Origin of the sequence: Mesorhizobium album, assembly GCF_033977205.1 — a bacterium.
Classification (GTDB): domain Bacteria; phylum Pseudomonadota; class Alphaproteobacteria; order Rhizobiales; family Rhizobiaceae; genus Mesorhizobium; species Mesorhizobium album.
This window is the reverse complement of the sequence record NZ_JAVIIW010000020.1, coordinates 1-57,671: the sequence shown is the minus strand read 5'-3', so window position 1 is coordinate 57,671 and position 57,671 is coordinate 1. Positions and strand designations below refer to the sequence as shown.

The following is a 57,671-nucleotide window of genomic DNA, read 5'->3' as shown; positions in this document are numbered from 1 at the left end:
CAAGCCGCCCTCGAACTTGGATTCGATGCCCATCTTGTTGAGCATGGCGCCGATCTGCGGCCCTCCGCCATGCACGACGATCGGATTGACGCCGGACTGTTTCAGGAGCGCGATGTCGCGGGCGAAGGCCTTGCCGAGCTCGTTGTCGCCCATGGCATGGCCGCCATACTTCACCACCACGGTCTTGTTCTCGTAGCGCTGCATATAGGGCAGCGCTCTGGAGAGCAGCGCGGCCTGCATTTCGGCGGTGGCGGCGATGTCCGTCATCTGTGCGTTTCCCCAAGGCGGTAAGGATGGCGGCCTCTTAGCGGGAAATGCCGCAGGCCGCAAACGGCTTTGCTGTCACAATTGCGAAATCAGCTGGGCACCTTGAGCGGCGCGCGCTGCTTGAGCCATCCGGAATTCTTCTCCATCTGGGCAGCGAAGGACAAAAGCGTCTCCTCGTCGCCGGGCCGGCCGGCGGCTTGGATGCCGAGCGGCAAGCCGGCGGCGGTGACATGCACCGGCAGCGCGATCGAGGGCTGGCCGCTGACGTTCTGGATCGCCGGCCAGTGGGTGAACCACAGGCTCTTGTCCATCAACTGGCCGAAAATTGACTTGATCCTGAGCAGCCCGGTGAGATGCAATTTGTCGAGCAGGTTCTCGATGAGCTCGTCGGCGCCCTTCGGGTCCATCGCGCCGCAGGCGAGCGGCGGATGGGCGATGATCGGCGTCAGCACGGCATCGAAGCGCGCCGTCTCTTCAATCAGCTGCCGAGCGGTGGCGTTAAGCCGCTGCACCGCGTCATAGACTTCGCCGGCGGACAGCATTTCGCCGAGGCGGCCGAGCACGCGCGTCGCGCGCTCGACCTCGCCGGTGACGGGTCGGCCGACGCGCAGCGCCTCGGCCCGCATCATGCCTGCAACCGCCGAGGCGACGCTCTTGCAGAAATCGGCCATGAAGTCGCGGCCGATAAAGGGCAGGTCGATCTCTTCCACCGTGTGCCCGCCCTCGCGCGCCAGCGCCACCGCCGTGTCCAGCGCTTCGATCGTCTCGGCCGAGATCGGCAGGCCGAGCGGCGATTTGCGGTAGACGGCGAGGCTGAGCCTGCCGGGATCGCGCGCCGCAGCGGCGGCAAAGGAGCCCTTCGGCTCTCGCGCTGCATAGGGCGACAGCGGATCGGCGCCATGCGTCAGGTCGAGCAGGAGTGCGGTGTCGCGCACCGAGCGGCTGACGGCATGGTCGACGACCATGCCGTACCAGCTTTCGCTTACCAGTGGGGTTAGGGGCACCCGGCCGCGCGAGGTCTTCAGGCCCACCAGCCCGCTGCAGGCCGAAGGCACGCGGATCGACCCGCCGCCGTCGGAGGCGTGCGCCGCAGGCACCACGCCCGCCGCCACCAGCGCCGCCGATCCGCCGGACGAGCCGCCGGTGGTGTGGCCCGTATCCCAGGGGTTGCGGGTAATGCCGAAGCGAGCCGATTCCGTCATCAGCCGAAGCCCATGCTCGGGCGAGGTGCTGGTTGCGATCGGGATCAGGCCGGCGGCCAGATAGCGCTCGACCATCACCGAGTTGAAATCCGCCGTGAAGGCCGGAATGCGGCTGCCGCCATGGATCGGCACGCCCTTGATGCCGATGCCGAGATCCTTCAGCGCGAAGGGCACGCCGGCGAGCGGCAGCTTGCGGTCGATCGCCTTCGCCCGCGCCCTGGCGGCGTCATAGAGGGGCGTGGCTATGGCATTGATGTCGGGCCTTGTCGCCTCGGCGCGTGCGATCGCCGCGTCGACCAGGTCTTGCGCCGATACCTCTCCCCTGTGCACGAGGTCGGCAAGGCCGGTCGCATCCTGTTCCCAAAGCACGCGTTCGATCGACATCGCCACCCCCTCTTTTGCCAGAAGCTATCGCATGAATCTGCAAATCGAAATCGGGATTTGCTTCGTTCACCTGCTATTCCGGAAGATGACCGGACGTGCTGACGTCGCGGCAAGCCCTGGTGGACAACACTACCCGCGCGGTTGCAAATAATTCGCAATCTTCTAACTTGCCTGCATGGGGCCTCAGGACATCAGCAAGCTGATCGTCCGGACTTCGATGAAGGACCGGGCTGCGTTCGATCTGCTCTACAAGCAGACCAGCGCGAAACTTTTCGGTGTCTGCCTTCGTGTCTTGAGGGACAAAGGAGATGCGGAAGAAGCGTTGCAGGAGGTCTTCGTCAAGATCTGGACGAAGGCGGACCGTTTCGCGGTTTCCGATCTGAGCCCGATTTCCTGGCTGGTGGCCATTGCGCGTAACCATGCGATCGACCGCATCAGGGCGCGGCGCGGTCCTTCCGCCAACATCGATGCAGCCCTCGAGGTCGCCGATCCGGCGCCGGGGCCTGAGGCCATGGCTGTTGCGGGCGGCGAGACCGAACGCATCTACCATTGCCTCGACGAATTGGAGAAAGACCGGGCCGCGGCGGTCCGGGGCGCCTATCTCAACGGCGAAAGCTATGCCGAGCTGGCGGAGCGCCACAAGGTTCCGCTCAACACCATGCGGACTTGGCTGCGGCGAAGCCTGCTCAAACTTAGAGAATGCCTGGAAAGATGACGCTGGCAGAAGACAACGGACCGGAACGCGGAGGCGACGACCTGCTGGCCGCCGAATACGTTCTCGGCGTTCTGGCAGCCGACGAACGCCAGATCGCTTCCCGTCGCATCGATACCGAAGCGGCGTTTGCCCGCCTGGTCGATGCTTGGGAAGCCCACTTTGCGCCGATGGCCGCCGCCTACGCCGCGGTCGAGCCCCCGGCATCGGTCAAGGCGGCGATCGACCGGCGTCTTTTTGCCTCTTCAGCGGCCACGTCCCCCGCTCCCAGCGCTGGCCTATGGTCGAGCCTTGTCTTCTGGCGCGGCCTCGCCGCCGCCGCGATTGCCGCTTTGGTCGTCTACGTCGCCTTACCTTTCGTCAATCCGCCGGCACTGCGGCCCGAGACCAGGCTGGTCGCCTCGCTCGCCGCCGACAACAGCAACGTCAAATACCTCGCCGTCTATGACGCCGCCCGCCACGAGGTCGGCCTCTCGCTGGTTTCCGGCGAGCGCGGCGCCGGCAAGGACTTCGAGCTGTGGATGATCGAGGGCAAGAATGCGCCGGTCTCGATGGGCGTCATCCCGGCCGGCCAGACCGCGCGTGTGGCCGTCTCGCCGGCCGTCCAGCAGAAGCTGGCGCAAGGCGCCGTGCTCGCCGTCAGCCTCGAGCCGGCCGGCGGCTCGCCGACCGGCCAGCCGACCGGTCCCGTCGTCGCCGCGGGTGACCTGAAGGGCATCTGATCGTTTTCGCTGACCAGTTTCATAAAGTCTAAGACAAGGTTATCGCTAAGCCATCGCGCGGATGGATCATTTTGCTGTGTCTGTGTGCGATGCCGCCTAAGTCAGAGTCCGAAAAAAAATCTTTTACAGCGCGCGAAACTAGGTCCCTCGTGTATCGTATTTCCTCGCGTTCCCAGAAACGGGAAAAACAACCCGAGGAGACTTACACCATGCGTAAACTCGCCACCCTTTTGCTCGCCTCCACGATCGGCCTTTCCACGCTCGGCGCGGTTGCCTATGCCGCCAACCCGATGGTCGGCGGCGCGCCGATGTATGCCAAGAAGAACATCATCGAGAACGCCGTCAATTCGAAGGACCACACCACGCTGGTCGCTGCCGTCAAGGCGGCCGGCCTGGTCGAGACGCTGCAGGGCGCCGGTCCGTTCACCGTCTTCGCGCCGACCAACGAGGCGTTTGCCGCGCTGCCTTCCGGCACGGTCGAGACGCTGCTCAAGCCCGAGAACAAGGACAAGCTGACCAAGATCCTCACCTGCCACGTCATTGCCGCCAAGGCGCTGGCCGCCGACGTCGCCAAGATGGCCAAGGCCGACGGCGGCGCGCATCAGGTCAAGACGGTCGGCGGCTGCGCGCTGACTTTGAAGTCGGAGAAGGGCAAGGTCACCGTGACCGACGAAAACGGCAACGTCGCCCATGTCACGATCGCCGACGTGCGCCAGTCGAACGGCGTGATCCACGTCGTCGACAAGGTTCTTCTGCCGAAGATGTAACAAAGCGCGTGCGGCCGGCGAAGTGAGGTATGTACCCGCCGGCCGCACGGTCTCCCTCCCACGATCCGTGCTGCCGTCAAGCGCCGCTCCGCATCGCCAGGGCTTGGGTCGATGCGGGGTGGCGCAGGCGGGCCGTCGCCGGCTTTTGATTTTCCGGCGGCGTCCTAGTTTGTAAGATCACGCCAGGAGGAAAGGCCATGAACCGTCGCGACTTTCTCTGGAGCGGTGCCGCCGCCACTGCCCTCGCCATCGGAACCGGAGCGGCGTTGCGTATGGGCGGCGCGAAGCCGGCGCTCGCCGCCGAAACCTTCGAGGTCACCAAGACCGACGCCGAATGGCATGCGATCTTGTCTGACGCCGCCTTCGACGTATTACGCAAGCAAGGCACCGAATATCCAGGCACCAGCCCGCTGCTCAACGAGCACCGCAAGGGCATATTCGCCTGCGCCGGCTGCGACCTGCCGGTCTATCCGTCGGAGACGAAGTTCGATTCCGGCACCGGCTGGCCGAGCTTCTGGCAGGAGATTCCCAACGCCATCGGCAAGACCGAGGACCGTACGCTCGGCATGGTCCGCACCGAGGTGCATTGCCGGCGCTGTGGCGGCCATCTCGGCCATGTCTTCGACGACGGCCCGCCGCCCACCGGCCTGCGCCACTGCATCAACGGCGTGGCGCTGAGCTTCAAGCCGGCCGCCGCCTGAGCCAGCACTTCGATCTCTGCAAAAAGAAACGACCCCGGAAATCGTTGCCGATTTCCGGGGTCGCGCGTGAGGATGCCAGGCGGGGGTTCCGGCTTCCTCAATGGCCTCCGCCGCCACCGCCGCCCTGGTCGGCCGGCTTGTTGATGAACAGCACGAACAGACCGAGCGTGGCGAACAGCGCCGTCAGCATGAAGAACACGTCCATGAAGGACAGCAGCGCGGCCTGCTGGTGCACCATGCCCGACAGTTTCGAGATCGCGGCGCTGCCCGCGTCGAGGCCGGCGGTCTGCTCGAAGTTCAGCGTCATGTTCTGCAGCTTGGTCTGCGCTGCCTGGCTGCCCCACTCCACATGCTCGGAGAGCCTTGCATAGTGGAAGGCGTTGCGGTCGATCAGCACCGTGTTGATGAGCGCGAGGCCGACGGCGCCGCCGAGGTTGCGGGTCAGGTTGAACAGGCCCGACGCATTCTTCAGCCGCTCCGGCGGCAGCGTGCCGAGCGCGATGTTGTTGATCGGCACCATGCACAACATCATCGAGCAGCCGCGCAGGATCTGCGGGATCAAGAGCTCATAAAAATCCCAGTCGGCTGTGAGATGCGTCATCCACCAGGTGCCGGTGGCGAAGCCGAAGAAGCCGATCATCATCGTTAGCCGCAGGTCGATCTTGTTCGACAGGATGCCGGCAACGGGCGCGGTGAAGAACATCGCCAGGCCGCTGACGAACAGCGCCTCGCCGATCATCATCGAATCGTAGCCGCGGATACGGCCGAGGAACACCGGATAGAGATAGGTGAGCCCGTAGAGGCCGATGCCGACGACGAAGGAGAACAGCGAGCCGAAGGCGAAGTTGACGTTGCTGAAGGCCCTCAGATCGACGATCGGCTCCTCAGCGGTGAAGACGCGCCAGAAGAAGATGACGCCGCCGATGGTCATGATGATGGCGCAGATGAACACGGCCTGTTCCTGCAGCCAGTCGTGGTTCGGGCCTTCCTCCAGCACATATTCCATGCAGCCGAGGAAGGCAGCCATGCCGACCAGGCCCCACCAGTCGAACTTCGAGAACAGCTTGAGGTTCGGCTTGTCGAAATCGATCAGCGACCAGGCCGCCGTCGCCACCAGTATGCCCGGCACGACATTGATCAGGAACAGCCAGTGCCAGGACATGGCGTGGCTGATATAGCCGCCGACGGTCGGGCCGATGGTAGGGGCCAGCGTCGCCACCAGGCCGATCATCGGCGAGACGACGGCGCGGCGCGACGGCGGGAAGATGGTGAAGGCGGCCGCGAACACGCTCGGGATCATGCCGCCGCCGATGAAACCCTGGATGGCGCGGTAGACGATCATCTGGTCGATGTTGGTGGCGGTGGCAGCGAGCGCGCTGGCCGCGGTGAAGCCGGCGGCGGCGATGGTGAACAGCACGCGTGTCGACAGCATCCGGCTGAGGAAGCCGGACAGTGGGATCATCACCACCTCGGCGATCAGATAGGCGGTCTGCACCCAAGGGATCTCGTCGGAGCTGGCGCTGAGGCCGGCCTGGATTTCGGCCAGCGATGCCGAAACGATCTGGATGTCGAGAATGGCCATGAACATGCCAAACACCATCGCCAGGAAGGCGATGACGCGGCGCACCGGCATATGGTCGGCGGCGGGCGTGGCAGCCACCGGCCTTGCCGGCATCGATCCTGCGGTGATGGTTGCGGTTGCCATGTCATGGCCTCCCTAGAGCAATTCCAGAAAAAGTGCGTAGCGGGTTTCCGTCCGGAACTGCGTCAAAACAAATAGTTGGCAGGCTGGGCGGCTCCGCGCTCCATGAGCCGCTGAGCCGCCCCCCAAACTGCTTAGTTCGTCGTCGCGGCAGGCCCGGTGCGGCTGTCGGCGGCGACGACGACGCTCAAGCCGGCGCGCAGCTTGCCGGTCTTCAGCACATCGGCCGGCACGTCGATGCGCACGGGCACGCGCTGGACCACCTTGGTGAAGTTGCCGGTGGCGTTTTCCGGCGGCAGCAGCGAGAACACCGCGCCCGAGGCCGGCGCCAGCGACGAGACCTTGCCCTCGAAGGTCTGGCCGTCGATGGCGTCGACGGTGATGCGGACCTTCTCGCCGGGCAGCAGCCGGCCAAGCTGCGTTTCCTTGAAGTTGCCGACGACGTAAAGCTTGTCCATCGGTACGACGACGGCGAGCTTCTGACCGGGGCTGACGAGGTCGCCTTGCTCGACCGAGCGGTTGCCGACGACGCCGTCATAGGGCGCCTTGAGCACGGTGAAGGAAAGGTCGCGCTGCGCCTTGTCGCGGGTGAGTTGCAGCGCGGCAAGCGTGCTGGCCTGCTCAGCGCGCTGGGCTTCCAGCACACCGATATTGGCCTGCGCGGCGGTGATCTGCGCATCCGCGCCGGCAAGCGCGGCCTTCGCCTGGTCGAGCGCGGTCTGGGCGTCATCGAGCTGCGCCTGCGTGCCGACATGCGTCTTGAGCAGCTGCGCGGCGCGGTCCTGGGCGCGCGCGGCATTGTCCGCGGCGGCCTGATCGGCGATCTTCTGCGCCTCTGCCTGCGCCAGCGAGGCCTGGGCTGCCTTGGTCTGCGCGTCGATGCGGTCGAGCGTCTTCGCCAAGGTGGCTATCTGCGCCTCGGCCTGGGCAACAGCGATCTTGTAGTCGCCGTCATCGATGACGAACAGCGGATCGCCGGCCTTGACCTTCTGGTTCTCGCTGACCAGGACCTTATCCACATAGCCGGAGATTTTCGGCGACACGAACGACATGTCGGCCTGGACATAGGCATCGTCGGTGGAGATCATGAACCGGCCGTCGGTCCAATAGTTATATCCATACCAGGAGCCGGCGCCGAGGAGGCCAAGCCCGATGATCGGCAGAAGCAGCGAGCGGACGGAACGCTTCTTCTTGGCCGGCGCTTCGACAGGCGCGACGGGGGCGGGCTGTACAGGCACTTCCGGAGCTTCGATCGACGGCTGGACCTTGGCGTTGGGAAAAGTGCGGACTTCGGCGGTAGCGGGCGCGTTCGAGGACATGATAATCTCTCTGGGATCTAAGTCAGTCGGACTGAACCGTTCGGTTCGAATTGGTGATTGACATAGCGCGGAAAGAGGGCCATATCAAGAGCAAATCGAACCGCATGGTTCGAAATATTTCGTGAGGTGTGACTTTAATGGTCGAAACGACAGCCGATAGCGATCTGCTCGACCTGCGCAAAGGCCGTCCGGCGGCGGGGCAGGATCCGATCAAGCGGGCCCAGATCATCGAAGGCGCGCGCCGCGTCTTCATCGACAAGGGCTTCGAAGCCGCCTCGATGAACGACATCACCCGCGAGGCGGGCGTCTCGAAAGGCACCATCTACGTCTATTTCGCCAACAAGGAAGAGCTGTTCGAGGCCCTCATCGAGGAAGAGCGCGGCACCATCTTCAAGAACATGTATGACGTTCTGGACCATGCCGACGACCTGCGCGAGACGCTGGTGAAGTTCGGCAAGGTGCTCGTCATGAAGATCACCTCGGCTAAGGTCATCCAGGCGCAGCGCACGGTGATCGGCGCGTCCGACCGGATTCCCGAACTTGGCGCGCGCTTCTATGAACGTGGCCCCAAGCGCGGTCACGACAAGGTCGCCACCTTCCTCAACGCCGCCGTCGAGCGCGGTCTGCTGAAGATCGACGATGTCGACCTCGCCGCCTATCAGCTCACCGACCTTTGCCTCGCCGGCCTGTTCCGCCAGTGCATCTTCTCCTACCGCAGCAAGGCGCCGACGCAGACCGAGATCGACCATGTCGTCCGCTCGGGCGTGAACGTGTTCCTGAAGGCCTACGGCACCGCGACGCTTGCCGCCGAGGAGCAGGCGTCGACGACGGCCTGAGCTCCATCGAGAATATTTTTTCTCCGAAAGCCGAGGACCGGCGTCGTGACCGGCCCCACGCCGGTTGGACACGCCCTCCTCCATTCCAACGCGATCATCATCAGTCTCTTCTCGGAGCCTGTCGGAAGGTCTTGTTAACCATCAGTTCCTATGTCTCGGGACACCTCCGTTCGACGAGTCTCGAGTATGACATCCATGCGTTTTTCCCGTGCCAATCTTTCCGGCGCTTCCGCCTACGGCAACGACGACGAGCGTCGTCCGGAGGAGGCGCCGCACCATGGCGCGTCTCCGCCGCCGCAGGGGCGAACGGGGCAGGTCGTCACACTGCGAGCCCCAGCCGACGGCGAATCGAACGCCGCCTCATTCGATCCGGCTGGCGGCGGCGAGTTCGGCCGACAGGCCTGGCAGCAATATTTCTTCCTCGCGCCCAATGTGCGTTTCACCCGCACACCCGATTCCGACAAGCGGCCTGCGGCGCAGCCCGATGATGAAGCCCCGGCCAAGGCGATGGTGTCCCGCGGCGATACCATCCGCCCCGCGCCGCCGGCGCCTGCGGCGGCCAACCCAGTCCGGCCGATCCCTGCCGCAACCCCCACCGCTCCTGCCGCGCCGCAGCAGGCCGGCGCAACGCCGCCGCGGGCCGTCGCCACCCCGGTGCAGGCTACCGCCACCCCGGCACAGAAGCAGAACACGCCGAAATTTCGCTGGTCCTATCTTTCCGACGATGCATTTTTCGAGTTCAGCATGCCCTTGCTCGCCGAGCGCCTGACGCGGGCACGCCTGAACGATCCTTTGCCGACGCCGCCCGCTCCCGCGCCGGTGAAACCTGCTGCGGCGCAGCCGAGCCCATCCCGTCCCGCCTTCATGGGCGAGGCGATTTCGTTCTACCGCGTCATCGAATGGCGCTCGAATGGGCCGACCGCAAGCCCTGCCCCGGTGACAGCGCCGGCCGCCGCGCGCGCCGCCCGGCCCGCTCCGGCGGAGACCGAACCGCGCGCGCCCGTAACCGCGGCCGCCGCGCCGGTCTCCGTCGCAAGGAGCGCCCGGACCGCGAGCCCCGCGCCCTCGCTGCCTGTTGCCGGCAAGGTCGTGCCGCGGGCCGCTTCGGCCGGCTACGAGCTTCCTTCCGAGGAGCTGCTGCAGCTGCCGCCGGAAGGCCAGGGCTTCTACATGTCGCAGGAGCGGATGGAACAGAACGCCGATCTGCTCGAAAGCGTGCTGGAGGATTTCGGCGTCAAGGGCGAGATCATCCATGTCCGGCCGGGTCCGGTCGTCACGCTCTACGAGTTCGAGCCGGCGCCAGGCGTGAAATCGAGCCGCGTCATCGGATTGGCCGACGACATCGCCCGCTCCATGTCGGCCATCTCGGCACGCGTCGCCGTCGTGCCGGGCCGCAACGTCATCGGCATCGAATTGCCCAACGAAACACGCGAGACGGTCTATTTCCGCGAGCTGATCGAATCGGCCGGCTTCCGCAACACCGCCTGCAGGCTGGCGCTCGGCCTCGGCAAGACGATCGGCGGCGAGCCGGTCATCGCCGACCTCGCCAAGATGCCCCACCTGCTGGTCGCGGGCACCACCGGCTCGGGCAAGTCGGTCGCCATCAACACCATGATTCTGTCGCTGCTTTACCGGATGAAGCCGGAGGAATGCCGCCTCATCATGGTCGATCCCAAGATGCTGGAACTGTCCGTCTATGACGGCATCCCGCATTTGCTCACGCCCGTAGTCACCGATTCCAAGAAAGCGGTCACGGCGCTGAAATGGGCGGTGCGCGAGATGGAGGACCGCTACCGCAAGATGGCGCGCCTCGGCGTGCGCAACATCGACGGCTACAACCAGCGCGCCGCGACAGCCCGGGACAAGGGCGAGACCGTCGTCATGCAGGTGCAGTCGGGCTTCGAGAAGGGCACGGGCGCGCCGCTGTTCGAGGAGCAGGAGATCGACCTCGCGCCCATGCCTTACATCGTCATCATCGTCGACGAGATGGCCGACCTGATGATGGTCGCCGGCAAGGAGATCGAGGGCGCCATCCAGCGGCTGGCGCAGATGGCGCGTGCAGCCGGCATCCACCTGATCATGGCCACGCAGCGCCCGTCGGTCGATGTCATCACCGGCACCATCAAGGCCAATTTCCCCACCCGCATCTCCTTCCAGGTGACCTCCAAGATCGACAGCCGCACCATCCTGGGCGAGCAGGGCGCCGAGCAGCTGCTCGGCCAGGGCGACATGCTGCACATGGCCGGCGGCGGGCGCATCGCGCGCGTGCATGGCCCCTTCGTCTCCGACCTCGAGGTCGAACACGTCGTGGCGCATCTGAAAGCGCAAGGGCACCCGGAATATCTCGACACCGTCACCGCCGACGAGGAAGAAGAGGAAGAAGCGGCCGACACCGGTCCGGTCTTCGACAAGGGCTCGATCGACGCCGAGGATGGCGACGCCCTCTACGAGGAGGCCGTCAAGGTGGTCAAGCGCGACAAGAAATGCTCCACCTCCTACATCCAGCGCCGCCTCGGCATCGGCTACAACCGCGCCGCCTCGCTCGTCGAACGCATGGAGAAGGAAGGCATGGTCGGCGCCCCCAACCATGTCGGCAAGCGCGAAATCCTTGCCGGCCGGCGGGACCATGCGCCCGAACGCGACGAGACGGATTGAGCGGAGCTTGATGGGGCCGGGTCAAAGTCACAGCTGGCCCTGCCTGTATTGTTCGATCTGATGCGCTTTGGGCAGGGCAATCGCATACGGCGGCGCCGGCCCCCTCATCGGCCGCTTCGCGGCCACCTTCTCCCCAATGGGGAGAAGAGACTGGCGCCGGCGCTGGCAATCTCCTCTCCCCGGGGGAGAGGAGATCCGAGCGAAGCGGAGGCTGGGTCAGGGGGAGCATATACGCCGCCGCCCTGCTCCATGGCCAGACCCGTTCAGCCGCCGTTCGCCACCAGTGCGATCGCCGCGCGCAGCTCGTTGAGCCCCGCGGCCTTTTCCGATGATGTCGCCAGAACCGCCGGAAACGCCGCCGGCCGTTTCTTGATCTTGGTGAGCGTCTCCTCGATCAGCTTCGGCACGCCGGCCGCCTTGATCTTGTCGGTCTTGGTCAGCACGATCTGGTAGGACACCGCCGCCTTGTCGAGCAGCGACAGCACTTCCTCGTCCTTGGCCTTGATGCCGTGGCGGGCATCGATCAGCACATAGACGCGCTTCAGCGTCACGCGCCCTTGCAGATATTCGAAGATCAGCTTCGTCCAGGTGTCGACCTTGTCCTTCGGCGCGCTGGCGTAGCCGTAGCCCGGCATGTCGACCAGCGCCATCGGTGGCAGGTCGGTGCCCTCACCGGAGTACCCGTCCGGCACGAAATAGTTGAGCTCCTGCGTCCGCCCCGGCGTATTCGAGGTGCGCGCCAGGCCCTTCTGGCCGACCAGCGCATTGATCAGCGACGACTTGCCGACATTGGAGCGGCCGGCAAAGGCGATCTCCGGCGGCCCTTCCGGTGGCAGGAACTTCATCGAAGGCACGCCGCGGATGAAGATCCACGCGCGGGTGAACAGCTCCGGACTTATTGCAGTTTCGCTCGTGGTTTTATCCGGCGCGTTCAAACCGCGGCCTCCAGTTTGGAAATGTCTGCGCCACGAATGGCGTCGAGGTTGCGGCTGATCTTGTCGACCGGCCAGTCCCACCAGGCCGCGTTCAACAGCCGCCGCACCGTGAATTCGTCGAAGCGCATCTTCACCACCTTGGCCGCATTGCCGGCGACGATCGCATAGGGCGGCACGTCGTGCGTGACAACCGATTTCGCGGCCACGATCGCGCCATGGCCGATCTCGATGCCCGGCATGATCACCGCATCCATGCCGATCCAGACGTCATTGCCGACGATCGTGTCGCCGCGGATCTCCTTCGACCACGTCTCCTGGTCGAAGCCTTCTTCCCAGCCATGGCCGAAGATGTTGAACGGGTAGGTCGAGAAGCCGGACATCGCATGGTTGGCGCCGTTCATGATGAAGCGCGCGCCCTCGGCGATGGCGCAGAACTTGCCGATGATCAGCCTGTCGCCGATGAAGGGATAGTGGTGCAGCACACATTTCTCGGCGAATTTATCGGGACCATCGGGGTCGTCATAATAGGTGAAGTCGCCGATCTCGATGTTCGGCGCGCTGACCAGCGGCTTCAGGAAGCCGACGCGCGGATGCATCGCAATGGGATGCTTGATGTTGGGATTGGGTCCGGTCACGGGCTGGCTCCGTCCGCCTTGCAGCGACAGTAGAGCTTATATGGACATGCGCCGGCACGGTCTACCCGCGCAACCGGGGTCCCGCGAAGCCCCGCGGAACCCCGGTCTGCCGGACGGCCTCCCAAACACCGGCGTCGCCGCGCCGGAAGCCGTCGCGGCGTTGTTGGGGAGGATCGGAAAAGCTACGACGAATGCCGGACCTGAGTTTCCGGCGGCCAATAAAAAACCCCGGACATGCCGGGGTTTTTGTATTCAGGCGTCGGGCGCTATTCCGCCGGCGATGGTTTCTTGCGGAACATCGCCGCCAGATTGTCCCACAATTCGATCTTGGCGCCCTGGCGCTTCATGATCACGCCTTGCTGCAGGATCGAGAGCAGGTTGTTCCAGGCCCAGTAGATGACGAGACCGGCCGGGAAGCTGCCCATCATGAAGGTGAAGATCACCGGCATCCAGGTGAAGATCTGGGCCTGCGTCGGGTCCGGCGGCGCCGGGTTCATGCGCATCTGCAGGAACATGGTGATGCCCATCACCACCGCCCAGGCGCCCATATGCGGCAGGAATGCCGGCGGCGCGAAGGGCAGTAGGCCGAACAGGTTGAAGATCGACGTTGGATCGGGCGCCGCAAGGTCGTGGATCCAGCCGAAGAACGGCGCGTGCCGCATCTCGATGGTGATGTAGAGCACCTTGTAGAGCGAGAAGAAGACCGGGATCTGCAGCGCCACCGGCCAGCAGCCGGCCAGCGGGTTGATCTTCTCGGTCTTGTAGAGCTCCATCATCGCCTGCTGCTGCTTCATCTTATCGTCCGCGTATTTCTCGCGGATTTCCAGCATCTTCGGCTGCACCTTCTTCATGTTCGCCATCGACGCGTAGGACCTGTTGGCGAGCGGGAAGAAGAAGGCCTTGACGATGACGGTGGTGGCCAGGATCGCCAGCCCGAAATTGCCGAAGAATTTGTACAGCGTGTCGATCAGCCAGAACATCGGCTTGGTGATGAAGTGGAACCAGCCCCAGTCGATCAGCAGGTCGAAACGCTTGATGTGGCGGTCTTGCTCATAGACGTTGATCTTGGCGACTTCCTTGGCGCCGGCGAACACATCGGTCTCGACGGTCGCCGACTGGCCGGCCTCGACATTGATCGGGTCGGTCAGGAAGTCGGACTGATAGCGGTGGCGGCCGTCCTCGAAATAGGCATAGCGCGGCTGGAACGGCTGCTTTTCGGTCGGCACCAGCGTCACCGCCCAGTATTTGTCGGTGATGCCCAGCCAGCCGTCGGTCGACTTGCCCGGCTGGAACTGCTTGTCCTTCTCGATCGCCGCGTATTTGTGCTCCTGCAGGCCTTCGCTGCCGGTGTAGCCGATCAGGCCTTCATGCAGCACATAGGTGCTGGCGACCGTCGGCTTGTCGAAGCGGGTAACGCGGCCGTAGTTGAACAGCGAGACGGGGGCGCTGCCCGAATTCTGCACCGTGTCCGAAACGGTGAACATGTAATCGTTGTCGACCGAGATGGTGCGCTTGAAGGTCAGGCCTTTGTCGTTGGTATAGGTGAGCGTCACCGGGGTCGTCGGTGTCAGCGTCGGATTGCCATCGACGGTCCACACCGTATCCGCGCCGGGCACAGTTCCGGTCTTGTCGTTGCCGACGAAGCCGATCTCGGCGAAATAGCCATTGGGCAGCGCCGAGGGATTGAGCAGCTGAATTTCGGGCGAGTTCTTGTCGACCGTCTCGGTGTAGTGCTTGAGCTTCAGGTCGTCGAGGCGCGCGCCGGTCAGGTTGATCGACCCTTCGAGGCTCGGCGTGTCGATCTTGACGCGCTTCGTCGCCGTCAGCGCCTGGTCGCGGCTGGCGGCCGTCACGGCCTCGCTGCCGGGCGCGCTGGGAATGGTGCCCGGCGCCGGAGCCTGCGTGCCTGCCGCGCCGGAGTTGGTAGCGCCGCCCGCCTCCTTCTTCTGCGCTTCGGCGCGCTGCTGCTCGATGCGGGCCTGCTCGCGCTGCTGCTCCATGCGCGGGTTCATGTAGAACACCTGCCACAGCGTCAGAATCAGCACCGACAGCGCGATGGTGATGAAGAAATTGCGGTTGTTTTCCATCGAAAGCCTTGGCCTATCGTGTTCCGCGCAGCCGGCGGGAAAGTTCGGCCTTCAGCTGGCCGAACGGAATGGCAAGCACGTCTTCGCGCCCGACGATGACATAGTCATTGCCAGGCGCCATGTCATCGGCGGCATGCGTGCGCACGGCTTCTCTGAGCCGCCGCCGGACGCGGTTGCGCACCACGGCGTTGCCGACCTTCCTGGTGACAGTATAGCCGACCCGCGGCGCTTCTGCGTCGCCACGGTCGAGAACCTCAACGAGAAAAAGCCGCCCGCGACGCTTTTCGCCGCCGCGCACAGCCAGGAAATCCGCGCGTTTCAGAAGCCGCCCGGGAGTTTTCCCCTTTGGCTTGCCGGTTGCGGGCAACGATCTCGTCTTTCGTTCAGGCGCTGAGCCGCTTGCGGCCGCGGTTGCGGCGGGCAGCAACGACGCCGCGGCCGCCCTTGGTGGCCATGCGGGCACGGAAACCGTGCCGGCGCTTGCGGACGAGTTTGGACGGTTGGTAGGTACGCTTCATTTGTTTTAATACCGCGGCGTGCGGCCCTTCTTGATTCTGTCACTCTGTAACAGGAGCTTTGCCGGGCCGGTTTTAGGCGCGATCGAAACCGCGCCGGGACGAATGGCCCGAGCGTGAGCGGGCTTATAGAAAGAAGGTTTTTGGAAGTCAATCCGGCCTGCTGCGGGCGATTTTTTTGCCGGGCCGGGGGTGAAATTGGCAAAAAAGCCGCAAATCGCATAACCTTGTCCGATCAAGCCTTCGTGAAGACTGCGTCATGACGAGTGAAATCCTGTCCACGGATGACAAGGCGCGCCAGCCGACGGCGAGCTCGCCGCGCCGGGTACCGCTGTCGCGCGGCCTGTCGACCAAGCTTCTGCTTCTCACCATCGTCTTCGTGCTGCTCGCCGAAATCCTGATCTTCCTGCCCTGGATCGCCAGCTACCGGGTGAACTGGCTGAAGGAGCGGCTGAGCACGGCCGCCGCCGTGTCGATCGTTTTGTTGCAGGGCGAGCCCAACTCGCTGTCGCACACCGCCCAGAACGATGTGCTGATGGCGATCGGCGCCAAGGCGATCGCGGTGCGCGATGGCGGCGTCTCGCGGCTGCTGGTCGTGGCCGATATGCCGCCGCAGGTCGACGAGCACATCGACAGCGCCAATGTCGGGCTGGTCAACGGCATGACCGGCGCGCTGGAAACACTGGTCTTCGGCGGCAACCGCATGCTGCGCGTCTTCGGCCCGGTCGGCGACAGCGACAAGGAATTCGAGCTGATCATGCCGGACCGCAGCCTGCGCAACGCGATGCTGCGCTATTCGCGCAACGTCGCCGTCGTCTCGCTGCTGATCTCGCTCGTCACCGCCATGCTCGTCTATGCGGCGATCGACTTGATCATGATCGGCCCGATCCGCACCATGACGCGCTCGATCCTGTCCTTCTCCGAGGCGCCTGACGATCCCGGCCGCATAATCTGCCCGACGGAGCGCGCCGACGAGATCGGCGTCGCCGAGCGCGAGCTGGCGCAGATGCAGGATCGGCTGCAAAAAATGCTCTCAGAGCAGAAGCACCTCGCCGACCTTGGTCTCGCCGTGTCGAAGATCAATCATGACATGCGCAACATCCTTGCCTCCGCGCAGCTGATGTCGGACCGCCTGCGCCAGGTGAAGGACCCGACCGTGCAGGCCTTCGCGCCGAAGCTCCTGCGCGCGCTCGACCGCGCCGTCGCCTATTCGGAGGGCGTGCTTGCCTATGGCCGCACGCAGGAGCCGGCGCCGTCGCGCCGCAGGCTCAGGCTGCGCCAGCTTGTCGACGACGTGCATGGCCTGCTCGACATCGAGGAAGGCATCGAGTTCATCAACGCCGTCGAGCCCACCTTCGAGGTCGATGCCGATTCCGACCAGCTCTTCCGCGTGCTCACCAATCTCTGCCGCAACGCGGTGCAGGCGATGGCCGCCGACACCGAGAGCGCGGTGGTGCGCCGTCTCGCCGTTTCGGCCGAGCGCCAGGGCAGCGTCAGCCGCATCACCGTCACCGACACCGGCCCCGGCCTGCCGCCCAAGGCGCGCGAGAACCTGTTCGCCGCCTTCCGCGGCTCGGCGCGCAGCGGCGGCACCGGCCTTGGCCTGGCGATCGCCTATGAGCTGATCCGCGCCCATGGCGGCACGGTCGAGCTCGTCGAATCGATCGGCGGCCGCACGGTCTTCGCCGTCACCATCCCCGACCAGCCGGTACGGCTCGACCAAGCGCGCAACGGCCTGCGCCGTCCGGCTTGAGGTCCGCCATCTCCGGCTCGACCCGGTCTGAGCTGCTACACACCTTGATCCGCACTGGCGAAGCACCTGCGACAAAACTTTTGCCGGATCGGCTTGCTTTTCCGAAATTCAGTCGTTAGGGAACACTCCACATCGCGGCCGGCCGTCTCGACCGGATGGCGGGGCTTGTGTCTTACACGGCCTAATGCGCGCCCGTAGCTCAGCTGGATAGAGCACCAGACTACGAATCTGGGGGTCAGGAGTTCGAATCTCTTCGGGCGCGCCATTCAAGGTTCATCCTGCATCAAATGAAACCGGCATTGATGCCAGCATTTGCCAGTCCCGCTCGCGCATGGGCACAATAGCCGCGCCCTAGCCCTCCGCGTCGCGGCCGAAACCGGGAATTCGCTCGGCGACCGCCGGCAGCGGCGCGAAGGGCTTGTGCGGTTCGGCCTGGTACCAGAAGGCCACCGACGAGATGTCGTCTGAGCGCCGGTTGGCGTGGCCGTGCTCGATGCTGACGCGGATGCGCTCGCGGAAGATAACCGGGTCCTCGATATGCCAGCGGTAGAGTGTGACCGGCTCGCTCCAGTTTGGCCCTCCCGCCGCGATGACGCCGTGATAGGGCGCCGAATAGTCCTGGGTGGGGCACCAGGCGGTATTGAAATAATCCTCCGTGCCGGTGCCGTGCAGCGTCGGCGGCCAGGCGTCGTTGGCGCCCGGCGCGCTCTCGCCGCGCGGCTCGATGAATGCCATCTCCCGGGTGCTGTGCCGGTCGGGCTCGCGGACGGGCACAGAGAAGCCGGGCTCGCCATCGATGAAGATCATGTCGTCGCCCTCGCCATACCAGTCCCACTGCGCGGAGCGCCGGCGCGAGCGCACGCTGAACAGCACGCCGACATAGTGGCCGCGGCCCTCGGCCTCGAGGATCGTGTAATTGTCCTTGCCGTCCGTGTTCTCGCCGCCGAAAAGGAACTGCTCGTTGGTGAGGCCGGTCTCCGCCATGCCTTCGGGCCGCGCCTGGCGATACTGTGCGTGGAAGCGGCCGAGATCGTCCTCCAGCCTGTCATGCAGCTCGAGGTCGACATAGTAGTAGAGCACTAGCTCGTCCTCGGCCTCGTTGCTGACCGTCACCTTCATGCCGGTCGCGAAAGGCATCGGAAAATAGCAGTTGAAGCCCTTGCCGTCCTCGGGGCTTGCCTGCACGGGGAGACTGGCGAAGTTCTTCGTGCGGGCGTGGCCGATGCCGAAGAAATCGCCGATCGGCGTCTCGACGCTGGGCTGGTCCTCGCCGTCCCAGTAGGCGCGTAGCACGATCTTGCGCAGGAAGCTTTCGCTGTTGCACGCCAGCGTCGCCCAGATATGGGTGACGATGCCGGCGCCGTCATACTCGGCGATGACGACGGTCTCGCCCGGCTCGATGTGCAGACGGTCGTCATTGCCGCCGGTGCGGTCGTAGCTGGAGAAGCGCCGCGTCCTGGCATCACGCAGCTTGGCGAGGCCGCGCAGCGGTGAAAGTCCTGCTTGGGTCATCGATCGCTCCTATCTGTCTCTCCCTCTCACCTGGGGCCGCCGATGGATTCGGCAAATCGCCTCTCGAAGAAGGGGACGAGAATCGGCGACGCCGGCAAGCCGTCGCATGAATCTTCGGACATGGTGCTCGGAGCGCAATTCAGCGCAGGCGGCAGGGGGCTGCCGCAGTACCCGGTGTCGGCCGTCGACGAACTTGCCGGAACAGGCTGTGCCGGGTTTCAATTGACCTGCGGTACCGTCCGCTCGGGCAGGAGCAGCCGACGTTCGAATTCCCACAGCAGGATCGGACACGCCAGAAGCGCGGCCGAACCAAGGCCGAGGGCTGCGCCCGCGCTGCCTGCCCAAAGCGCAAACTTGCCGCCGAGCCAGGGAGCGACGAGCATCGTGGCGTAGTACACCGTGTAGAAGAGGCCCATGCCAAGCGCCCGCGTCGACGGCGCCAGGGCGCGCGCCGGCAAGCTCATGATCGCTCCCGCCGGCAGGCCGCAGACCAAGCCGAGGGCAACCAGGGTGGGCAGCGTCTCGGAACCGCGCCACAGCGCGAGAACCAGTGCCGCGAAGGCGAGGCAGCTAGCCGCCAGCATGGCATTGCGGCTCGTGGTGCGATCCGCGAGGTAGCCGCCGATTGGAACGGACAGCGCGGCGAGCCACAGCACTATGCTGACCGCCGAACCGGCCGCGGCGGTCGACCAGCCGCGTTCGACCAGCATAGACGGCGCGAAACTGAAGATCATGGCGAAGCCGACATTGTAGAAAGCCCATATCGAGCCTGCCAGCAGCACGGCCCAGACGGCAGGCTTCGCGTGCCGCGAGGCCTCCATCGAAGCTGGAGCGACTGTCTGGCCAGGCCGCTGGTAGAAAAGTCCCACCAAGGTCAGCGCCGCGGCGATGAGTGCCATCACGGCGATCTGCGTCCTCGCTATGCCGAATTCCGCTAGGATCAGCGGCAGGACAATAAGCGTGAGGGCAATGCCCACTGGCCATGAGTTGATAAAGATCGCCATTGCCGTGGCGATCTGCCGGCCCGCGAACCAGTCGACGACCATCTTGGTCATCAAGACGTTCAGCAGGACGCCGCCCACGCCGGAGATCAGCCTGCCGGTGATCTGCACGCTCCATGAAGACGAGGCGTACAGCAGGATTTCCCCCGCCAGCATCAGGGCTAGGCCGGCGAGCACGACCGCCTTGTCGCCGAAGCGCTTGCCGATCGCGCCGCCGGGAAGCGCGAGCGCGACGCCCGGCGCGAAATAGAGGCCAATGAGCACACCGATATCGGCGAGGTTTGCGTTCAGCTCCTTGCCCAATTCCGGCGCAATGGCCGCGATGCTCTGGAACTGCACCGCCATCGCCGCTCGGGCGACGAACAGCACGGCAAGGATCGTCCAGCGGCTGCGCACGGGTCCCCACGGATTTGCGAATTACCCAGGCCTGATATTCTGGTTCAATCGGAAGAAATTGGTCGGGTCGTACTGCTTCTTGATGGTGGCGAGGCGCGCATAATTTCCGCCGTAGGCATCGCGCACGCGCTCGTCGCCTTCATCGCCAAGATTGTTGGCATAGACCCCGCCGGTTGAGAATGGCCTGACCGCATTCCACAGGTCGCGGGCCCAGCGGATATTTGCCTCGTCATCGGCCGGATTGTCCCAGATGGCGATCGGGAAGCAGTCGAATGCGGCATCGCGATTGGCGTAGGGCGAGTGCGACGCGGGCACGCGGGCGATCGCGCCGCCGACCTGCTGGAAAACCAGCAGGGACGAGCGATTAGGAGCCTTCGCGTAACTGTCGAGCAGCGCCTCGATCGCACCGTCGCCGATCTCGCGCATGAACTGCGCTTTCCAGTAATAGCGTCGTCCGCGGGGAAAGAGGCTGTCGCCCGCCGATTGAATCTGGAGATAAGGAACGGCTTGCAGGCGGCTTTCGATGGGAGATCCGAATTTCATCAGCGGTGCGATGACGGGCTCGCCGGCTTCGGGCGACCCGACATAGCAAGCCGAGATGCTGAAGGCACGGCCGCCGGAGGGCAGTGTGACGAGCGCCGCGTCGACGCTCAACGCCTCCGGGGCGTCGCGGGAGAATCTGTCGTAGAACCGCATAGCCGCGCGCGCCTGATCGTAGGCGTGAAGGACCGAGCCCACGAGAAGGGCAGGGCCGAGCGGGTGCAAACGGTATTCGAACGCCGTCACTATGCCGAAATTGCCGCCGCCGCCTTGCAAGGCCCAGAACAGTTCGGGATGCTCGCCGGCGCTTGTCCGCAGCAGCCGCCCGTCGGCCGTGACGATTTCAGCGGCGATCAGATTATCGCAGCTCAGGCCGTGCTTTCGCCCGAGCTTGCCGAAGCCTCCGCCGAGCGTCAGGCCGGCAATACCGGTGTCGCTGTTGACGCCCATGGTCGTCGCAAGACCGTGGGCCTGCGTGGCCGCATCGAACTCGCCGAGGTTCAGGCCGGCTTCGGCCCTGGCGATGCGGCGCTCGGGATCGATGTCGATCTTCTTCATGCGGGACAGGTCGATCACCAGCCCATCGTCGCAGACGGACAGACCGGCGACGTTGTGGCCGCCGCTGCGGACCGCCACGAGAAAGCCTTGCGACCTGGCATAGGTCACGGCGCGGATTACGTCATCGGCATCGGCGCAAAAGACGATTGCAGCAGGGCGTTTGTCGATCGCCCCGTTCCAGACCGCGCGCGCCCGGTCATAGGCGGCGTCCGTCGGCAACACCACTTCGCCCCGTAAGCTTCGCCGAAGCTGTTCGATCGCCGTAGGATGGGATCGGTCCAACAGCGCATCGGTCTGTCGTGGAAGCTCCATCGCAATCGCCCTCGTTTCCAACAGCACCAGGGTCTCACGGGGACCCGACCTTCTGCAAAAGCGAAATTCTTCGCTACTGGATGAGCAGAATTCATCTACACTGCGGGGATGAGGAGCTTCCCGCCGCTGCGCGCTTTGCACGCTTTCGAGGCCGCCGCCCGGCACGGCAGCTTCAAGGCCGCGGCGGTGGAGCTCGGCGTGACGCCGACGGCGATCAGCCACCAGATCCGCTTGCTGGAAGAGATATGCGGTTGCAAGCTGTTTCAGCGCCGGCCGCGCCCGCTCGTGCTGACGGGTGCGGGAGCGCGGCTGTTCCCGATCCTGCGCAACGGCTTTGACCTTCTTGCCGGTTCCCTTGCCGCGGTCGCCGAGCCGGATTCTCAAGCGCCCTTGCGGGTGACAAGCCCGAACGCTTTCGCGAGCCGATGGCTGGTGCCCCGATTGCCGAAATGGCGGGAGGCCAACCCGGCCGTGCCGTTGGAGATCATCGGGACGGACGCGCTGCTCGATCTGCGCGCCGGCGCCGCGGATGTGGCGATCCGCTACACACGTCGTCCGCCTGTGGGCTTTGCCGCGCAAGAGCTATGCCGCGATTCCTTCTTTCCCATTTGCAGCCCCCGATTGCTGGCAAGCGATGGGCGCCCGATCGAGCGTGCTGCCGATCTCCTGCGCTATCCGTTGATCCATTTCGACTGGATGAACCGGGATCCGGACGCTCCCACCTGGCGCAGGTGGCTGGCGACGGCCCGCTCCATCGATCCGGACCTGATCCCGGACAAAGCCTGGGACTTGAGCTTCCGCGAGGAACTGCATGCGATCGACGCGGTTGTCGCCGGGCAGGGCATTGCGATCTGCAGCGACGTCGTGGTCGGCCGCGAGCTGGAGAACGGCTCGCTCGTCAAGGCGCACCCATTGTCCCTGCCGGGCTACAGCTTTTACGTCGTGTGGATGCACCACAGTCCGCGGTCCGCGGTGATGGAGTCCTTCCTGGCGTGGATGAGAACCGTCATATGAGACTGTCGAAGCTCGGGAGAGACACCAGGCGGAGCTCTCTGCACCCCTACGCCGTGTAAGCCAGCGCCAGAATTCTTGGGGAGGTGGTGAAGCGCACCGTCAGCCTGCGGCCGAACGACGTGACCGCATCTCCGGATTCAAAATCGACGGCGATGTCCTCAAAGCCCAGCACCCGGCCGTCGAGCGGAAACGACGCCTTGTAGACCGCCTCCTTGGCCGCGAAGAGGATGCGGCCGCCAATACCGGGATCGAGATCGCCCAGCCGGTCTTGCGGCGTGATCACGATCGGTCGGAGATCTGGAGGCAATGGCAAGACGGGCTCTATGTCGATACCAACGCTTCTCACCGTGTCGGCTCCGGCGACAGCTGCCACAGCCAGCTTTTCATCATGAGCGATTGAACCGACGATGCCTGCAGGCCAAATCGGGCTTCCCAATGCTCCGCGCAACACCGTGACATCGGCACATCCTGAACGTCGCAGCAACTCATGCGCGATCCTGCGGCCCGCACCAGTGGCGGCGCGCGCCCTGCGTTCGCGCGTGGCGATGGAGGCGCCTTCCGCCGGCAGGAGGTATTGTTCGTCTCCGGCGCGAATGAGACGGCAGCCGGTGATGAGGCCGGGCGGCGTGAGGCTGGCCAGCGCCTGCTCGACGGCGCTCTCGATGTCTGGTTGCGCGCCTTCCGGCCGGGTGCTCACTTGTTATCGGCCCAATTCGAGCACGGCGATCATCTCGCCGTCCTCGTCCAGTTCCTTCTCGACGAAGCCGAAGCTGGCATAGAGGCGCCGCGCGGCCTCGTTTTGCGGTTCGTAGCAGATCGAGACGCGGCTTATGTGGCCGGGATGCGCGATTTCCTTCAGCGCCGCGGCAACCGCGGCACGGCCAAAACCCTTGCCCTGTTCGCGGCGGTCGATCATGAAACGGTAGATGATCGCCTCGTCGTCTTCCTCGGGGGCGCTGTACATCAGGAATCCGACGACGCGCCCTGCGGCGACAATCGCGCGGGCGACGGCCTCGTCATCCTCCCGGGCCTCTGCCAGCGACTCGGCATTAGAGGCGACCAAGCCTTGCTGCTCTGGCATCAGCTCGAGCGCCAGGATCGCCGCCCGGTTATCCTCGCCGACAGGCTGCAGCACAACCGGGCGGTCGCGCCTCAGCACTTCAGCGGAACGCGTCACTGTTCCTGCCCGATCTTGATCGCGCGCGCATCGATCGGCGTCACCACGCCATAGAGCTTCGCCGGGTTGCCGCCCCACACGGTGTTCGGCTCGATCACCTCACCCTTCATGACGAAGCAGTCGAGGTCCGCCACCGAACCCTCGCCCATCACCACTGCGTAGTGGATGAAGGCGGAAGGGGCGAGCGTGCAGCCGTCGCCGATGCGGATGTAGTCGGACTTGAACGCGCCTTCCTCGAGCGAATGCGCCTGGATGACGCAGCCCTCGTTGAGCGTCGCGTCGTCGCCGATCTCCACCAGCGATCGCTCGGTGATGATGCTTCCCCCGTCATAGACGCGCCGCCCGACCTTCACGCCCAGCATGCGCAGGATGAGCGCCCTGAACGGGGTGCCGGTGAACAGTCCCATGATCGGCGAATCGGACAGTTTCCAATGACGTTCGTGCCGCCAGAAGACAGGGTCGTAGATCGTGGCCATTCTAGGCTTCAGCCGGCGAAAGCCGAGGCTGACGCGCTCGAGGAAGATGTAGAACGGAATACCGATCGCCGCCGTCAGCACCACCGCCACGAACAGCGCCGTCTGCTCCCATTCGGTGTAGTAGTTGAGCGCGCGGTCCCAGATGGCGAGCGTCAGGAACAGGATGAGCCATTGCGCGGCCAAGAACAGCAGCGCGGTGACCAGATTGTGGAGGTTCTTCAGCGGCAGGCGGCGGTGCCGCTCCTCGTCGGAGATCAATCCGAGAAGCTCCTTGTCGCGATTGACCATGCGCGGGATTTCAAAGGGCGGCGAGCCCAGCAGCCCGACATTCTCGCGCACAGGACCATCCACCGGGACGTGGACCTTCGTCCCGAGCAGGCAATTGTCGCCGGTGCGGGAATCCGGTGAATAGATGATGTTGTTGCCGAAGAAGTTGTGCTCGCCGACCCGCGTGTGCTCGAGGCGGAAGGAGTTGGCCGACTTCTGCATGTTGACCATGAACAGGCCGTCGGACACCATCGTCTCCGAGCCGATTTCGCTGAGCAGCGGGTTTTCATGCCGCTGGTTGGTGCCGAAATTGGAGCCGGTCTGGTCCACCTTGTTCAGCCGCCAGCCAATGGCGCGCAGATAGTAGACGATGGCCGAGCTATCGCCGAACAGGACGTTCAGCAAACGCACGTTGCTGACCAGCTCCAGCATCGATTGCAGCCAGTAGTGGAAGCCGTAGAGCGAATAGTTTCGACCGGGCTTCAACATGAGATTGAACAGCCGCGGCACGATTGCCGCCAGCAGCACCCCGCCGATGACGAAGCCGGCCACCGTCACCGTGGTGCCGATCGCCACGACGCCGATGGTCTCTTGATAGTCGTCGCCGAAATTTTCCCAATAGGTGTGGAACAGGAGCGGGAACGGCGTGACGATGGCGAAGAGGATGAAAAGCTGGATCGTCTCGTAGATTATCCTGCGCACTCTCGACAGCGGCACATTGGGAACGGTGCAATAGTCCGCCTCGGTCGGAATTGCCGGCGATCCGTGCCAGCGCTCGCCGGCTGGGATCGACTGTCCGCGATGCAGCGAGGAAGCGTGGCCGAGCTGGGCGCCGTCGCCGATGCGGGTGTCGATGTCCAGGGTCGAGCCGACGCCGACGAATGCGTTGTGGCCGATGTCGAGCGGACCGGTATGGATGTAGCCCGCCTGGGCGCGGAAGCCCAGGATCATCGAATCCTTGCGTAGGATCGAGTTGTCGCCGATCCGGATCAGGTCGGTGCAGACGGGAACGGAGCGGCACTCGATGACCGTGCGGTTGCCGAGCCGCGCGCCGAGCAGGCGCAGGTAGAGGCTGTAGAGCGGGCTGCCGCGGAACAGCACCACCGGCGCGCTGCGCACCAGCGTTTTCACGACCCAGAAGCGATAATAGCGCCAGCCCCAGATCGGGAACGTCTCGGCCTTCCAGCGGCCGACCAGCAGCCATTTGGCAATGATGGCAAAGCCGCTCAGCCCGAAAAACACGCTGGCGGACAGGAGCACGCAGCGCAGATAGAGCAGCAGCGGATCGTCCAGCGCGTCATAGACCCAGTTGAGCCCGTCATTGATCGCCCAAAGCGAAAGGTAGCTGTAAACCGCGTAGAACAGCAGCTGCCCGAAGCCCGTGCTCCAATAGGCAAGGTTGGAAGCCCGATGCGTCAGCATCGGCTCGCTCGCGGCAACGGCGGCCATCTGCGGCGCGCGCAGGTGCTCGGCGAGCTTCGCGACCGTGGGATGCAGGTAGATGTCGCGCATCGAGGTCGTCGACCAGGCCTTGCGGGAGCGGATGCGTGCGCAGAACCTTGCCATCAGCAGCGAGTTTGCGCCGAGGTCGTCGAAGAAGTGGTCTTCGATGGAGATGTCATCGAATTTCAGCACGTCCTGCAGCGTGTCGACCAGGAACTTCTCGTCGTCGTTGCGCGGGTCGATCATCGCATGGCCGGCCGCGACGCGCGCGCTGGTCGGCTTTGGCAATTTCCTCAGGTCGACCTTGTTGGAAACGGTCATCGGGATCGCGGGCAGCTGCTCCAGATAGGCTGGCACCATGTAGTCGGGCAGCCGCCGCTTGAGCTCCTGCACGAGCAGGGTGCGATCCACACCGCCGCCGCTCTTGGGGGCATAGTAGCCAACTAGTTCTGTGCGCTCGGGCTCGATCTCCCAAGTCGTGACCGCCGCCTGCGCGATGCCGGGCTGTTCCAGCAGCACGGCCTCGATCTCGCCCAGCTCGATGCGGTAGCCGCGGATCTTCACCTGCGTGTCGATGCGGCCGTGATACTCGATCTCGCCCTTGTCGTTGATGCGGCCGAGATCGCCCGTCCGGTAGATGCGGCCGCTGGGATTGTTCGGCAGGCCGATGAAATCCTTGATGAATCGCTGTTCGGTGAGTTCCGGGCGGTTGAGATAGCCGACCGCCACGCCCATGCCGCCGATGCAGATCTCGCCCAGCTGGTCGCCGGTCAGCACCTGCGGCTTTTCCGGGTCGAGAATGGCTATCGAATAGGTGGGCAACGGCCTGCCGATTGTCACCGGCTCCTCCGGGGTCAGCGAGGCCATGGTGGCGGTGACCGTCGCCTCGGTCGGGCCATAGGTGTTCAGGATCTGACGGCCGGGCTTCGCCCAGCGCACGACAAGCTTGTGCGAGCAGGCCTCGCCGCCGACAAGGATCGCGCGCAGGCTTGGCGCGTCGCTCTCGATCGACGACAAGAGCGTCGGGCTGCAGGCCATGCAGGTGATGTGATGCTCGCGCAGGAAACTGGCCAGTTCCTCGCCCACGAGGGGCTGCTGGCCGGGCGCAGGCACGACCGTGGCGCCCGCGGCAAAGGGCACCCAAATCTCCTCCGAGGAGAAGTCGAAGGCGATGGTCATGCCCTGGTACACGCGGTCGCCGGGCTGGTAACCGTAGGACGCAGCGGCGACGCGGATGAAGTTGCAGAAGCTCTGATGCGTGATGACCACGCCCTTCGGCTTGCCCGTGGTGCCGGATGTGTAGAGGATGTAGCAGGTCTGGTCCTGGCCGCCCTCCGGCAGGGGCGCCGTCTCGGGCTTGAGAGCGATCTCGGACTCCGCCGAGTCGATCGAGATATGCGGAACCGGCAGGCGTGCCACGCGCGCGGCATAACCGGAGACGCTGATCACCATCGTGACATTGGCGTCCTCGATGATCATCACCATGCGATCTTCGGGGAAGGCGGTGGCGAGCGGGACAAACGCCGCCCCGGCCTTCATCACGGCAAGTATGGCGATATAGGTTTCGGCGGAGCGGTCCAGCAAAAGGCCCACCCTGTCGCCCGGCTTCACACCACGCTCGATCAGCAGATGCGCGAACTGGTTGGCGCGGCTGTTTAGCTCGCGGTATGACCAGGGTCGACCGCCGGAAATGACCGCCGGCGCGCCGTCGAAGCGGCTCGCCAGGTCGCCGAAGAAGCGGTCAAGCCGCTCATGCGGTTCGCCTTTCTGGATGAAATCGGGCCCGATAAGGATCTGATCGCGCGTGGGCGATCCGGCCATTGCTTTGGCATGGTGAGAGCTTTTCTTGGCAGGCTTAATTGCTTCATGAAGAGACATTGGAAACCCCGCGAGCGCGTTCGCTCGCACTATGGAGAAAGACAATAGGCTGGTGATGTCGGGCCAGTTGCCCCGTCTTGCGGCCGATCTGAGACGCTCAGCGCAGCGTATCGGACCGAAAGCTGGGACGACTTTCGCCAGGGCTATGCTGCTGCTCTGATGGCCGATCCGTGACAATCATGGAGCTTCACGATTATTTGATGAGGTCTTGTCCCGTGCGGCGATCAATCGCCGATCACGCGGAGGTCAGCCTCGTTGAGGCAATAGGGCGCTTAGCGGAAATCGCGGATGCGGCGCTTTAGTTTTTTGGCGACGGGACGCCAGCGCGACCGCAACCTGATTTGACCTGCAGTTCGCCGCCGAGACCGCCCAGCGCATCTTTCTGGAACGTGTTTGATCTGGCGCAAAGTTCGGGACGGATGCAGCCGATAGACAGCCGGCCATACGCGAGATCCGTCATTCACACCAAGCAGGGAATTGGAAGAAATGCGCTCGACCAGACTTGTGTCGCTCGTCACTGCCGCCGTTCTGACGTGGGCCGGCGCCGCAGGCGCCGCCGAAATCGAGGTTTCCATGTTGAACATGGGCAAGCACGGCATGTTTCAGCTCGAGCCGTCGTTCATCAAGGTGGCGCCCGGCGACACGATTCATTTTGTCGCCAAGGACAAGGGTCACGACGTCGAGTCGATCGCAGGCATGCTGCCGGACGGCGCTGAGCCGTTCAAGGGGGAGATGAACAAGGACCTGACCGTCACGTTCACCAAGCCCGGTGTCTACGGCATCAAGTGCAATCCGCACTATGGCATGGGCATGGTCGCTCTTGTCGTGGTCGGCGATCCGGGCAGCAACCTGAAGGTCGCCGAATCGGTCAATCAGCCCGGTAAGGCCAAGAAGGCTTTCGAGGAGCTGTTCAAACAGATTGGCCAATAGCGCGCCCGCGCCCGGGCTGACGCCCGCTGCCTCAGCCGAATGCCTGCAGCAGAGCTGCGATGGCCACGAGGCTCTGCAGGGTTCGATCCGCCGCCCGCTGGGCTGCGGCCAGCACCTGTTCGTCGCGCGTGCGGTCGGCGAGATCGAGATAGGCCTGATGCAGCCGTTCGGCCTCGGCGAGCGCGGCGCGTAGAAGCGGCAAGGGCTTGGCAGCTTGCGCAAGCTCCGCCCTCGCTGCTTCGACAGTTCCGTCAGCGGCATCAAGCCCAGCCGCTCGCTCCCGCTCGGCAACCTCGATGATCGTTTTCGAGGCGGCAGCCTCACCCAGCGCGGCAAGCCGCGAAGCGACCCTTCGGTGGAAGACCGCGGCACGCGACTCCAGCCGTCGGCTCTGTCGCACGAACTCCGGCAGTGACGAGGCATCCAGCATTGGCCTCTCATCCCGGGCGTGCCTGCCGCCTTCGCGCCGATAGGCGCGACGCCGTTCCTCGCGCAGCAGCGCCGCGTGATCGAGCGCCTTTCCGGCGAGCCACTCCGCCGTTGCCCGGACTGTCGCATCGTTGCTTTGTGCTGCGACATAGGAATAGAAGGCGAAAGCCAGCATTTCATTGTCCACCGCAATGCCGAGGGCTCGGTACGGGGTGAGCAGCGCGCTGGCCTCCGCTTCGTCCCATGATCGGGAGATTTCGGAAGGCAGCCCACGCGGGTCGGCCAGTGCCGGCGGCGGCGCGCCCGTCGACAGACTGGAGCGGCGGGCGATTTCTTCGACATGGTCGCGCTGCTCCTCGACAAGCGCACTGAACGTTCCGGCGACCTCACGCTCGTTCAGCCTTTCCATGCGGGCAGCGAGCCTTTGATATCGCTGCGCCGCGGTTTCCTCCATGGCCGTCGCCAGGCCAAGAAGCTGCGGAACATCGCGCAACTGCACATTGGGTTCTTCACTCAGCCGCTTCATGGGAGCGCCTCCTGGAGGAATGCGCGCCAATATGACATCGACCGATGCCATTTGAGCTTGTTGCAGATCAAAGAGCCGCTGGCGCGATCGTCTAAGGGTAGCCCGCGTCCGATCAAAACAAGCGATCGGGCTTTGGTGCATACAGCCGGCCGCGGAAATGAAACCAGATTTCGGATTCGGATGGAGATCGGCGGGCCTGGGTTTCCTGGCTTGTTTCCTCCTGCTGCTTGTCTTCCTGTGCCCACGGGCCGAGGCCGATGCATCCGGGCGGCTCGGCGAATTCCTGAGCGGGATCAAAGCGTCGGACATCGATCCCGCGGCCGACAGCTTCGGTGGGGTCGAAGGCAATCCGCCCGCGGCGAAGCTGCTCAAGGGCGGTCAGCCCGTCGGATACGCCTTCCTCACGAACGATGTCGTCGATTCGACCGGCTACTCCGGCAAGCCGATCAACATCGTTGTCGGCATCGACCTCGACGGCAAGATCACCGGCGCAAAGCTCGTCGAGCATCACGAGCCGATCGTCCTGGTCGGCATCCCTCAAGCCAAGATCGAGCATTATATCGACGGCTTCGTCGGCCGGCGTGTCCTCGATGCGGGCGAGGAGAGCCGCATGCCGGTCGACATCGTCAGCGGCGCGACGGTCACGATGATGGTCATCGCCGACAGCATGACTCAGTCGGCGGTCAAGATCGCGCGGTCGCGCAACCTCGGCACGGGTGTTGCGGATGTCGCTTCTCAGCCGGCCCACCGCTCCATCGATCAGACCAGAAGCGCCGTCGAAACCTGGCAAGCCCTGCTCGGCGACGGATCGGTCCGCAGGCTTGCGATCACCAACAAGGAACTCGATGACCTGTTTCAGCGGACGGGCAATGCCGCGGCGCTCGCCCGCCCGCAGGCAGGGGACCCGAATGCCTCCTTCGTCGATGTTTACATTGCACTGGCAAGCGTGCCGACAGTTGGCCGATCGCTGCTTGGCGATGCCGAATATGATCGCCTTCGCCAGGACCTGAAGCCCGGCCAGCAGGCGATCCTCGTCGCCGGCGACGGACCGTATTCCTTTCGCGGCTCCGGCTATGTGCGCGGCGGCATCTTCGACCGCATCGAGCTGATCCAGAGCGAGGGCAGCATACGCTTCCGCGATCGCAACTATCGCCGGATCGGCGCGGTGGCCGCCGAAGGCGCGCCGGACTTTCCCGAGATCGGCGTCTTCGTCACGCCCGACGGTTCTAATCTCGATCCCGGCGCGCCATGGCGGTTCCAGCTCCTCGTGCAGCGGGCGACCGGTGCGCTCGACAAGGCATTCGTCACCACGGGGCTCGACTACTCGACCCCCGACAAGTTCCTGACCGCGCCTGTTTCGCCGCCGGCGGTCGTCGCGCCGCAGGCGGCTGTCGCACCTGCGTCGGCTGCCGTTCAACCGGCGGCAGCCGCGGACGACGAAGTGCCGCTCTGGCAGCGGATATGGCAGGCGCGGATGTTCGACGTGGCCATCATGCTGGTCGCGATCGGCGTGCTCACCGGCATCTTCTTCTTCCAGGATATCCTTGTGAAATGGCCGCGCGCTTATGAGCGCATCCGGCTCAGCTATCTCGCCTTCACGCTTCTGTGGCTCGGCTGGTACGAGCACGCACAGCTGTCGGTCGTGAATATCCTCACATTCTTCAACTCGCTGCGCGGCGACTTTCGCTGGGACTATTTCCTGCGCGACCCGCTGATCTTCATCCTGTGGTCGGCGGTCGCGGCCGCGCTGCTGTTCTGGGGGCGCGGCGCCTATTGCGGCTGGCTCTGCCCGTTTGGCGCATTGCAGGAGTGGACGAACCGGCTGGCGCGCTGGGCGCACATTCCGCAGGTCCGCGTGCCGTTCTGGCTCAATCAGCGCCTTTGGCCGTTCAAATACATCATCTTCCTCGCGCTTTTCGGCCTTTCCTTCGGCTCGCTCGGCCTCGCCGAGGAAGCGGCCGAGGTGGAGCCGTTCAAGACCGCGATCATCCTGCATTTCGCGCGCGAGTGGTGGTTCGTGCTGTTCGCCGTCGGCTGCCTGGCGCCCGGCCTTTTCATCGAACGCTTCTACTGCCGCTACCTTTGCCCGCTTGGCGGCGCGCTGGCTGTCCCGGCCCGTATGCGCATGTTCGACTGGCTGAAGCGTTACAAGGAATGCGGCTCGCCCTGCCAGCGCTGCTCCAATGATTGTCCCGTCCAGGCGATCCATCCGGAAGGGACGATCAATCCCAACGAATGCATCCAATGCCTCAACTGCCAGGTGCTCTACCACGACGACCAGCGCTGTCCGGTGGTGATCCAGAAGCGCATCAAGCGCGAGAAGTTCCTGGCCCTGCAGTCGCCGTCGATGGTGCCGGAGCCCAAGCGCAAGCCGAGGGTCCTGGTGACCGTCAACGGTCGCGAACCATCCGTGGAACGGAAGCCTGCGGCCGGCCAGGCCGCGTCACTAGAAGGAGACGACCAATGAAAGACGATGATAGGTCGGCGGAAACTGAAGCTGGAGTAAGCCGCCGCAAGCTTCTGACCGGAAGCGGCAAGGCAGCCATTCTGGCCGGCCTCGCCAGCGCAGCCGGTGGCGGAGCCGTTGGCGTTGCCGGCTTCGCCAGGCCCGCCCATGCCAAGGAGGCGACCAGCGAGATCCGGCCGGGCGACCTCGACGAATATTACGGCTTCAGTTCGAGCGGCCAGTCCGGCGAGGTGCGCGTCATCGGGCTGCCCTCGATGCGTGAACTCACGCGCATTCCGGTCTTCAACCGCTGCAGCGCCACCGGCTGGGGGATCACCAACGAGAGCCGGAAGATCATGACGGAAGGCCTGATGCCGGCCACGCAGGCGTTCCTTGCCAAGCGCGGCGGCGTCTACCCCAATGGCGACCTGCACCACCCGCATATGTCCTTCACCGACGGCACCTATGACGGACGCTATCTGTTCGTCAACGACAAGGCCAATTGCCGTGTCGCGCGCATCCGTTGCGACGTGATGAAGTGCGACAAGATCATCGAGATTCCGAACGCGTCGGACATTCACGGGCTGCGCCTGCAGAAATATCCGCGGACCGGCTACGTGTTCGCCAACAGCGAGCACATCATCCCGATCCCCAACGACGGCAAGGTCCTCGACGATCCCAAGCAGTACTGGTCGGTCTTCACCGCGATCGACGGCGATGCCATGAAGATCGCCTGGCAGGTGCTGGTCGACGGCAACCTCGACAACACCGACGCCGACTACCAGGGCAAGTACGCGTTCTCGACCTGCTACAACTCGGAGCGGGGCGTGACGCTCGCCGACATGACGTCCGCGGACCGCGACTGGGTGGTGATCTTCAACCTCAAGCGCATCGAAGATGCGGTCAAGAAGGGCGACTACAAGGAGATCAACGGCGTGCCGGTGGTCGACGGACGGCACGGCTCGCGCTACACGCGCTACGTTCCGGCCGGCAACAATCCCCACGGCTGCAACACGGCGCCCGACGGCATCCATCTCGCGATCGCCGGCAAGCTCTCGCCGACCGTCACGCTTCTCGACGTGCGCCGCTTCGACGACCTGTTCGACGACAAGATCAAGCCGCGCGACGTTGTGGTCGCCGAGCCAGAGCTGGGTCTCGGGCCGCTGCACACGGCTTTCGACGGGAAGGGCAACGCCTACACGACGCTGTTCCTCGACAGCCAGGTCGTCAAGTGGAACTTCGACAAGGCGATCCAGGCTTACGGCGGCGCCAAGGTCGACCCGATCATCCAGAAGCTCGACGTTCACTACCAGCCGGGCCACAACCACACCTCCATGGGCGAGACCAAGGAGGCGGATGGCAAGTGGCTGATGTCGCTCAACAAGTTCTCCAAGGACCGCTTCCTGCCGGTGGGGCCGCTGCATCCGGAGAACGACCAGTTGATCGACATCTCGGGCGACGAGATGCGCCTGGTCCATGATGGGCCGAGTTTCGCGGAGCCGCACGACATCTGCCTGGTGCATCGCTCGAAGGTCAGGCCGGCGATCGTGTGGAAGCGCGACGACCCGATGTGGGAGGAAGCGCGGCAGCAGGCGGCGAAGGACGGCGTCAAGCTCGAGGAAGCCGCCAACGTCATTCGCGACGGCAACAAGGTCCGCGTCTACATGCACTCTGTCGCGCCGGCCTTCAGCCTCGACAAGTTCACGGTGAAGCAGGGTGACGAGGTCACCATCACCGTGACCAACATGGACGACGTCGAGGACCTGACTCACGGCTTCACCATGGTGCGCCACGGCGTGGTGATGGAGATCGGGCCGCAGGCGACCTCGTCCGTGACCTTCGTCGCCGATCGCCCCGGCGTCCACTGGTACTATTGCCAGTGGTTCTGCCACGCCCTGCACATGGAAATGGCCGGGCGCATGATCGTGGAGCCGCAGCCGGCATGATCCGGAAACGGCACAGCAGGAGCGCAGTTGCGGCGGCCCTTGTCGCCGCCTGCGCCTTCCTCTTCCCGGGGGCGGGACGGGCAGAAACCGTCACCGTCCCCGCGGGGGGTGACGGTCTTCGCCAGGCGATCGCCGCGTCGCATTCCGGCGATACGCTCAGACTCGCCGCCGGCTTGCATCAGGGCCCGATCCGGATCGACCACGCTCTCACCATCGAGGCCGAGCCTGACGCCGTGCTCGACGGGCAAGGCCAGGGCCGCACCATCGAGGTGGTCGCCCCCAACGTCGTCATGCGCGGCCTCACGATACGCAATTCGGGCATCGACGATCCCATGGACGCGGCGGTCTTCCTCGAAGACAGTGCCGCGGGCGCAATCGTTGAGGATAGCCGGATCGAGAGCAGCCTGGTCGGCGTCTACGTTCACGGCGCCGCCAACGCGGTCGTGCGGAACAACCGCATCGTCGGGCGGACCAATCTCAGGACCAACGAGCGCGGCAACGGCGTCTATGTCTGGAACGCGCCCGGGGCGCAGGTGATCGGCAACTACATCACGGGCGGACGCGACGGCATCTTCACCAATGCCAGCCGCCACAACGTCTTCCGCGGCAATCGTATCGAGAACGTCCGCTTCGCCATCCACTACATGTACACGAACGACAGCGAGGTCGCCGACAACGTCTCGCGCGGCAACCATGACGGCTACGTCATCATGTATTCGAGCCGGCTGGTGATCCGCCGCAACCTGTCGGAAGACGATGGCGATCACGGCCTACTGCTCAACTACGCCAACGACGCGGACATCAAAGACAATGTGGTGCGGCGAAGCGACCAGTGCGTCTTCATCTACAACGCCAACAAGAACCTGTTCGCCGACAATTGGTTCGAGGATTGCGCTGTCGGCATCCACTTCACCGCGGGCTCGGAGCGCAACCGGATGACCGGCAATGCCTTCGTCCATAACCGCTCGCAGGTGGTTTACGTGGGCACACGATCGCTCGACTGGTCGGCGGACGGGCGCGGCAATTACTGGAGCGACAATCCGGCGTTCGACCTGAATGGCGACGGCATCGCCGATACCGCCTACCGCCCCAACGACATCTTCGACAAGGTCGTGTGGACCTATCCGACGGCCAAGCTCCTCATCAACAGCCCGGCCGTGCAGGTCATCCGCTGGGCTCAAGCGGAATTTCCTGCGCTCCATCCGGGCGGCGTCATCGACAGCGCGCCGCTGATGGCGCCCGTTCCGCCCGCGCTGGAGGTAAAACCATGACCATGACGCCGACGATCTTCATGCAAGGCGTGTCGAAGCGATACGGGGATAGTTACGTCGTGCGCGACGTGGATCTCTCGGTTGCGCCGGGCGAGTGCGTTGCCATCGTCGGTCACAACGGAGCCGGCAAGAGCACGCTGGTGAAGATGGCGCTCGGCCTGCTTACGCCGACTGCGGGACGCATCGCGCTCCTCGGCGAGAATCCGGCAGGACGCCAGGCCATGGCATTCCGGCGCAGGATCGGCTTCCTGCCCGAGAACGTCGCCTTCTCTCCGGCCATGACCGGCCGCGAAGTGCTGCGTTTCTACGCGCGTCTCAAGCAAGTGCCGCTCGGCGTCGCCGACCAGCTCCTGGAACGCGTCGGGCTCGCTGCCGCCGTGCGCCGCCGCGTCGGCACCTATTCGAAGGGCATGCGCCAGCGCCTGGGATTGGCGCAGGCGCTGCTGGGCGAGCCGCGCGTCCTCTTCCTCGACGAGCCGACGACCGGCCTCGACATCGAGTCGCGCCAGATGTTCTACGACGTCATGGCGCAGTTGCGCGACGCAGGGGCGACGCTGCTGCTTTCCTCGCACGCGCTCAGCGACATCGAGCAGGCCGACCGCATCGCCATCATGAAGGCCGGCCGCATGGTCGCATGTGGTGCGCTTCCGGAACTCCGTCGCCTGGCGGACCTGCCGCTTCGGATACGGGTGCACGTCGTGGACGGGAATGCGGCGCGGGAATTCACCGCCCGGCGCAGCGTGCAATGGCTCGACGATCTGCGCTTCGAGCTCACCTGCGCCGACGACGGCAAGATCGAAGCGATCCGCAGCGTCTCGCTGCTGCAAGGCGTTTCCGACATCGAAGTGATGCCGCCGACATTGGTCGATCTCTGCGACGAGCTTACACGGGAGGCCGCGGAATGAACGCCATAGCAACGATCGCCGGCCGCGAGATACGCGACGGCCTGCGCAACCGCTGGGCCCTTGGCGCCGTCCTGCTGATGGCCGGCCTGGCGCTGACGCTTGCATTTCTCGGCAGCGCCCCGACGGGGGTGGTGGGCGCAAGCCCGCTCGAAGTCACGGTCGTCAGCCTGTCGAGCCTGACGATTTTCCTGGTTCCGCTGATCGCGCTGCTCCTGTCACACGACGCAATCGTCGGGGAACGGGATCGCGGCACGCTGCTTCTTCTGCTTTCCTATCCGCTCTCGCGCTGGCAGATCCTCTTCGGCAAGTTCCTGGGGCACCTCTCGATCCTGACGGTGGCGACCGTGCTCGGCTACGGTGCCGCCGGAGCGGCTCTCGCCTTCGCGGCCGGCGAGTTCGACGCCGACAGCCTCGCCAGCTTCGCGCGGATGGTCGGCTCGTCGGTTCTGCTTGGCGCCGTCTTCGTCGCGCTCGGATACTTGGTTAGCGCGACCGTGCGCGAGCGTGCGACCGCAGCAGGCCTTGCCATCGGCATCTGGCTGGTTCTGGTTCTTCTCTATGACATGGCGCTCCTCGGCCTTCTGGTTGCGGATCAGGGCAGGACGATCAGCGTCGCCGCCTTCAACTGGCTGCTCCTCCTCGATCCCGCCGACATCTTCCGGCTCCTCAATCTTGCCGGGCTGTCGAAGACCAGCCTGTTCGCCGGAATGGCCGGCCTGGCCGAGCAGATGCAGTTCGGTCGTGCCGTGCTGCTGACGGCGCTCGCGGCCTGGGTGGCGGTTCCGCTCGCGCTTGCCGCCTTCGTCTTTTCAAGGAAAGAGCCATGATGCGCGCAACGGTTCTCGGCGCCCTGGTCGCCGCTGTCCTCTCCGTCCTGCTTGCCGGCTGCAATCAGGACATCGCCGGCCAGCCCAAGCCGCCACCGCAGGAGCCGACGGCCACATCGGTCGCCTACTTCTGTTCGATGGGCCTGCTCGAACATGGCGGCCCGAAGGGGCAGGCCTTCCGTGTCGGCAAATCCGAGCCGGTCTGGTTCTCGTCCGTTCGCGACGCTGTGGCCTTCTCGATGCTGCCCGGGGAACCGCAGGACGTCGTCGCCATCTACGTCAATGACATGGCGAAGGCCCGGAATTGGGATCGCCCCGAGGCAGGAGCCTGGGTCGAGGCGCATGACGCGTGGTACGCGATCGGCAGCGACTACAACGCCGGCATGGGCGGCAAGGAAGCGGTGCCCTTCTCCGATGAAAAGGCTGCCCGGTCGTTCACGGCGGCGCATGGCGGAACGGTCATGCGCTTCAACGAGATCCCGGAGAAATACATCCTGGAAAGCGACGAGAGCGATGTCGCCGCCGAGGTATCGGCCGGCGAAGCCACGTCGCCCGGACCCGCGGTGAAGCAATGACAGAGCCTTCGACAATGCACGACCCAATGAAACCGGGCCGCGAACTGGCCGGCCCGATGACCCGACGCCGCTTTATCCGCATCAGCGGCGCGGCGGCGGGCCTCAGCCTTGCGGCGCTTGGCGCGGGTTTTGCGCGGCCGGGCCGGGCGCCACCGCTGTACCATGAATGGCGCGGTGTCGCACTCGGCGCCGACGCCTCCTTGCGGATATACCACCCCAATGCCGCCGAAGCCGGGCGCATGATCGCCGACGCGCTCGCCGAGGTGCGTCGGCTGGAGCGCGTGTTCAGCCTCTACGACGAGGCCTCCGCGCTTTCCCGGTTGAACCGCGAGGGCGAGCTGGCCGATCCGCCGCAGGAGCTCGTCGAGCTTCTGGCGACGAGCGCGCGCTACGCCCGCGCAACCGGCGGCGCCTTCGACCCGACGGTGCAGCCGCTCTGGGCGCTCTACGCCAGGCACTTCAGAATGAAAGACGCCGATCCGAACGGTCCGTCGCCGGTCGATATCGCAGGCGCCGCGGCCAAATGCGGCTACCAGCGCGTGATTGTCGACGCCGGCAAAGTGGCGTTCGCGCAACCCGGCGTGGCGCTGACTCTGAACGGCATCGCGCAGGGCTACATTACCGATCGCGTCGCCGAGCTTCTGCGCGCCCGCGGCGTCACGCAAACCTTAGTCGATATGGGGGAGACGCGCGCGCTCGACGCTCATCCGGCGGGCCGGCCCTGGTCGATCGGGATAAAGGACCCACGAGCCGACGATCGCTTGCTTGCGACGCTTGCTCTCGACAACCAGGCCGTCTCCACGTCAGGCGGCTACGGCACTGAATTCGATGCAGCGGGGAGGTTCAATCATATCTTCGATCCCGCGACGGGCCTGTGCGCGAAGCGCTATCTCAGCGTCTCGGTCGTCGCGCCCACCGCGACCTGCGCGGACGCGCTTTCGACCGCCTTTTCGGTCATGCCTGTGGAGCGTGCCGTTTGCGCCCTCGAGGAGCTCGGAGCAACGCGGGCCTACTTCGTCTTGATGGACGGGTCGATGATAGAGCGCGGCGTCTGAGGGCCAGGATCAGGAAGCGACGGCGCTGGGCTCAGTCCAGGGAAGCGCCCGCCGTTCCACTCGCGCCCTCGAGCAGCGCGATCAACCCCTTCAGGATCTCGATCGGCGGCGGCGGGCAGCCCGGAATGTGCAGGTCGACGGGCACCACGTCCGACACGCCGCCGACTACCGCATAGCTGCCGGCGAAGCAACCGCCGTCCTTCGCGCAGCCGCCCAGCGCGACCACCCATTTCGGGTTGGGCGTCGCGTCCCAGGTCCGCTTCAGCGCCTCGCGCATGTTCTTGGTGACCGGCCCGGTGACCAGCAGTACATCGGCATGGCGGGGCGACGCGACGAAGCGGAAGCCGAAGCGCTCGATGTCGTAGAAGGCGTTGTTGAGCGCGTGCATCTCGAGCTCGCAGCCATTGCAGGAGCCGGCGTCGACGGCGCGGATGGACAGGCTCCTGCCCAGCCGCTTGCGGGCGATGCCGTCGAGGGCCCTCGCCAGCTCGTCGACCGCCGCGTCGCTCGCCTGCGGCGGGCGTTCGGTCAAGGGCGGGCGGATCAGGCTTTCGAAGAGGAGCTTGCGCATGACGAGATGCCTTCGACCAGCTTAGAGATCATGGCCGGAATAGGAGCAGTTGAACGATTTGTTGCAGAGCGGGAAGTCGGCGACGATGTTGCCCTCGATCGCCGCTTCCAGGAGCGGCCACTGGAACCATGAGGGGTCGCGCAGGTGACAGCGCTCGATCAAGCCGCCTTCGCCGAGGCGGAGCCAGACCAGGATGTCGCCGCGAAAACCCTCGACCAGCGCCATGCCCTCGCGCGGCCCGTCTGCGGTATTTTCCGCCGCGGCGACATCGGTGTGGATCGGGCCGCCGGGCAGCCGCCCCAGTATCTGCTCGACCAGCGACAGGCTCTCCTCGACCTCGCGCACGCGGATCCAGACGCGCGCGTTCACGTCGCCCTCCTGCAGCACCGGCACGTCGAAGGCAAGCTGGTCGTAGGGCGCGTAGGCAAGATTGCGCCGCGCGTCGAAATCGCGGCCGGAGGCGCGCCCGACATAGCCGCCGGCGGCATATTGCCGGGCAAGCTCGACCTTGAGCCTGCCGGTCGCCACCGTCCGGTCCTGCAGCGATGCCGTGTTGTCGTAGAGCTCGACCAGATGCGGAAAGCGCTGCCTGATCTCCGCGACCAGCGATCGGATGGCGCTCGCCCCAGCCTCGCCAAGATCGCCTGCCACGCCGCCGGGCACGACGCGGTCGCGCATCAGGCGGTGGCCGAAGGCCGCATCGGCGGCGCGCAGCACGCGCTCGCGCAGCACGCCGCAATGCGCATGCATCAGCGCGAAGGCGGCGTCGTTGCAGATGGCGCCGATATCGCCGAGGTGGTTGGCGAGGCGCTCCAGCTCGGCCATCAGCGCCCGCAGCCATATCGCGCGCGGCGGCACCGCGACGCCGAGCGCCGCTTCCACCGCGCGGGCAAAGGCAAGGGAATAGGCGACCGTGCTGTCGCCGGACGTCCTGCCCGCGAGCCCGGCCGCGCGATCGAGCGGCGCGCCCGCCATCAGGCCTTCGATGCCCTTGTGCACATAGCCCAGCCGCTCCTCCAGCCGCACCACCGTTTCGCCGCTTGCCGTGAAGCGGAAATGCCCTGGCTCGATGATGCCGGCATGCACCGGCCCGACCGGGATCTGGTGGAGGCTCTCGCCCTCCGCAGTAAGGAACCGGTAGGAGGACTCGGCCGCCGGCTTCGCGGGCCGTGCCGCCAGCGGGTGGCTGACGCCCCATTGGCCATGGTCGAGCCAGCGGCGGGTATCGGGAAGGCCTTGCGGCGCCAGGCCGAAGAGATCGGCCGCGGCGCGTTCCAGCCGCAGCGCCGGCGGATGTTGCTGGCCGACCGACGAGTAGCGGCCGCCGCGGCAGTCGAGGCTGATGACGCTAACGTCCTGCGTTTCGTCGAGGAGCGCCATATGCACCTTGTCCGGCTCCCCCCACAGGCCGAGAAGGCTCCAGCGGCCGGCGGCGAGCTGTTCGACGGCAAGGTTCCAGGTCTTCGGAGCCACCACGGCGCGTCGCCAGGGAGCGAGCTGCTCGATCGGGCGGCCGGCCTCGATGAGATCTGCGAGAGCGGGCATGCTTTTCCTCACCATGCGCCTTACCCCAGGATACCGGCGACATGCTGGAACCACGCCACCAGCGGCGCTGGCAGATAGACGCCGGCGCCAAACACGAGGGCGAGGTGCGAGTACATCGGCACATAGGAGGCCTCGACCGGCGCCGTGCCGCCGCGCGGCTCGCCGAAGGCAAGGCCGGTCAGCCGCAAAAGCAGAGCGCCGAAGGCGATGAGCAGTCCGAACACCAGCGGGATCGCCAGCAGCGGAAACCTGGCGAAGGTCGAGCTGACGACGAGGAATTCACTCATGAAGATGCCGAGCGGCGGCAGGCCGGCTATTGCCACGACGCCGATGACGAGCGCCCAGCCTAGCCCCGGGTGGCTTTCGGTCAGCCCCCTGATCTCGGATATCTTCTGTGTGCCCTTGACCTGCGCGACGTGGCCGACGGCGAAGAAGATCGCCGACTTGGTCAGGCTGTGCATGACCATATGCAACAGGCCGGCGAAGTTGGCGAGCGGCCCGCCCATGCCGAAGGCGAAGACGATGATGCCCATATGCTCGATCGAGGAATAGGCGAACAGCCGTTTGATGTCGCGGCGGCGGTAGAGCATGAATGCCGCGAAGATCAGTGAGGTCAGCCCCATCGTGGCCATCAGCGGTCCCGGGCCGATCGCCTCAGGGCTCGCGGCAAGCAACAGCTTGAAGCGCAGCACGGCGTAGAGCGCGACGTTGAGCAACAGGCCCGACAGCACCGCCGAGATCGGCGTCGGGCCCTCGGCATGCGCATCGGGCAGCCACGCATGCAGCGGCGCGAGCCCCACCTTGGTTCCGTAGCCGAGCAGCAGGAAGATGAAGGCGACGCTGAGCAGCGCCGGGTCGAAATGCGCCGCCTTGTCGATCAGCACCGACCAGACCATGGCGTTGGTGCCCGCGCCGACAACCGGCTGGGCTGCCATGTAGACAAGGATGGTGCCGAACAGTGCGAGCGCGATGCCGACGCTGCCGAGGATGAAATATTTCCAGGCCGCCTCCAGCGCCTCATGGGTGCGGTAGATACCGACCATCAAGACGGTGGTCAGCGTGGCGAGCTCCACCGCGACCCACATCAGGCCGATATTGTTCGACACGAAGGCCAGGTTCATGCCGAACATCATGATCTGGTACATCGCGTGGTAGAACCGCAGGTTCGGCGCGGTCAGCCGGCCGGTCTCCAGCTCGTGCGCGATATAGGACGCGCTGAACACGCTGGTGGTGAAGCCGACGAAAGTGTTGAGCACGATGAAGACGATGTTGAGGTCGTCGACGAGGAGATATTGCCCCGGCGCCGGCCGGTCGGTGACGAAAAGCGACAGCGCGGCGAGCAAGGTCAAGAGGCTCGCTATGACGTTCACGATCGCCGTCATCTTGTAGTTCGGCAGCGCCGCCAGGATTGCGGCGGCACCTGCGGGGATCAGCAGGATGGCGGCCACGGCATCGAAGGTGAAGCTGGTCACTGGCGCTCTCCCCGGTAGTCGTCGAGCGCGCCGACATCGACCGAATCGAACCGCTCCCGGATGCGGAACAGGAAGACGCCGATGACGATGAAGGCGATCAGGATCGAGAAGGCGACGCTGATCTCGACGACCAGCGGCATGCCCTTGGCGCCGGTTGCGGCCAGCACCAGGCCGTTCTCCAGCGACATGAAGCCGACGACCTGGCTGACGGCGTTCCGCCGGGTGACCATCACCAGCAGCCCGAGCAATATGATGGACAGCGCGAAGGCGAGATCCTCGCGGGCGAGCGGGTCGGCTTCGGGCGTCACCCTGAGCATCAGCACCATGGAGAGCGTCACCAGCCCTATCCCCGCGAGCATGGTCGGGCCGATGCCGACGGCGGTCTCGATGTCGCGGTGGATGCCGAGCCGCTGGATGATGCGATGGAGCCCGACGGGAATGACGACCGCCTTGAAGACCAGCGCAATGCCGGCGGTGATGTAGAGATGGTGCGCGTCCTGGATATAGGCCTGCCAGGCAACTGAGAGCGCAAGCACGACCGCATGGAGCGCAAAGACGTTGATCAGCGCGAACAGGCGGTCCTGGTAGAGCATCATGAAGGAGACCAGCACTAGGCTGCCGGCGAGCAGATGGGCGATGTCGAAGGTGAGACCGTTCATCACAGGCTCCGCGAGACGAACAGCAGGAGCGCGCCGAGCAGCGCCAGCATCAACGCCGCGCCGAGGAAGTCCGGCACGCGGAAGACGCGCATCTTGGCGACCGCCGTCTCGAACACGGCAAGCAGGATGGCAAGCACCGCAAGCTTGACCAGATAGGCGACGGCGCCGAGTGCCAGCGCCTTCGGCCCGGCCCCGGCATGCGCCAGGCCCCAGGGCAGGAAGACGCAGGAGATCAGCGACACATAGAGCAAGAGCTTGAGGAAGGTGGCGAGCTCGATCATCGCCAGATGGCGGCCGGAGTATTCCAGGATCATCGCCTCATGCACCATGGTGAGTTCCAGATGCGTTGCCGGATTGTCGACCGGTATGCGCGCGTTCTCGGCGATCGCCACCATCACCAGCGCGATCAGCGACATGCCGAGCGACACCCGCAGGCCGACCTCGGGCGAGCCCATGAATGCGGCGACCGTCGAAAGCTGCGTGGCGCCGGCGACGAGCGCCAGGCTGAACACGATGAGTAGCATGGCGGGCTCGGCCAGCGAGGCGATCATCACTTCGCGGCTGGCGCCGATGCCGCCGAAGCTGGTGCCGACGTCCATGCCGGCCAGCGCCTGGAAGAAGCGCGCGCTGCCGAGCAGCGCCACGATGACGATGAGATCGGCGGTCCAGCTGAACTGGAGGCCGGCGGCGAATGTCGGAACGAGCGCTGCCGCGACCCAGGTGGCGGCAAAGATCAGGTAGGGCGTCACGCGAAACAGCCAGGATGCGTTGTCGGCCAGCACGACCTCCTTGCGCATCAGCCTGATCAGATCGCGATAGGGCTGGATGAGCGAAGGGCCTTGCCTCCGCAGCAGCCTTGCCTTCACCTTGCGCACGAAGCCGATCAGCAGCGGCGCCAGCAAAAGCACCAGCAGCATCTGCGCGCCCTGCACGGCCAGCTGGAGGATCAAGGCCATAGCGCAAGCACCAGAAGCAGGATGACGAGGTAGAGGAAGACCAGCGTCAGATAGCGGCGGATCGTCAGGAACTGCAGGTAGTTCAGCCGCTCGGTGGCGAAATCGATCGCGCCGGTGATCGGCTGGTAGAACGTCTCCCAGGCCACGTCGTGGATATCTATCTTGATGCGCGCCGGTTCGAGCGAGCCCGGCGCCGGCATTTCCACTGTCTCGCGGGCGCGGAACGCGAAGCTGCCGAAGACCCGGCGAATGGGCTGCGCGAAGCTGACGGCCGTGTATTGCGCGGCGGGTGCCGTCTCCGCGAAGCCGCACCCCCATGCAATGCCCCGGCGCAGCGCGTGCGAGGCGAAGCGGTGGATGAAGAAGGCCGCGAGCGAGGCCGAGATGGTGATGAAGACGAACACCAAGAGGCCGTTGTAGGAGCTGCGGCTCTCGGCGATCGGCACGATCGACAGCCAGGGCTGCGCCGTCTGCACCGGCATGCGGTCGCCGATGAGCGGAAGCGTCACCGGCGAGAGGCCGTCGATGACGAAGCCGGGCAGGATGCCGGCGAGCAGGCAGAAGATGGCAAGCACAGCCATCGCCGCAAGCGACCAGCGGTCGACCTCATGCGTGCGTTCCACCGCCGCCGATCGCGGCCGGCCAAGGAAGGTGATGCCGAACGCCTTGACGAAGCAGGCAGCGGCAAGTGCGGCCGACAGCGCCAGCATGCCGCCGACGGCGGGCACGATGACCTTCAATCCCCATTGCGGCAGCTGAGGGCTCTGCAATATCGCCTGGAAGGCCAGCCATTCCGAGGCGAAGCCGTTGAAGGGCGGCAGCGCCGAGATCGAGACGCAGCCGACGAGGAAGACGAAGCTGGTCACCGGCATGCGATGGATGAGGCCGCCGAGCTTCTCCATGTCGCGCTCGCCGGTCGCCGTCAGCACGGCGCCGGCGCCGAAGAACAGCAGGCTCTTGAAGAAGGAATGGTTGAGCACGTGGAAGAGCGCCGCGGTAAAGGCTAGCGCCGCGGCCGACGGCATCGCGTTCGCCTTGAAGGCAAGCGCAAGGCCGAGGCTGGCGAAGATGACGCCGATATTCTCGATGGTCGAATAGGCGAGCAGCCGCTTGAGGTCCTTTTCCATCAGCGCGTAGAGGATGCCCAGAACCGCCGTCGTGCCGCCAAGCAAGAGCACTACGACGCCCGACCACCATGCCGGCGCGCCGAGAAGGTCGAACACCACGCGGATGAAACCGTAGATGGCGACCTTGGTCATGATGCCGCTCATCAGCGCCGAGACGTGGCTGGGTGCTGCCGGATGGGCGAGCGGCAGCCACGCGTGCAGCGGGACGAGGCCGGCCTTGGAGCCGGCGCCGAGCAACATGAGCGCGAGCACCACGCCGGCGGCGAGCGGGCCGGGCTGCGCCGCGCGCATGGCGTCGAATGCATAGGTTCCCGCCGGGCCCGCCAGCAGGCCGAAGGCCAGCAGCAGCGCCAGCGTGCCGAAGCTTGCCATCACCAGGTAGATGTAGGCGGCCCGCCGGTTTGCCTCGTCGCGGTGGTGGGACATGACCAGCGCCCAGGAGGCGAGCGACATGAATTCCCAGGACAACAAGAAGGCGAAGGCGTCGTTGGCGAGCACGACAAGGTTCATGCCGGCCAGAAAGGCCGGATAGAAGGGCAGCACGCGATGCGGCTGGGATTCGTGCCGGCCGTAGCCAAGGCCGTAGAGGCTGGTGATCGCGCCGCCCAGGTTGACGACGACAAGAAAGAAGGCCGATAGGCCGTCGAGCCGGAACCGGGCGCCGGTCCATGGCAGGCCGAGCGGCAAGGTGATGGCCGACACCTCGCCGGGACGGCCCGCGAGATGGCCTGCGACGGTCACCAGCAAAGCCACTGAAATGACGAGTGCCGCGCCATACACCAGACGCGTCGCCGAGGCGCGCCGGCTGACGACCCCGGCCAGGATGGCTGTTCCCAGAAGCGCGGCAGGACCCCACAGCAGAAGGGCAACGGTCGAAATCACGGCAGGCTCCCGCCCGGTTCGGCACCGTCTGCATCGGGCGCCTTGGCCGGAACGAAACCGGCCTTCAGCCGCACGCCGCGTCCGCCACTCTGGCTGACTGCGCCTTCACCAATCAATTCGATGCCGGCCACCTCGAGCGCCGCGATCAGCTTCATCAGCGAATCGACGTTGCCCCGGATGATCGAGCCGCTGGCTTCCATGCGCTGGATCGTCGGCACCGACAGGCCGGACAATTCGGCAAGCCGGCGCTGGTCGATGCCGAGCAGCGACCTGGCGGCGCGCAATTGCGGTGCGGTTATCACCGGTGACCCTCTCGGTCAGTTATGAAATATGAGGTCTCGAATCTGTAGCATACATTAAAAGGCCTCATCGTCAATAAATGACGTTTAAGACATGGATGTTGATGGCGACGCGGGTGAGGCTGGTCGCGTCGCAGGATCTCTTGATTGCTATCGGGGCCTAGTGCGTGTCGCCAAAGTGCGCTGCGGTTTTGGGCGACATGTATCAAAACAAAGATTTAAGCGCGTCGCCTGAATCCGCCTTTCAGCGACGGGCTTTAATTCCGCGCCCGGGCGCCTCCGGCCTGAGATACACGACCAGACAGCAGCAACAGATGGCCAGTCCGATGATCGGGTATTTCAGCGCGACGAGTGCCGCGAGCCCGAACAGGCAAAGCGTCGCGATCGAGCGGATCCGCATGGCCTTGCGAACGTTGAGCGGGACGGCCTCGGCCGGCATCGGCTCGATCAACTCGCGGATGAGGAAGATGTAGGTCAGGTTCACCAGGAAGAAGACGCCGGCATAGAAGGCGACAGGCTGCGGTGAGAGTTCGCTGACGGCCATCCAGGCAGTGGCCAGTGGTAGCAGCGAAACCGAGAAAAGATGCGCGAAATTATACCACATCAGGCGCGCTGTCGCTTCCTTGGCGTGGCGCAGCAGGTGATGGTGATTCGTCCAGACGATGGCGATGAAGAGATAGCTGACGCCATAGCTCAGCCATGTCGGCCAGAGGCCGAGCAGCGCCGCGAAGGTCGGGATTTCAGGCGGCCGCAATTCCAGCACCAGCACGGTGATGAGCACGGCGAACACGCCGTCCGAGAACGCATTCAATCGCTCGAGCCCTGCTGAAGGGAGCATATGGCTATCCTGACGCTGGTGCCGCCAGGCCGAGTATAGCTTTGCCGGCAGCCGATGCGAAACAGGCTGGACAGCGCGTCGCGCTCGGATCTGTTCGGACAGTGATCATGCCGCAGCTCAATCTGCAACGAAGCGGATGTCTGCCTCGGCAACACAATAAGGCGCATAGCGGAAATCGCGGATGCGGACGGCCTCGTCGCCGCGCCAGTCGATCAGCACGAAGCCGCGCACCGCGTTGCCCGCCTGCGGGTTGCGGATCAGGATCGCCGGCAGGTCGTCGACGAAACCGAGCGACAGCGCCCAGTCGCTGACGCGGTCGTAATTGCCGAAATAGGTCGAGGCTTCTTTCTTGCCGCTGAGCCGGGTGCGGTTCACGACCTCGAGCTCAATGTCCTCGGCGATCAGCGCCCTGACGGCGTCGAAGTCGCGCGCGTTGAAGAGATCGATGTAGCGGCGCAGGCGCCGCTCTTCTTCCGGATCGAGCTTCGGCAAAGGCACGTTATCCGGTGCCAATGCCAGCGCCTTCAGCTCCGCCCGCCCGCGATGCAGCGCTGCTTTGGTGGCGGCAAGCGTCGCGCCCGTCACCTCGCAGGTCTCGAACAGGCTGAGGCCGAGCACGTCGACCAGGATCACGGCGCTGCGCTGCGCCAGCGTCAGCTGCATGAAGCTGCGCAGGCTGGCTGCAGCCGCAAGCCTGGCCTCAGCGCTGGCGGAGAGGTCCACAACTTTTGTCATGTCGGCCTCGGTCATGTGAGAGCGCTCCCGCTGGCGGCGGCGCAGATGATCCTGCGCCGCGTTATGCGCGATGCGGAACAGCCACTGCTCGGGGCGTTCCACCGTGGCGCCGCCGTCATGCGCGGCAAGCGCCTTCACCACCGCCTCCTGCACGATGTCCTCGCCCTCGATGACCGAGCCGACCATGCGGGCGGCATAGCGGTGCAATTTCGGACGCAGGCCGATGAGCATGGCTTCAAGCGCCGCGCGGTCGAATTTCGCTGTGCTCATCGTCCTCGTTCTCTTTGATCGCCGGCTCGTGAACCATACCATGCCCGTCAGGCCGGTACGGTCTCGTTCGCCAGCATATGATAGTCGCCGACGATCTTCGCCGACGACCTGGCAAGCGGTGTCGAACGCCGCACCGCGTGATCGGCGCCGAAGGCCTTGAACGCTTCGAGCCCGGTCAGCGCCGAACTGTCCTTGTCATAGCCGACAAGGTGGACGAATTCGCCGTTTTCCAGCTCGAGCACCAGGTAGCGCACGGATTGCGGCCCGGTTTCCTCCAGCGCCTCGAACACCTTCGCCACCAGCGCCCGGTTCTCGGCGATGCTGGCATCCTTCACGCCGTAGCGGATGAGGTTGTAGGTCATTTGTCGTCTCCTGTTTGACGTGTCTGCGTGGGGAAGACGTTTGGTGCAGCCGAAAAGATTCTCGACCGGCTGCGAATCTTTTTGCCCTGGGCAATCGTCTTTCGCGCGTTGAGGCCGCGCCCGCGGCCGCCGCGATGAGGAGAGACATCATGCATATCCAGTTTGCCGAGCTGCCGGTATCCGACCAGGACCGCGCCAAGGCGTTCTATAGCGACAAGCTTGCGTGCCAGGTTATCGCCGACCAGCCGATGGGCGGTGGTGGCTGGCGTTGGGTGGAACTGGCGTTCCCCTTCGCGGTCACCAACCTGCATTTCGTTAGGCGGGCGGATGCGGCGCCGAGCGCGGACCCGGTACTGGTCTTGATCGACGATGATGTCGAGGCAAGGGTTGCATCGCTTAAGGCCAAGGGCGTCGAAATCGTCACAGAGCCGCAGGAGGCGCCATGGCAACCGGGTCGCATCGTCGCCGAGTTCCGCGACAGCGAAGGCAACCGCATGATGCTGGCCAGCCGTTAAGCCGGCATCCGCGCGGCCGCCGGCCTGTGCGGTCAGGCGACCGCCTTGGCGGCGGCCCGTCCGGCGCTGCGGCCGGAAAAGATGCAGCCGCCGAGGAAGGTGCCTTCCAGCGCCGCACAGCCATGCACGCCGCCACCGCCGAAGCCGGCCACTTCGCCGACCGCATAGAGCCCCGGCAACGGCTGGCCGGCGGCGTCGAGCACGCGGCTGTCGAGGTCGGTCTGCAGGCCGCCCAGCGTCTTGCGGGTGAGCACGTTGAGGCGGACCGCGATCAGCGGGCCGTTCGCCGGATCGAGCATCTTGTGCGGCTTGGCGGTGCGGATCAACCTGTCGCCCAGATAGGCGCGGGCGCCGCGCAGCGCGGTGATTTGCGCATCCTTGGAGAACGGGTTGTCGAGCTGCATGTCGCGGGCGCGGATCTCGCGCTCGACTTGCGCGACCTCCAGCAGCGGCTCGCCGCCGGCCAGCGCGTTCATCCGCGCCACCAGCTTCGAAAGGTCCGCCTCGACGATGAAATCCTCGCCCTTTTCCATGAAGGCTTTCACCGGACCGGGAATTCCGCTCGTGGCGCGGCCCAGCACCTGCCGCCAGCTTTTTCCCGTGAGGTCAGGGTTCTGCTCCGAGCCCGACAGCGCGAACTCCTTCTGGATGATCTTCTTGGTCAGGATGAACCAGGAATAGTCGAAACCCGTGCTCATGATGTGGCTGAGTGTGGCTAAAGTGTCGAAGCCGGGATAGAGCGGCACCGGCAGCCGTTTTCCACGCGCGTCGAGCCACAGCGAGGAGGGGCCCGGCAGGATGCGGATGGCGTGCTCCGTCCAGATCGGCGCCCAGTTCTTGATGCCCTCGACATAGTGCCACATGCGGTCGCGGTTGATAACCGAACCGCCTGCCGCTTCCGCGATCGCCAGCATGCGGCCGTCGACATGGTCCGGCACGCCGGTGATCATCCGCTTCGGCGGCGCGCCCAGGCGCTCTGGCCAGTTCCTGCGCACCAGCTCGTGATTGCCGCCGATGCCACCGGAAGCGACGATCACCGCCTGCGCCCGCAGCTCGAAATCGCCAACCACGTCGCGCGAGCTCTTGCGGCCGCGCTCGACGCTGCTCGGCTCGAGCACGTTGCCGCGCACCCCGGTCACGGTCTTGCCGGCGCGCGCGATCTCGTTGACCCGGTGGCGGAACTTGAACTGGACGAGCCCGCGCTTTTGCGCCTCGCGCATTCGCAGGACGAAAGGTTCGATTACGCCGGGCCCGGTGCCCCAGGTGACGTGGAAGCGCGGCACCGAATTGCCGTGGCCGAAGGCATTGCCGCCGCCGCGCTCGGCCCAGCCGACGACGGGGAAAAACTTCAGCCCGCGCTCGATCAGCCAGGAGCGCTTCTCGCCGGCGGCGAAGCCGACATAGGCTTCCGCCCACTTGCGCGGCCAGAAATCTTCCGGCCGGTCGAAGGCGGCGGTGCCCATCCAGTCAGCAAGCGCAAGGTCGTGCGAATCGCGGATGCGCATGCGCCGCTGCTCCGGCGAATCGACCAGGAAGAGCCCGCCGAACGACCAGAAGGCCTGGCCGCCCAGCGATTGCTCCGGCTCCTGGTCGACGATGATGATCTTCCTGCCGGCCTCGGCCAGCTCGGCCGCGGCGACGAGGCCCGCCAGCCCCGCGCCGACAATGATCACGTCAGCGTCCTCAGCCATATTTTCTCCCCCCAGGTGTCCTTCGGCGGCTTCTCAGACGGGTTCCCAGCCGTCCTTGTTGCCGGCGCGGAAGATGGCGTCGATGACCTTCTGGTTGAGCACCGATTCCTCCAGCGTGAAGACGCGGTCCTTGCCGCCCTGGGCGGCGCGCACGAAAGCCTCGACCTCCAGCCGGTACTGCTGCGCGCCGGGGAAGCGGAACACCTGCGCCTCGGTGTGATTCTGGTTGTGCAGCTCGATGCGGTGATGGTCGTACAAGCCGGCGTTAAAGGGCGAGAACACTTCGATGAAACCCTTCTCGCCGTGGAACACCATCACCTGGCGCGCCGCCATCTGCGTCGACAGGTAGAAGGACAGCTCGAAATCGCCGAAATCGGCGCGCACCGAGGAATAGATGTCAGTGCCGAAGGTCTTGTCGCGCTCGATGGTTGCCTGCACCCGGACCGGCTCCTTGACGGTCGAGAACCGCGTCGACACGGTCGGATAGACGCCGATGTCGGGCAGCGCGCCGCCGCCGAGGTCGAGCTGGTTGCGCATGTTCTTGGGGTCGACATTGTAATAGGAGAACGCGCCCTGCACATGGCGCAGCCGGCCGATGGCGCCGCCGGCGATGAGGTCGCGCACCTTGATCCATTGCGGGTGGTAGACGACCATGAAGGCCTCGCAGACGAGCACCTTCTTCTGATCCCGCAATTTGATCAGCGGCGGGATGTCGTTGGCGTCGAGCGCCAGCGGCTTCTCGACCAGCACATGTTTTCCCGCTTCGATCGCCTTCGCCGTCCATTCGACATGCTGCGAGGTGGGCAGCGGGATGTAGACGCCGTCGACCTCCTTCGAGGCAAGCAGCTCCTCATAGGAGCCGAAGGCATGGTGCGCGCCGAAGCGCTCGCCAAGGGCCTTGGCCTTCGACAGGTCGCGGCTGGCGATGGCCGACAGCACGCCGTTTTCCGAATCCACGATCGCCGGCAAAAGCTGCTCGCGGCCGATCTTGGCCGTCGACAGAACACCCCATCGGAACATTGTGCTTCTCCATGTCGGTTTACAGGCGACGAGGTTTGCCTGAAATCGGGAGAAAAGCCAATGTTGAGGACTAGCCTCGCTTGCCCGTCAGCGTCATGTCGAAGTCGACGACGTTGGAATAGAGCGGCGTGCCGACATCCATGCCGTAGCGCGACCTGAGCACCTTGCCGGTGACATGGAACTTGATCGTGCCGGACTTCAGCCCGTCGAGCTCGGCCGTGAACTTTTCCGGAAATGTCTTGCCGCGCGCCGTCAGCTGGCCGGCGATGACCGCTGTGGTGGCGCTGGTTCGGTTCACACTGGTCGAACGGAACTGGATTTCCGGGTTGTTGGCGGCGTCGAACACCGCGTCGGAACGCAGGAAGGCGTCGATGCGGCTCTGACCGGTGCCGACGCTTTCGGGAAAGATGGTGATGTTAACCCGGGACCGCTCGACGTCGCTATTGTCGATGCGGATGTTTCCCTTGAAGCGGGCAAAGGCACCGTCGAACCCGCCGCCCCCAGCCTTGCCGACGGTGAAGCGGATGCTGGAAGCTGCCGGACTGATCGTGTAGCTGCCGGCGGCGTCGCCGAGCGAGACCGCCGCAGCGGCGGGCACGGCAAGGCACGCTGCAATAGCCATCAATCCGAGGATGCGCGTATACATGGGAATAGTCCTTTTCCTGAGGCAGCATTGCTGTCCACTCGCCCCACCAACGAATGACTGGCCCGCTCTATTCCCCGTTTGACGAAGGCGTGATCATACGCGCGAGCACGCTGTCGCGCAGCAGGAAATGGTGGCGAAGCGCGGCAGCGATATGCAGCACGACCAGCGCGATGCCGGCATAGGCGAGATACCAGTGCGCCGCCGACCAGAACCTTTCCGCGGCATCGGATTCGGTGAGCGGCAGGTTGGGCATCACAAACTGGTTGAACGGCATGGTCGGGATCTCCAGCGTCGAGACCGAGACCAGCGCCCAACCCGACAAGGGCAGGGCGATCTGGAAGGCATAGAGCGCGAAATGCGCCAGCGGCGCGGCTCGCCGCTCCAGGGTTCCGACCGAGGCCGGCAAGGCCGGCCTGGCATTGCCGAGGCGCCAGGCGATGCGCAGGATGATCAGCCCAAGCAGCAGGAAGCCGAAGGACTTGTGCAGCTGGATCAGCTCGAAAGAGGTGCGCTGGCTCGCCACCCGCACCATGACGACGCCGAGCACGAACTGGCCGATGAAGATCACCCCGATCAGCCAGTGAAGGACGATGGCTGCCCAGCCATAGCGGGTCGCGGTGTTGGTGATGGAAGTTTGCATGGCCGGCAAACGCTGATGGGTTCGGTTTTCTTCCGCCCCGTATTGCCCTCCGTCTTCCAGCTTGCATCGCAAATGGATGGCTGTCGATGCTGGCGCCGCCCCTCATTGCACCAGCGCCCGGATAATAGCGGTTAGTGCCGCAAGCCGGTCACGCAGGATTGGAACGGCCGATACGCAGGAAGTCGCCGTCGAATGGCGCCTCTGTCGCAGTTCCGTTCGACGCAAGCATGCGCAATCGGTCGGACGCGGTTTCCAGGCCGCTCGGCGGCTCGGCGCCGGCTGCCGGAACCGCGCCGATGACATGGCGGAAGGAGACGCTGCGCCCTTCGGCGAGCGCGAAGGCCGTCGCCACGCCTTCGTGCTTCAGCCAGTTGTCGCCGAGCGAGGCAGCATGGCCGACCGCCGCGCGGCCGTCCTCGATGCCGAGCACGCCGATGTGGCGGCCGCTCCAGGGCGCATAGTCGCGCCCGCCATTGCTGAACCACAGCATGGTCACCGGCAGCTCGGCCGGGTTCTTCAGCACCAGCACCAGGTCCTGCTCGGCGCGCCGCGCAAGCGCCGTCCAGCCAGGCCCGCCGTGATCGGCCTCCACCAGCGTGATGAAATCCTCGCGCCGGTCTTCCATGCGGTAGTCGGTGAGATCGGTGGTGCCGCCGGCCGCGACCGGGAAACCGGTCAGATCGGTGGTGCGAGCGGGATAGGCCAGGCGAAAGCGGCCGCGCGCCGGATCGGGTTCCAGCGGAGTGGGTGGCGTGACCGCCAGGCGCTTCGGCGAGAAGGCGAGCCGTCCGCCGTCCCGCATCGCGGTCATCGGATGATGGGCGACGGAAATCGCGCCGGCACCGCCGGAAAAGACGTGCTCCTGGTAGAGGAAGGGATGGCCGTCGCGCAGCGTGAAAATCTTGTCGACCGCGGCGCCCATCACCTTGCGGCGCAGCCGGAAGACGGCGCGCCAGCCGCCGGCGATGGCGCCGTTTTCGAGGACATCCCAGTCGCTGTTCGCCGTCCAGCCATGCAGGGGGGCTTCCTCGACATCGCTGGTGGAAAACGGCGCGCAGAGGAAATCGCCGGAGAGGCGCACCGTGCCCTCGGGGAGATTTTCCGGCAGCGTCTCGCGCGGCGAACCGACCCAGGGCGCACGATGCAGCGGCTTCAGGCGGCGGCCCTCGGCCTCGATTTCCATGGCGGCGATATGGCCGACGCCAAGATCGAGCGAAACTGAGATGCCCTTTGCGCCGATCGTGACCGTGTCCATTGCTTCACCCCGAATCTTTTGCAAGGTAGACAGCAAAGCCTGACCAATGGTGAGCGCGCAAGCGGGACGGCACCCAGCCGCGCCTACTGCCTTTTATACTCCCTCACCGGCGACTTGGTGCCATCCGTATAAGTCACCTGCACCGCCATCGATTTCACGTCGTCCTTGACCTTGAAATAGGGCTGGTAGTCGGCGGGGATGGCGTAAGGGTCCTTGGCGTCGCAGGGCGGCATCGAAATTGTCTTGTCGAGCGCCGTGCCGTTCAGGCTGTAATGCACTTCCTTGATGGCGCAGCGGAAGGACAGCATCTGCGTGAAATGGACCAGCCCGTGGTTGCCGCCGGCGTCGAAGGCGATCCACGAGGTCCAGAACTGGTCGAGGATCTGCTTGTTGCCCTGCTGCAGGGCGGCGTCGGGATCGAAGCGGATGTCGAACGGGCCGGTCTTGCGGCCCCTTATGTCGAGATATTTGATCGTGATGGTGCCGGCCGGTGTGCTGTCCGGCAGCTCGAAGCTCGGATTGGGCATCGGCTTGCCGGTGCGCTGGTCGTTCATTGCCAGCAGGCCGGTGTCGGTGAAGGCGCCGCTGTCGCCGAGCCGCCAGGAAATCGTGGTCGCCGGTTCGGGCAGCTAGATCGTCATCGACCAGCCGGCGTTCGAGCGCGTCGGCGTCAGGGTCGGCACGAAGCGCGAGGGGTCGAGCACGTCGCCCAGCGCCGCCAGCCGGCTGCGGCTGCGGTCGAGCCAGTCGGCGAGCTCCCTTTGGTCGACGAAATATTTGAGCAGGCCGCCGTCCTTTTCGTAGGAGATGAACTTGGTCAGCGCCTGGGCCTCGCTGCGCTTGTCGGCCAGCGTCTGGCTGCCGAGGCGATCTTCCGAAAATTCCTGGGCCAGCAGGAAGTAAGCCGGCGCATAGTCGGGGTTGGCGGTGATGAAGGCGTTGAGCTTGTCGAGCCGCTGGGCGTCGTCGAACTGCAACAGATGGACGAGCTTGATCGACGGTGCCTTGGCCTTCTCGGTGAGCGTGCCGAACACTTCGCGCGCGCCGGCCTTGCCGTCCTGGACCCTGAGCAGCGTGGCGAAGCGCGTGTAGGGATCGATGGCGTCGACATCGAAGCCGGCAAAGGCGAGATAGGAGCGCCTGGCGTTGAGCATATCGCCCGCCAGCTCATAGACGCGGGCGTTGTGGTAGAACTCGTCGCGGCGCTTGGGATCGGCGATCGCCCCGCCCTGTGCCGCGAGCTGGGCAAAGCCCTTGGCGGTTGCGTCGATGGAGGTGGCGATCTGCTCGGTCGTCGCCTGCAGCTTTTCGGCCTGGGCTTGCTGCTGCTTCTGGCCGGCAGCAAGCGTGTCGGTGGTCTGCTTCACCGCTTCCACGGTCTTCCGCGTCTCGGCGCCCTGCGCGGTCTGCTGCTTCTGCGTCTCGGCGATCTGGTCGGTCTTCTGCGCCACCGTGTCGGTGGATTTCTTGACCGCTTCGATGGTCTTCTGCGTCTCTGTGACGGTCTTTTCGATCTTCGCCACCTTCTCGGAGACGATGCCAAGCGACTGCTGCAATTGCGCTACCGCCGGCACCAGGGCGGCGATCACGCCGTTCTGCGAGTTGGTCTCCTGCTGGACCCCGTAGACGCCGCCGGCGATGGCCGCCGCGCTGGTGGCTAAGATCAGCGCCGGCATGGCCTTCGCCGCCAGCACCAGGCGCAGCACCATGGCTATGGCGATGATGACCGCGGCCACGGAAGCAGCGAGCGCGATATAGGCGGCAAAGGGGCCGAGCGGATTGAGCACGTCCGACACCGCGCCGCTGACGAAGGCGACGCTGCCCGCCCATTTGCCGGTGCGGCTGAGCGACGCCCGCAGCAGCGAGGTCGTGCCCGTAGCGATTTCCGACATGCCGATCCCCCCAAATCGATACCGTCGTATATTGGCGGCAAGGTGGGTTGGAAGGCAAAGGCGGGCCGAAGCGGGAGGTCGCGCTTAGGGGCGGCGCCAACTTCGCGGACAAAGCAACCCAGCGCAAACCTACAAAACCTGGGCAAATGCCTTAATGCCGCAGTTAACCAAATGGACGCGGCATACGCGGTAGGCTAGCTTCGCCGCATCTCAGCAACAGCTTAAGAACAGTCTTGTCCTATCCGCGTCTCCTCCCGCTCCTCCAGAAACTGATCGCCGCACTGGCCCTGCTGCTCCTGCTCGCCGGCTGCACCACGGCGGCGCCGCCGGAAAGCGTGCTTGCTGTGCCGGCGCAGCCGCAGAAATATGCGGCGATCGTGGTCGATGCCTCGACCGGCAAGACGTTGTTCGAGGTGAACTCGACGGCGCAGCGCTATCCGGCCTCGCTCACCAAGATGATGACGCTCTACATGTTGTTCGAGGCGCTGGAGAGCGGCCGGGTGACCAAGGAAACGCAGATCCCCGTCTCCCCCCACGCTGCCTCGCAGCCGCCGACCAAACTGCGCTTCCGGCGCGGCGAGACGATCGATGTCGACTCCGCCATCCGCGCCATGGTGGTGAAGTCGGCAAACGACGTGGCGGTGGCGGTGGGCGAATATCTGGGCGGTGGCAGCGAGGAGCAGTTCGCGGCGATGATGACCGCCAAGGCGCACCAGCTCGGCATGGTGAGCACCAATTTCCGCAACGCCTGCGGCCTGCCGGACGACGGCCAGGTGACGAGCGCGCGCGACATGGCGGTGCTGGGGATGGCGCTCGAGCACCGCTTCCCGCAGCATTTCCATTATTTTTCGGAAAGCGACTTCATGTTCCGCGGGAAACTCGTGCGCGGCCACAACGACATGCTGGGACGGGTGCACGGCGTCGACGGCATCAAGACCGGCTATATCCGCGCCTCCGGCTACAACATCGTCACCTCCTACAATGCCGACGGCAGGCATCTGATCGCGGTGGTGATGGGCGCCCAAAGCGCGCGCCAGCGCAACGACCATGTCGAGGCGCTGATCCAGCGCAGCCTGACGTCGACGACGGCGGGTGCGCAGCCGAAGCTGATGTATGCCGGGCAGCCGCAGGCCGCCTCGCCGCTTCCCGGTCTGCCGCCGCCTGGTTTGCCGGCGCCCGATTCGTCGCTGCCGGGTTTGCCGGCTCAGTAGCGTGTCGCGGGGACTATGTCTGTGCGCCGCTGACCTATCGGCCTCGTCATCCTAGGGCGGAGCAAGGAGCGAAGCGACGCAGCGCAGACCCTAGGATCCATGCCATGACCTAGGGGCCGTGCCGCAGTGCAGACCATGGCACCGGAACGGCTGCGTAGACTTCCTCTTTCTGCCCCGCTGTGTTCTTCGGCCGGCGTAACGGGATCCTCGGGTCTGCGCGTCGCTTCGCTCCTTGCTTCGCCCTAGGATGATGGGTGGACGGCCCCTTGCGGCATCAAATGTGCCAAGCTGGTCGTGTTGAAACCCCAGCGGAGGAGACCGTCCGTCATGCAAGCTATCAGATTTGGAATCGATCTGGCCAAGAATGTGTTCCAGGTGCACGGCGTGGATGCGAGCGGGCAGGTGGTGG

49 protein-coding genes, 1 tRNA gene and 1 pseudogene (1 of these 51 running past the window's edge) are annotated in these 57,671 nt (G+C 65.2%); 19 read left to right on the top strand and 32 right to left on the bottom strand.

The annotated features are described in order from the left end of the window. A protein-coding gene (argB, locus tag RFN28_RS17770; RefSeq protein WP_040971090.1) for an acetylglutamate kinase crosses the window boundary here: on the bottom strand, positions 1-267 show its 5' end (the start). Its footprint begins 627 nt before the window's first position; the window shows 267 of its 894 coding nt (coding positions 1-267); the start codon lies at positions 265-267; the stop codon falls past the left edge of the window. An 89-nt stretch (positions 268-356) separates the two neighbouring features. Further along, positions 357-1,853, bottom strand: coding sequence for an amidase (locus tag RFN28_RS17765; RefSeq protein WP_320288603.1), 1,497 nt, complete (start codon positions 1,851-1,853; stop codon positions 357-359). Positions 1,854-2,028: 175 nt separating this feature from the next. Between RFN28_RS17765 and RFN28_RS17760 the strand changes: the two genes are divergently transcribed. The 4 genes from RFN28_RS17760 (at position 2,029) to msrB (ending at position 4,755) form a co-directional block, all read left to right on the top strand. After that, the gene (locus tag RFN28_RS17760) at positions 2,029-2,568 is read left to right on the top strand and encodes a sigma-70 family RNA polymerase sigma factor (protein ID WP_320288602.1); all 540 of its coding nucleotides are present in this window, start codon (positions 2,029-2,031) and stop codon (positions 2,566-2,568) included. After that, complete coding sequence (locus tag RFN28_RS17755; protein ID WP_320288601.1) at positions 2,565-3,287, top strand: anti-sigma factor; 723 nt, start codon at positions 2,565-2,567, stop codon at positions 3,285-3,287. The genes RFN28_RS17760 and RFN28_RS17755 overlap by 4 nt, the downstream gene beginning before the upstream one ends. A 209-nt stretch (positions 3,288-3,496) precedes the next feature. Beyond that, complete coding sequence (locus RFN28_RS17750; protein WP_320288600.1) at positions 3,497-4,054, top strand: fasciclin domain-containing protein; 558 nt, start codon at positions 3,497-3,499, stop codon at positions 4,052-4,054. Between the two features lie 197 nt (positions 4,055-4,251). Beyond that, positions 4,252-4,755 (top strand): peptide-methionine (R)-S-oxide reductase MsrB, encoded by a 504-nt coding sequence (msrB, locus tag RFN28_RS17745; protein WP_320288599.1) that lies wholly within the window; start codon positions 4,252-4,254, stop codon positions 4,753-4,755. 97 nt (positions 4,756-4,852) lie between these two features. On the opposite strand, the gene RFN28_RS17740 is transcribed toward msrB, so the two are convergent. Both RFN28_RS17740 and RFN28_RS17735 read right to left on the bottom strand, forming a co-directional pair. After that, on the bottom strand, positions 4,853-6,430 hold the full coding sequence (locus tag RFN28_RS17740; RefSeq protein WP_430678315.1) for a DHA2 family efflux MFS transporter permease subunit: 1,578 nt from the start codon (positions 6,428-6,430) through the stop codon (positions 4,853-4,855). Positions 6,431-6,591: 161 nt separating this feature from the next. Next, entirely contained in the window at positions 6,592-7,776 is a 1,185-nt protein-coding gene (locus RFN28_RS17735) for an HlyD family secretion protein (RefSeq protein ID WP_320288597.1), read from the bottom strand. A 137-nt stretch (positions 7,777-7,913) separates the two neighbouring features. On the opposite strand from RFN28_RS17735, the gene RFN28_RS17730 reads away from it, so the two are divergent. After that, on the top strand, positions 7,914-8,612 hold the full coding sequence (locus RFN28_RS17730) for a TetR/AcrR family transcriptional regulator (protein ID WP_320288596.1): 699 nt from the start codon (positions 7,914-7,916) through the stop codon (positions 8,610-8,612). 195 nt (positions 8,613-8,807) lie between these two features. Beyond that, positions 8,808-11,267 (top strand): DNA translocase FtsK, encoded by a 2,460-nt coding sequence (locus RFN28_RS17725; protein WP_430678313.1) that lies wholly within the window; start codon positions 8,808-8,810, stop codon positions 11,265-11,267. A gap of 263 nt (positions 11,268-11,530) precedes the next feature. Here RFN28_RS17725 and yihA read toward each other — a convergent pair whose 3' ends face one another. The 5 genes from yihA to rpmH all read right to left on the bottom strand — a co-directional run bounded on the left by yihA (position 11,531) and on the right by rpmH (position 15,442). Further along, positions 11,531-12,202: a ribosome biogenesis GTP-binding protein YihA/YsxC gene (yihA, locus tag RFN28_RS17720; protein ID WP_320288594.1), complete on the bottom strand. Its 672-nt coding sequence runs from the start codon at positions 12,200-12,202 to the stop codon at positions 11,531-11,533. After that, positions 12,199-12,798 carry a CatB-related O-acetyltransferase gene (locus RFN28_RS17715; protein ID WP_430678311.1) on the bottom strand — a complete coding sequence of 200 codons (600 nt, stop codon included), beginning with the start codon at positions 12,796-12,798 and terminating at the stop codon, positions 12,199-12,201. Before RFN28_RS17715 ends, yihA begins: the two co-directional genes overlap by 4 nt. Positions 12,799-13,103: 305 nt before the next feature. Beyond that, complete coding sequence (gene yidC, locus RFN28_RS17710; protein ID WP_320288592.1) at positions 13,104-14,924, bottom strand: membrane protein insertase YidC; 1,821 nt, start codon at positions 14,922-14,924, stop codon at positions 13,104-13,106. Positions 14,925-14,937: 13 nt separating this feature from the next. After that, positions 14,938-15,291, bottom strand: a complete 354-nt coding sequence (gene rnpA / locus RFN28_RS17705; protein WP_320288591.1) for a ribonuclease P protein component — start codon at positions 15,289-15,291, stop codon at positions 14,938-14,940. 16 nt (positions 15,292-15,307) lie between these two features. After that, a complete protein-coding gene (rpmH, locus tag RFN28_RS17700) occupies positions 15,308-15,442 on the bottom strand; it encodes a 50S ribosomal protein L34 (protein ID WP_008833937.1) in 135 nt (44 codons plus the stop codon). A gap of 256 nt (positions 15,443-15,698) precedes the next feature. On the opposite strand from rpmH, the gene RFN28_RS17695 reads away from it, so the two are divergent. After that, complete coding sequence (locus RFN28_RS17695; RefSeq protein WP_320288590.1) at positions 15,699-17,192, top strand: ATP-binding protein; 1,494 nt, start codon at positions 15,699-15,701, stop codon at positions 17,190-17,192. Between the two features lie 188 nt (positions 17,193-17,380). After that, positions 17,381-17,457, top strand: a tRNA-Arg gene (locus RFN28_RS17690). Positions 17,458-17,543: 86 nt separating this feature from the next. Here the strand turns inward: RFN28_RS17690 and RFN28_RS17685 are convergent. The 3 genes from RFN28_RS17685 to RFN28_RS17675 all read right to left on the bottom strand — a co-directional run bounded on the left by RFN28_RS17685 (position 17,544) and on the right by RFN28_RS17675 (position 21,676). Then, complete coding sequence (locus RFN28_RS17685; RefSeq protein ID WP_320288589.1) at positions 17,544-18,704, bottom strand: glycoside hydrolase family 172 protein; 1,161 nt, start codon at positions 18,702-18,704, stop codon at positions 17,544-17,546. 218 nt (positions 18,705-18,922) lie between these two features. Continuing rightward, positions 18,923-20,074, bottom strand: coding sequence for an MFS transporter (locus tag RFN28_RS17680; RefSeq protein ID WP_320288588.1), 1,152 nt, complete (start codon positions 20,072-20,074; stop codon positions 18,923-18,925). A 48-nt stretch (positions 20,075-20,122) separates the two neighbouring features. Further along, positions 20,123-21,676, bottom strand: a complete 1,554-nt coding sequence (locus RFN28_RS17675; RefSeq protein WP_320288587.1) for an FAD-binding oxidoreductase — start codon at positions 21,674-21,676, stop codon at positions 20,123-20,125. Here RFN28_RS17675 and RFN28_RS17670 point away from each other — a divergent pair. Continuing rightward, positions 21,647-22,525: a LysR substrate-binding domain-containing protein gene (locus RFN28_RS17670; RefSeq protein ID WP_320288586.1), complete on the top strand. Its 879-nt coding sequence runs from the start codon at positions 21,647-21,649 to the stop codon at positions 22,523-22,525. The genes RFN28_RS17675 and RFN28_RS17670 overlap by 30 nt on opposite strands. A 46-nt stretch (positions 22,526-22,571) precedes the next feature. On the opposite strand, the gene RFN28_RS17665 is transcribed toward RFN28_RS17670, so the two are convergent. From RFN28_RS17665 to RFN28_RS17655, 3 genes are read right to left on the bottom strand one after another with little or no spacing between them, the layout of a single operon-like run. Continuing rightward, positions 22,572-23,222 carry a 4'-phosphopantetheinyl transferase family protein gene (locus RFN28_RS17665; protein ID WP_320288585.1) on the bottom strand — a complete coding sequence of 217 codons (651 nt, stop codon included), beginning with the start codon at positions 23,220-23,222 and terminating at the stop codon, positions 22,572-22,574. Positions 23,223-23,225: 3 nt separating this feature from the next. Continuing rightward, the gene (locus RFN28_RS17660) at positions 23,226-23,702 is read right to left on the bottom strand and encodes a GNAT family N-acetyltransferase (RefSeq protein ID WP_320288584.1); all 477 of its coding nucleotides are present in this window, start codon (positions 23,700-23,702) and stop codon (positions 23,226-23,228) included. Continuing rightward, entirely contained in the window at positions 23,699-27,709 is a 4,011-nt protein-coding gene (locus RFN28_RS17655; protein ID WP_320288583.1) for a Pls/PosA family non-ribosomal peptide synthetase, read from the bottom strand. The genes RFN28_RS17660 and RFN28_RS17655 overlap by 4 nt, the downstream gene beginning before the upstream one ends. 543 nt (positions 27,710-28,252) lie before the next feature. Here RFN28_RS17655 and RFN28_RS17650 point away from each other — a divergent pair. Next, positions 28,253-28,696, top strand: coding sequence for a pseudoazurin (locus RFN28_RS17650; RefSeq protein ID WP_320288582.1), 444 nt, complete (start codon positions 28,253-28,255; stop codon positions 28,694-28,696). Between the two features lie 31 nt (positions 28,697-28,727). Here RFN28_RS17650 and RFN28_RS17645 read toward each other — a convergent pair whose 3' ends face one another. Beyond that, on the bottom strand, positions 28,728-29,651 hold the full coding sequence (locus tag RFN28_RS17645) for a ferritin-like domain-containing protein (protein WP_320288581.1): 924 nt from the start codon (positions 29,649-29,651) through the stop codon (positions 28,728-28,730). 157 nt (positions 29,652-29,808) lie between these two features. Here RFN28_RS17645 and RFN28_RS17640 point away from each other — a divergent pair, with 157 nt between their 5' ends. Genes RFN28_RS17640 through RFN28_RS17610 form a run of 7 tightly spaced genes read left to right on the top strand, consistent with a single transcriptional unit; the run spans position 29,809 to position 38,676 of the window. Next, positions 29,809-32,118 carry a 4Fe-4S binding protein gene (locus tag RFN28_RS17640; RefSeq protein ID WP_320288580.1) on the top strand — a complete coding sequence of 770 codons (2,310 nt, stop codon included), beginning with the start codon at positions 29,809-29,811 and terminating at the stop codon, positions 32,116-32,118. Beyond that, a complete protein-coding gene (nosZ, locus tag RFN28_RS17635) occupies positions 32,115-34,043 on the top strand; it encodes a TAT-dependent nitrous-oxide reductase (RefSeq protein ID WP_320288579.1) in 1,929 nt (642 codons plus the stop codon). Before RFN28_RS17640 ends, nosZ begins: the two co-directional genes overlap by 4 nt. Then, positions 34,040-35,314: a nitrous oxide reductase family maturation protein NosD gene (locus RFN28_RS17630; RefSeq protein WP_320288578.1), complete on the top strand. Its 1,275-nt coding sequence runs from the start codon at positions 34,040-34,042 to the stop codon at positions 35,312-35,314. The genes nosZ and RFN28_RS17630 overlap by 4 nt, the downstream gene beginning before the upstream one ends. Then, positions 35,311-36,219, top strand: a complete 909-nt coding sequence (locus RFN28_RS17625; RefSeq protein ID WP_320288577.1) for an ABC transporter ATP-binding protein — start codon at positions 35,311-35,313, stop codon at positions 36,217-36,219. Before RFN28_RS17630 ends, RFN28_RS17625 begins: the two co-directional genes overlap by 4 nt. Continuing rightward, positions 36,216-37,046 carry an ABC transporter permease gene (locus RFN28_RS17620; RefSeq protein WP_320288576.1) on the top strand — a complete coding sequence of 277 codons (831 nt, stop codon included), beginning with the start codon at positions 36,216-36,218 and terminating at the stop codon, positions 37,044-37,046. Before RFN28_RS17625 ends, RFN28_RS17620 begins: the two co-directional genes overlap by 4 nt. Then, entirely contained in the window at positions 37,043-37,621 is a 579-nt protein-coding gene (locus tag RFN28_RS17615; RefSeq protein WP_320288575.1) for a nitrous oxide reductase accessory protein NosL, read from the top strand. The genes RFN28_RS17620 and RFN28_RS17615 overlap by 4 nt, the downstream gene beginning before the upstream one ends. 26 nt (positions 37,622-37,647) lie before the next feature. Then, entirely contained in the window at positions 37,648-38,676 is a 1,029-nt protein-coding gene (locus tag RFN28_RS17610) for an FAD:protein FMN transferase (RefSeq protein ID WP_320288574.1), read from the top strand. 31 nt (positions 38,677-38,707) lie between these two features. Here RFN28_RS17610 and RFN28_RS17605 read toward each other — a convergent pair whose 3' ends face one another. The 10 genes from RFN28_RS17605 to RFN28_RS17560 form a co-directional block, all read right to left on the bottom strand. Beyond that, complete coding sequence (locus RFN28_RS17605) at positions 38,708-39,247, bottom strand: NADH-quinone oxidoreductase subunit B family protein (protein WP_320288573.1); 540 nt, start codon at positions 39,245-39,247, stop codon at positions 38,708-38,710. A 21-nt stretch (positions 39,248-39,268) separates the two neighbouring features. Further along, positions 39,269-40,792, bottom strand: coding sequence for a hydrogenase large subunit (locus RFN28_RS17600; protein ID WP_320288572.1), 1,524 nt, complete (start codon positions 40,790-40,792; stop codon positions 39,269-39,271). 20 nt (positions 40,793-40,812) lie between these two features. Next, positions 40,813-42,264, bottom strand: a complete 1,452-nt coding sequence (locus RFN28_RS17595) for a hydrogenase 4 subunit F (RefSeq protein WP_320288571.1) — start codon at positions 42,262-42,264, stop codon at positions 40,813-40,815. Continuing rightward, positions 42,261-42,923, bottom strand: coding sequence for a hydrogenase-4 component E (locus tag RFN28_RS17590; protein WP_320288570.1), 663 nt, complete (start codon positions 42,921-42,923; stop codon positions 42,261-42,263). The genes RFN28_RS17595 and RFN28_RS17590 overlap by 4 nt, the downstream gene beginning before the upstream one ends. Beyond that, a complete protein-coding gene (locus RFN28_RS17585; RefSeq protein ID WP_320288569.1) occupies positions 42,923-43,879 on the bottom strand; it encodes a respiratory chain complex I subunit 1 family protein in 957 nt (318 codons plus the stop codon). Before RFN28_RS17585 ends, RFN28_RS17590 begins: the two co-directional genes overlap by 1 nt. After that, the gene (gene hyfB, locus RFN28_RS17580; protein WP_430678255.1) at positions 43,870-45,888 is read right to left on the bottom strand and encodes a hydrogenase 4 subunit B; all 2,019 of its coding nucleotides are present in this window, start codon (positions 45,886-45,888) and stop codon (positions 43,870-43,872) included. The genes RFN28_RS17585 and hyfB overlap by 10 nt, the downstream gene beginning before the upstream one ends. Continuing rightward, positions 45,885-46,190: a helix-turn-helix domain-containing protein gene (locus RFN28_RS17575; RefSeq protein WP_320288568.1), complete on the bottom strand. Its 306-nt coding sequence runs from the start codon at positions 46,188-46,190 to the stop codon at positions 45,885-45,887. The genes hyfB and RFN28_RS17575 overlap by 4 nt, the downstream gene beginning before the upstream one ends. A gap of 241 nt (positions 46,191-46,431) precedes the next feature. Further along, positions 46,432-47,025, bottom strand: coding sequence for a TMEM175 family protein (locus RFN28_RS17570; RefSeq protein ID WP_320288566.1), 594 nt, complete (start codon positions 47,023-47,025; stop codon positions 46,432-46,434). Positions 47,026-47,142: 117 nt separating this feature from the next. Further along, a complete protein-coding gene (locus RFN28_RS17565; protein ID WP_320288565.1) occupies positions 47,143-48,030 on the bottom strand; it encodes a sigma-70 family RNA polymerase sigma factor in 888 nt (295 codons plus the stop codon). Between the two features lie 47 nt (positions 48,031-48,077). Continuing rightward, complete coding sequence (locus RFN28_RS17560) at positions 48,078-48,392, bottom strand: hypothetical protein (protein WP_320288564.1); 315 nt, start codon at positions 48,390-48,392, stop codon at positions 48,078-48,080. A gap of 149 nt (positions 48,393-48,541) precedes the next feature. Between RFN28_RS17560 and RFN28_RS17555 the strand changes: the two genes are divergently transcribed. Next, complete coding sequence (locus RFN28_RS17555) at positions 48,542-48,907, top strand: VOC family protein (protein WP_320288563.1); 366 nt, start codon at positions 48,542-48,544, stop codon at positions 48,905-48,907. A 32-nt stretch (positions 48,908-48,939) separates the two neighbouring features. On the opposite strand, the gene RFN28_RS17550 is transcribed toward RFN28_RS17555, so the two are convergent. The 6 genes and pseudogenes from RFN28_RS17550 to RFN28_RS17525 all read right to left on the bottom strand — a co-directional run bounded on the left by RFN28_RS17550 (position 48,940) and on the right by RFN28_RS17525 (position 56,051). After that, entirely contained in the window at positions 48,940-50,598 is a 1,659-nt protein-coding gene (locus RFN28_RS17550) for an FAD-binding dehydrogenase (protein WP_320288562.1), read from the bottom strand. 33 nt (positions 50,599-50,631) lie between these two features. Then, entirely contained in the window at positions 50,632-51,618 is a 987-nt protein-coding gene (locus RFN28_RS17545) for a Gfo/Idh/MocA family protein (RefSeq protein ID WP_320288561.1), read from the bottom strand. A 70-nt stretch (positions 51,619-51,688) separates the two neighbouring features. After that, on the bottom strand, positions 51,689-52,264 hold the full coding sequence (locus RFN28_RS17540; RefSeq protein WP_320288560.1) for a YceI family protein: 576 nt from the start codon (positions 52,262-52,264) through the stop codon (positions 51,689-51,691). Between the two features lie 67 nt (positions 52,265-52,331). After that, entirely contained in the window at positions 52,332-52,904 is a 573-nt protein-coding gene (locus tag RFN28_RS17535; RefSeq protein WP_320288559.1) for a cytochrome b, read from the bottom strand. Between the two features lie 148 nt (positions 52,905-53,052). Beyond that, positions 53,053-54,159: a hypothetical protein gene (locus tag RFN28_RS17530; RefSeq protein WP_320288558.1), complete on the bottom strand. Its 1,107-nt coding sequence runs from the start codon at positions 54,157-54,159 to the stop codon at positions 53,053-53,055. 83 nt (positions 54,160-54,242) lie between these two features. Further along, positions 54,243-56,051, bottom strand: a pseudogene (locus RFN28_RS17525) (methyl-accepting chemotaxis protein). Between the two features lie 233 nt (positions 56,052-56,284). Between RFN28_RS17525 and RFN28_RS17520 the strand changes: the two are divergent. Next, entirely contained in the window at positions 56,285-57,262 is a 978-nt protein-coding gene (locus tag RFN28_RS17520; protein WP_320288557.1) for a D-alanyl-D-alanine carboxypeptidase family protein, read from the top strand. Positions 57,263-57,671 lie beyond the last annotated feature (409 nt).

Bases quoted from the DNA above. Each gene is read 5' to 3' on its own strand.
- RFN28_RS17540 (WP_320288560.1), bottom strand. From the start codon at position 52,264: ATGTATACGCGCATCCTCGGATTGATGGCTATTGCAGCGTGCCTTGCC.
- RFN28_RS17555 (WP_320288563.1), top strand. From the start codon at position 48,542: ATGCATATCCAGTTTGCCGAGCTGCCGGTATCCGACCAGGACCGCGCC.
- RFN28_RS17695 (WP_320288590.1), top strand. From the start codon at position 15,699: ATGACGAGTGAAATCCTGTCCACGGATGACAAGGCGCGCCAGCCGACG.
- RFN28_RS17655 (WP_320288583.1), bottom strand. From the start codon at position 27,709: ATGGCCGGATCGCCCACGCGCGATCAGATCCTTATCGGGCCCGATTTC.
- RFN28_RS17750 (WP_320288600.1), top strand. From the start codon at position 3,497: ATGCGTAAACTCGCCACCCTTTTGCTCGCCTCCACGATCGGCCTTTCC.
- RFN28_RS17650 (WP_320288582.1), top strand. From the start codon at position 28,253: ATGCGCTCGACCAGACTTGTGTCGCTCGTCACTGCCGCCGTTCTGACG.
- RFN28_RS17560 (WP_320288564.1), bottom strand. From the start codon at position 48,392: ATGACCTACAACCTCATCCGCTACGGCGTGAAGGATGCCAGCATCGCC.
- RFN28_RS17530 (WP_320288558.1), bottom strand. From the start codon at position 54,159: ATGGACACGGTCACGATCGGCGCAAAGGGCATCTCAGTTTCGCTCGAT.
- RFN28_RS17590 (WP_320288570.1), bottom strand. From the start codon at position 42,923: ATGAACGGTCTCACCTTCGACATCGCCCATCTGCTCGCCGGCAGCCTA.
- RFN28_RS17735 (WP_320288597.1), bottom strand. From the start codon at position 7,776: ATGTCCTCGAACGCGCCCGCTACCGCCGAAGTCCGCACTTTTCCCAAC.
- RFN28_RS17585 (WP_320288569.1), bottom strand. From the start codon at position 43,879: ATGGCCTTGATCCTCCAGCTGGCCGTGCAGGGCGCGCAGATGCTGCTG.
- RFN28_RS17645 (WP_320288581.1), bottom strand. From the start codon at position 29,651: ATGAAGCGGCTGAGTGAAGAACCCAATGTGCAGTTGCGCGATGTTCCG.
- RFN28_RS17600 (WP_320288572.1), bottom strand. From the start codon at position 40,792: ATGCCCGCTCTCGCAGATCTCATCGAGGCCGGCCGCCCGATCGAGCAG.
- RFN28_RS17625 (WP_320288577.1), top strand. From the start codon at position 35,311: ATGACCATGACGCCGACGATCTTCATGCAAGGCGTGTCGAAGCGATAC.
- RFN28_RS17605 (WP_320288573.1), bottom strand. From the start codon at position 39,247: ATGCGCAAGCTCCTCTTCGAAAGCCTGATCCGCCCGCCCTTGACCGAA.
- RFN28_RS17755 (WP_320288601.1), top strand. From the start codon at position 2,565: ATGACGCTGGCAGAAGACAACGGACCGGAACGCGGAGGCGACGACCTG.
- RFN28_RS17615 (WP_320288575.1), top strand. From the start codon at position 37,043: ATGATGCGCGCAACGGTTCTCGGCGCCCTGGTCGCCGCTGTCCTCTCC.
- RFN28_RS17570 (WP_320288566.1), bottom strand. From the start codon at position 47,025: ATGCTCCCTTCAGCAGGGCTCGAGCGATTGAATGCGTTCTCGGACGGC.
- msrB (WP_320288599.1), top strand. From the start codon at position 4,252: ATGAACCGTCGCGACTTTCTCTGGAGCGGTGCCGCCGCCACTGCCCTC.
- RFN28_RS17730 (WP_320288596.1), top strand. From the start codon at position 7,914: ATGGTCGAAACGACAGCCGATAGCGATCTGCTCGACCTGCGCAAAGGC.
- rpmH (WP_008833937.1), bottom strand. From the start codon at position 15,442: ATGAAGCGTACCTACCAACCGTCCAAACTCGTCCGCAAGCGCCGGCAC.
- nosZ (WP_320288579.1), top strand. From the start codon at position 32,115: ATGAAAGACGATGATAGGTCGGCGGAAACTGAAGCTGGAGTAAGCCGC.
- RFN28_RS17610 (WP_320288574.1), top strand. From the start codon at position 37,648: ATGAAACCGGGCCGCGAACTGGCCGGCCCGATGACCCGACGCCGCTTT.
- RFN28_RS17715 (WP_430678311.1), bottom strand. From the start codon at position 12,798: ATGCATCCGCGCGTCGGCTTCCTGAAGCCGCTGGTCAGCGCGCCGAAC.
- RFN28_RS17685 (WP_320288589.1), bottom strand. From the start codon at position 18,704: ATGACCCAAGCAGGACTTTCACCGCTGCGCGGCCTCGCCAAGCTGCGT.
- RFN28_RS17550 (WP_320288562.1), bottom strand. From the start codon at position 50,598: ATGGCTGAGGACGCTGACGTGATCATTGTCGGCGCGGGGCTGGCGGGC.
- RFN28_RS17760 (WP_320288602.1), top strand. From the start codon at position 2,029: ATGGGGCCTCAGGACATCAGCAAGCTGATCGTCCGGACTTCGATGAAG.
- RFN28_RS17535 (WP_320288559.1), bottom strand. From the start codon at position 52,904: ATGCAAACTTCCATCACCAACACCGCGACCCGCTATGGCTGGGCAGCC.
- RFN28_RS17740 (WP_430678315.1), bottom strand. From the start codon at position 6,430: ATGCCGGCAAGGCCGGTGGCTGCCACGCCCGCCGCCGACCATATGCCG.
- RFN28_RS17630 (WP_320288578.1), top strand. From the start codon at position 34,040: ATGATCCGGAAACGGCACAGCAGGAGCGCAGTTGCGGCGGCCCTTGTC.
- yidC (WP_320288592.1), bottom strand. From the start codon at position 14,924: ATGGAAAACAACCGCAATTTCTTCATCACCATCGCGCTGTCGGTGCTG.
- RFN28_RS17565 (WP_320288565.1), bottom strand. From the start codon at position 48,030: ATGAGCACAGCGAAATTCGACCGCGCGGCGCTTGAAGCCATGCTCATC.
- RFN28_RS17725 (WP_430678313.1), top strand. From the start codon at position 8,808: ATGCGTTTTTCCCGTGCCAATCTTTCCGGCGCTTCCGCCTACGGCAAC.
- RFN28_RS17765 (WP_320288603.1), bottom strand. From the start codon at position 1,853: ATGTCGATCGAACGCGTGCTTTGGGAACAGGATGCGACCGGCCTTGCC.
- RFN28_RS17640 (WP_320288580.1), top strand. From the start codon at position 29,809: ATGAAACCAGATTTCGGATTCGGATGGAGATCGGCGGGCCTGGGTTTC.
- RFN28_RS17545 (WP_320288561.1), bottom strand. From the start codon at position 51,618: ATGTTCCGATGGGGTGTTCTGTCGACGGCCAAGATCGGCCGCGAGCAG.
- RFN28_RS17620 (WP_320288576.1), top strand. From the start codon at position 36,216: ATGAACGCCATAGCAACGATCGCCGGCCGCGAGATACGCGACGGCCTG.